The sequence below is a fragment of the Paeniglutamicibacter sp. ZC-3 genome (genome assembly GCF_025847175.2).
Taxonomy (GTDB): domain Bacteria; phylum Actinomycetota; class Actinomycetes; order Actinomycetales; family Micrococcaceae; genus Paeniglutamicibacter; species Paeniglutamicibacter sulfureus.
In genome coordinates, this window is the sequence record NZ_JAOYTG010000015.1 from 1 (window position 1) to 57182 (window position 57182).

General features: G+C 64.7%; 52 protein-coding genes, 1 tRNA gene and 1 pseudogene (1 of these 54 running past the window's edge). 33 read left to right on the plus strand and 21 right to left on the minus strand.

The annotated features are described in order from the left end of the window. Positions 1-95 (plus strand): annotated as a pseudogene (locus tag OIU93_RS14535) (IS982 family transposase); the annotation flags it as partial. 229 nt (positions 96-324) lie between these two features. On the opposite strand, the gene asd reads toward OIU93_RS14535, so the two are convergent. The 4 genes from asd to OIU93_RS14555 form a co-directional block, all read right to left on the minus strand. Beyond that, positions 325-1443: an aspartate-semialdehyde dehydrogenase gene (gene asd, locus OIU93_RS14540; protein WP_264270796.1), complete on the minus strand. Its 1119-nt coding sequence runs from the start codon at positions 1441-1443 to the stop codon at positions 325-327. A gap of 146 nt (positions 1444-1589) precedes the next feature. After that, entirely contained in the window at positions 1590-1823 is a 234-nt protein-coding gene (locus OIU93_RS14545) for an NF038396 family protein (protein ID WP_264270797.1), read from the minus strand. Beyond that, positions 1820-2392, minus strand: coding sequence for a dihydrofolate reductase (locus OIU93_RS14550; RefSeq protein WP_264270798.1), 573 nt, complete (start codon positions 2390-2392; stop codon positions 1820-1822). Before OIU93_RS14550 ends, OIU93_RS14545 begins: the two co-directional genes overlap by 4 nt. After that, positions 2389-3192 (minus strand): thymidylate synthase, encoded by an 804-nt coding sequence (locus OIU93_RS14555; RefSeq protein WP_264270799.1) that lies wholly within the window; start codon positions 3190-3192, stop codon positions 2389-2391. The genes OIU93_RS14550 and OIU93_RS14555 overlap by 4 nt, the downstream gene beginning before the upstream one ends. Before the next feature lie 323 nt (positions 3193-3515). Here OIU93_RS14555 and OIU93_RS14560 point away from each other — a divergent pair, with 323 nt between their 5' ends. Then, the gene (locus OIU93_RS14560; RefSeq protein ID WP_264270800.1) at positions 3516-3959 is read left to right on the plus strand and encodes a VOC family protein; all 444 of its coding nucleotides are present in this window, start codon (positions 3516-3518) and stop codon (positions 3957-3959) included. A gap of 144 nt (positions 3960-4103) precedes the next feature. On the opposite strand, the gene OIU93_RS14565 is transcribed toward OIU93_RS14560, so the two are convergent. The 7 genes from OIU93_RS14565 to OIU93_RS14595 form a co-directional block, all read right to left on the minus strand. Beyond that, entirely contained in the window at positions 4104-4484 is a 381-nt protein-coding gene (locus OIU93_RS14565; protein ID WP_264270801.1) for a GntR family transcriptional regulator, read from the minus strand. After that, complete coding sequence (locus tag OIU93_RS14570) at positions 4481-6325, minus strand: hypothetical protein (protein WP_264270802.1); 1845 nt, start codon at positions 6323-6325, stop codon at positions 4481-4483. Before OIU93_RS14570 ends, OIU93_RS14565 begins: the two co-directional genes overlap by 4 nt. A gap of 123 nt (positions 6326-6448) precedes the next feature. Then, a complete protein-coding gene (locus OIU93_RS14575) occupies positions 6449-6772 on the minus strand; it encodes a GNAT family N-acetyltransferase (protein ID WP_264270803.1) in 324 nt (107 codons plus the stop codon). Positions 6773-6859: 87 nt separating this feature from the next. Continuing rightward, positions 6860-7816, minus strand: coding sequence for an NUDIX domain-containing protein (locus tag OIU93_RS14580; RefSeq protein WP_310292394.1), 957 nt, complete (start codon positions 7814-7816; stop codon positions 6860-6862). 13 nt (positions 7817-7829) lie between these two features. After that, entirely contained in the window at positions 7830-10043 is a 2214-nt protein-coding gene (locus tag OIU93_RS14585) for an RNA degradosome polyphosphate kinase (protein ID WP_264270805.1), read from the minus strand. A gap of 83 nt (positions 10044-10126) precedes the next feature. Then, on the minus strand, positions 10127-11104 hold the full coding sequence (mshD, locus tag OIU93_RS14590) for a mycothiol synthase (protein ID WP_264270806.1): 978 nt from the start codon (positions 11102-11104) through the stop codon (positions 10127-10129). 25 nt (positions 11105-11129) lie between these two features. After that, a complete protein-coding gene (locus OIU93_RS14595) occupies positions 11130-11828 on the minus strand; it encodes a response regulator transcription factor (RefSeq protein WP_264270807.1) in 699 nt (232 codons plus the stop codon). Between the two features lie 215 nt (positions 11829-12043). Here OIU93_RS14595 and OIU93_RS14600 point away from each other — a divergent pair, with 215 nt between their 5' ends. The 4 genes from OIU93_RS14600 (at position 12044) to OIU93_RS14615 (ending at position 16456) form a co-directional block, all read left to right on the plus strand. Continuing rightward, positions 12044-12766, plus strand: coding sequence for a hypothetical protein (locus OIU93_RS14600; RefSeq protein ID WP_264270808.1), 723 nt, complete (start codon positions 12044-12046; stop codon positions 12764-12766). Positions 12767-12992: 226 nt separating this feature from the next. After that, the gene (locus tag OIU93_RS14605) at positions 12993-13592 is read left to right on the plus strand and encodes an FABP family protein (protein WP_264270809.1); all 600 of its coding nucleotides are present in this window, start codon (positions 12993-12995) and stop codon (positions 13590-13592) included. Next, on the plus strand, positions 13589-14668 hold the full coding sequence (locus tag OIU93_RS14610; RefSeq protein WP_264270810.1) for a folate-binding protein YgfZ: 1080 nt from the start codon (positions 13589-13591) through the stop codon (positions 14666-14668). The genes OIU93_RS14605 and OIU93_RS14610 overlap by 4 nt, the downstream gene beginning before the upstream one ends. A gap of 180 nt (positions 14669-14848) precedes the next feature. Continuing rightward, positions 14849-16456, plus strand: a complete 1608-nt coding sequence (locus OIU93_RS14615; RefSeq protein WP_264270811.1) for a bifunctional UDP-sugar hydrolase/5'-nucleotidase — start codon at positions 14849-14851, stop codon at positions 16454-16456. Positions 16457-16559: 103 nt separating this feature from the next. Here OIU93_RS14615 and OIU93_RS14620 read toward each other — a convergent pair whose 3' ends face one another. From OIU93_RS14620 to OIU93_RS14640, 5 genes are all read right to left on the minus strand, one after another. Next, a complete protein-coding gene (locus tag OIU93_RS14620; RefSeq protein WP_264270812.1) occupies positions 16560-17288 on the minus strand; it encodes a GNAT family N-acetyltransferase in 729 nt (242 codons plus the stop codon). Between the two features lie 94 nt (positions 17289-17382). Next, positions 17383-18411, minus strand: a complete 1029-nt coding sequence (locus OIU93_RS14625) for a 6-phosphofructokinase (RefSeq protein ID WP_264270877.1) — start codon at positions 18409-18411, stop codon at positions 17383-17385. Positions 18412-18652: 241 nt separating this feature from the next. Then, positions 18653-18898: a PspC domain-containing protein gene (locus OIU93_RS14630; RefSeq protein WP_264270813.1), complete on the minus strand. Its 246-nt coding sequence runs from the start codon at positions 18896-18898 to the stop codon at positions 18653-18655. A 69-nt stretch (positions 18899-18967) separates the two neighbouring features. Further along, positions 18968-19195 (minus strand): hypothetical protein, encoded by a 228-nt coding sequence (locus OIU93_RS14635; protein WP_264270814.1) that lies wholly within the window; start codon positions 19193-19195, stop codon positions 18968-18970. Further along, positions 19192-20577, minus strand: a complete 1386-nt coding sequence (locus OIU93_RS14640) for a PspC domain-containing protein (RefSeq protein WP_264270815.1) — start codon at positions 20575-20577, stop codon at positions 19192-19194. Before OIU93_RS14640 ends, OIU93_RS14635 begins: the two co-directional genes overlap by 4 nt. A gap of 126 nt (positions 20578-20703) precedes the next feature. Between OIU93_RS14640 and OIU93_RS14645 the strand changes: the two genes are divergently transcribed. Continuing rightward, on the plus strand, positions 20704-21978 hold the full coding sequence (locus tag OIU93_RS14645) for an ATP-binding protein (protein WP_264270816.1): 1275 nt from the start codon (positions 20704-20706) through the stop codon (positions 21976-21978). Beyond that, positions 21971-22645 (plus strand): response regulator transcription factor, encoded by a 675-nt coding sequence (locus OIU93_RS14650; protein ID WP_264270817.1) that lies wholly within the window; start codon positions 21971-21973, stop codon positions 22643-22645. The genes OIU93_RS14645 and OIU93_RS14650 overlap by 8 nt, the downstream gene beginning before the upstream one ends. A 126-nt stretch (positions 22646-22771) precedes the next feature. Here the strand turns inward: OIU93_RS14650 and OIU93_RS14655 are convergent, their stop codons facing one another. Both OIU93_RS14655 and OIU93_RS14660 read right to left on the minus strand, forming a co-directional pair. After that, a complete protein-coding gene (locus OIU93_RS14655; RefSeq protein ID WP_264270818.1) occupies positions 22772-23971 on the minus strand; it encodes a pyridoxal phosphate-dependent aminotransferase in 1200 nt (399 codons plus the stop codon). 149 nt (positions 23972-24120) lie between these two features. Continuing rightward, the gene (locus tag OIU93_RS14660) at positions 24121-24702 is read right to left on the minus strand and encodes a hypothetical protein (protein WP_264270819.1); all 582 of its coding nucleotides are present in this window, start codon (positions 24700-24702) and stop codon (positions 24121-24123) included. A gap of 172 nt (positions 24703-24874) precedes the next feature. Between OIU93_RS14660 and OIU93_RS14665 the strand changes: the two genes are divergently transcribed. The 8 genes from OIU93_RS14665 (at position 24875) to OIU93_RS14700 (ending at position 31022) form a co-directional block, all read left to right on the plus strand. Further along, a tRNA-Trp gene (locus tag OIU93_RS14665) sits at positions 24875-24947 on the plus strand. Between the two features lie 117 nt (positions 24948-25064). Beyond that, on the plus strand, positions 25065-25331 hold the full coding sequence (gene secE, locus OIU93_RS14670) for a preprotein translocase subunit SecE (protein ID WP_264270820.1): 267 nt from the start codon (positions 25065-25067) through the stop codon (positions 25329-25331). A gap of 57 nt (positions 25332-25388) precedes the next feature. Continuing rightward, positions 25389-26186: a transcription termination/antitermination protein NusG gene (gene nusG, locus OIU93_RS14675; protein WP_264270821.1), complete on the plus strand. Its 798-nt coding sequence runs from the start codon at positions 25389-25391 to the stop codon at positions 26184-26186. 131 nt (positions 26187-26317) lie between these two features. Then, a complete protein-coding gene (gene rplK / locus OIU93_RS14680) occupies positions 26318-26749 on the plus strand; it encodes a 50S ribosomal protein L11 (RefSeq protein WP_217389408.1) in 432 nt (143 codons plus the stop codon). A gap of 160 nt (positions 26750-26909) precedes the next feature. Then, positions 26910-27617 (plus strand): 50S ribosomal protein L1, encoded by a 708-nt coding sequence (rplA, locus tag OIU93_RS14685; protein WP_217389409.1) that lies wholly within the window; start codon positions 26910-26912, stop codon positions 27615-27617. A 1007-nt stretch (positions 27618-28624) separates the two neighbouring features. Next, positions 28625-29179: a 50S ribosomal protein L10 gene (gene rplJ, locus OIU93_RS14690; RefSeq protein WP_264270822.1), complete on the plus strand. Its 555-nt coding sequence runs from the start codon at positions 28625-28627 to the stop codon at positions 29177-29179. 68 nt (positions 29180-29247) lie between these two features. Further along, positions 29248-29622 (plus strand): 50S ribosomal protein L7/L12, encoded by a 375-nt coding sequence (gene rplL / locus OIU93_RS14695; protein WP_264270823.1) that lies wholly within the window; start codon positions 29248-29250, stop codon positions 29620-29622. Positions 29623-29828: 206 nt separating this feature from the next. Beyond that, positions 29829-31022 (plus strand): acyltransferase, encoded by a 1194-nt coding sequence (locus OIU93_RS14700; RefSeq protein ID WP_264270824.1) that lies wholly within the window; start codon positions 29829-29831, stop codon positions 31020-31022. Here the strand turns inward: OIU93_RS14700 and OIU93_RS14705 are convergent. Both OIU93_RS14705 and OIU93_RS14710 read right to left on the minus strand, forming a co-directional pair. Then, positions 30985-31455, minus strand: coding sequence for an aminoacyl-tRNA deacylase (locus OIU93_RS14705; protein ID WP_264270878.1), 471 nt, complete (start codon positions 31453-31455; stop codon positions 30985-30987). The two genes, OIU93_RS14700 and OIU93_RS14705, sit on opposite strands and share 38 nt — an antisense overlap. 37 nt (positions 31456-31492) lie before the next feature. Beyond that, positions 31493-32686, minus strand: a complete 1194-nt coding sequence (locus tag OIU93_RS14710; protein WP_264270825.1) for an acetyl-CoA C-acetyltransferase — start codon at positions 32684-32686, stop codon at positions 31493-31495. Positions 32687-32994: 308 nt separating this feature from the next. Between OIU93_RS14710 and rpoB the strand changes: the two genes are divergently transcribed. Together rpoB and OIU93_RS14720 are read left to right on the plus strand one after the other, a co-directional pair. After that, positions 32995-36501: a DNA-directed RNA polymerase subunit beta gene (gene rpoB, locus OIU93_RS14715; protein WP_264270826.1), complete on the plus strand. Its 3507-nt coding sequence runs from the start codon at positions 32995-32997 to the stop codon at positions 36499-36501. A gap of 185 nt (positions 36502-36686) precedes the next feature. Further along, positions 36687-40580 (plus strand): DNA-directed RNA polymerase subunit beta', encoded by a 3894-nt coding sequence (locus OIU93_RS14720; RefSeq protein WP_264270827.1) that lies wholly within the window; start codon positions 36687-36689, stop codon positions 40578-40580. Between the two features lie 480 nt (positions 40581-41060). Here OIU93_RS14720 and OIU93_RS14725 read toward each other — a convergent pair whose 3' ends face one another. After that, positions 41061-42833 (minus strand): HNH endonuclease signature motif containing protein, encoded by a 1773-nt coding sequence (locus tag OIU93_RS14725; RefSeq protein ID WP_264270828.1) that lies wholly within the window; start codon positions 42831-42833, stop codon positions 41061-41063. Between the two features lie 525 nt (positions 42834-43358). On the opposite strand from OIU93_RS14725, the gene rpsL reads away from it, so the two are divergent. The 15 genes from rpsL to rplP all read left to right on the plus strand — a co-directional run. Next, positions 43359-43733, plus strand: coding sequence for a 30S ribosomal protein S12 (rpsL, locus tag OIU93_RS14730; protein WP_068731493.1), 375 nt, complete (start codon positions 43359-43361; stop codon positions 43731-43733). Beyond that, positions 43733-44203 (plus strand): 30S ribosomal protein S7, encoded by a 471-nt coding sequence (gene rpsG, locus OIU93_RS14735; protein ID WP_264270829.1) that lies wholly within the window; start codon positions 43733-43735, stop codon positions 44201-44203. Before rpsL ends, rpsG begins: the two co-directional genes overlap by 1 nt. Positions 44204-44284: 81 nt before the next feature. Further along, entirely contained in the window at positions 44285-46399 is a 2115-nt protein-coding gene (fusA, locus tag OIU93_RS14740; RefSeq protein ID WP_264270830.1) for an elongation factor G, read from the plus strand. Positions 46400-46633: 234 nt separating this feature from the next. Continuing rightward, positions 46634-47824, plus strand: coding sequence for an elongation factor Tu (tuf, locus tag OIU93_RS14745; RefSeq protein ID WP_217389418.1), 1191 nt, complete (start codon positions 46634-46636; stop codon positions 47822-47824). Between the two features lie 213 nt (positions 47825-48037). Continuing rightward, positions 48038-52129 (plus strand): hypothetical protein, encoded by a 4092-nt coding sequence (locus OIU93_RS14750; protein ID WP_264270831.1) that lies wholly within the window; start codon positions 48038-48040, stop codon positions 52127-52129. 48 nt (positions 52130-52177) lie between these two features. Beyond that, entirely contained in the window at positions 52178-52306 is a 129-nt protein-coding gene (locus tag OIU93_RS14755) for a hypothetical protein (protein WP_264270832.1), read from the plus strand. Positions 52307-52860: 554 nt separating this feature from the next. Continuing rightward, positions 52861-53169 (plus strand): 30S ribosomal protein S10, encoded by a 309-nt coding sequence (gene rpsJ, locus OIU93_RS14760; protein WP_003803825.1) that lies wholly within the window; start codon positions 52861-52863, stop codon positions 53167-53169. Between the two features lie 19 nt (positions 53170-53188). Continuing rightward, positions 53189-53839 carry a 50S ribosomal protein L3 gene (gene rplC, locus OIU93_RS14765; protein WP_217389420.1) on the plus strand — a complete coding sequence of 217 codons (651 nt, stop codon included), beginning with the start codon at positions 53189-53191 and terminating at the stop codon, positions 53837-53839. 4 nt (positions 53840-53843) lie between these two features. After that, positions 53844-54446, plus strand: coding sequence for a 50S ribosomal protein L4 (rplD, locus tag OIU93_RS14770; RefSeq protein WP_217389421.1), 603 nt, complete (start codon positions 53844-53846; stop codon positions 54444-54446). Continuing rightward, entirely contained in the window at positions 54443-54745 is a 303-nt protein-coding gene (rplW, locus tag OIU93_RS14775) for a 50S ribosomal protein L23 (RefSeq protein ID WP_217389422.1), read from the plus strand. The genes rplD and rplW overlap by 4 nt, the downstream gene beginning before the upstream one ends. Before the next feature lie 30 nt (positions 54746-54775). Further along, positions 54776-55615, plus strand: coding sequence for a 50S ribosomal protein L2 (gene rplB, locus OIU93_RS14780; RefSeq protein WP_264270833.1), 840 nt, complete (start codon positions 54776-54778; stop codon positions 55613-55615). Between the two features lie 12 nt (positions 55616-55627). Continuing rightward, the gene (gene rpsS, locus OIU93_RS14785; protein ID WP_068731512.1) at positions 55628-55909 is read left to right on the plus strand and encodes a 30S ribosomal protein S19; all 282 of its coding nucleotides are present in this window, start codon (positions 55628-55630) and stop codon (positions 55907-55909) included. Positions 55910-55966: 57 nt separating this feature from the next. After that, positions 55967-56332: a 50S ribosomal protein L22 gene (gene rplV / locus OIU93_RS14790; protein ID WP_071212937.1), complete on the plus strand. Its 366-nt coding sequence runs from the start codon at positions 55967-55969 to the stop codon at positions 56330-56332. Then, positions 56333-57163 (plus strand): 30S ribosomal protein S3, encoded by an 831-nt coding sequence (gene rpsC, locus OIU93_RS14795; RefSeq protein ID WP_217389424.1) that lies wholly within the window; start codon positions 56333-56335, stop codon positions 57161-57163. Then, positions 57164-57182 carry the start of a 50S ribosomal protein L16 gene (gene rplP / locus OIU93_RS14800; RefSeq protein WP_217389425.1) on the plus strand. It continues 398 nt past the right edge of the window, so the window shows 19 of its 417 coding nt (coding positions 1-19); it begins with the start codon at positions 57164-57166; its stop codon lies beyond the right edge, outside the window.

A 57182-nucleotide genomic window follows, 5' to 3' on the forward strand; every position in this document is an offset into this window, starting at 1 on the left:
TCGCGTCAAAGCTCCTGGCCCTCGCGGCAGGAATCTGGCACAACTGGAAAACCAACGCACCCCGCAAACGCTCCCTAACCGCCTACGACCACTGAAATGATTAGGACTTAATCATCTAGCAGGCCCCTCAATTTCTTTGCTGCTTGGCCTGGGAGGGCTTGTTGTGGCTGCCATGATGTCGTGTCCGTTGCGGTGGATCGTGTCGGGCCACGGAACATTGGCCCTGCAAAAAAGAAGACGGCCGCTGGCCACTCCCAAAATACGGGGTGGCCAGCGGCCGTCTTGAATTCTCGTCGCTGCGGTCGGCAGTGACTTGGAGCAGGGTTAGAGGCGGCCCTGCGCGATGGCCAACATACGGCGCAGCGGTTCCGCGGCGCCCCAGAGCAACTGGTCACCCACGGTGAAGGCCGAGATGTACTCCGGGCCCATTTCCAGCTTGCGGATGCGGCCCACCGGGATGTCCAGCGTGCCGGAAGCGGCGACGGGGGTCAGCGCGTCAACGGTGGCTTCCTTGGTGTTGGGCACGACCGTGGCCCACTCGTTGTCCTCGGACAGCAGCTTCTCGATCTCGGCGACCGACAGATCCTCGGTGAGTTTGAGGGTCAGTGCCTGTGAGTGCGAGCGCATGGCGCCGATGCGGACGCACAAGCCGTCCACGACGACCTTGTTGGCCTCGGTGTTGCCCAGGATCTTGTTGGTTTCGACCCCGGCCTTCCACTCTTCCTTGGACTGGCCATTGCCCAGGTCCGCGTCGATCCACGGGATCAGCGAGCCTGCCAGCGGCACACCGAACTGGGTGGCGTCCAGGCCGCCGCGCTGGGCTGCGAGGACCTTCCTGTCGATCTCCAGGATTGCGGAGGCCGGGTCGTCGAGTTCGGAGGCCACGTGGCTGTTGATGTCGCCGAACTGGGTCAGCAGTTCGCGCATGTGGCGGGCGCCGCCGCCGGAAGCAGCCTGGTAGGTCATCGAGGTGCTCCACTCGACCAGACCGTTCTTGAACAGTCCACCCAGGCCCATCAGCATGCAGGAGACGGTGCAGTTGCCGCCCACAAAGTCCTTGGTGCCAGAGGCCAGCGACGCGTCGATGACGTTGCGGTTGATCGGATCAAGCACGATCACCGAATCGTCGTTCATGCGCAGCGTGGAGGCGGCGTCGATCCACAGCCCGTCCCAGCCGCGCGAGCGCAGCGAAGCGTGCACCTTCTGGGTGTAGTCCCCGCCCTGGGCGGTGACGATGATTGGCAACTTGGCCAGGGTGTCGATGTCAAAGGCATCCTGCAGCGCGGGTGCGCCGTCGGCAAAAGCCGGGGCTGCACCGCCCGCGTTGGACGTGGAAAAGAATACGGGGTCGAGATTCGCGAAGTCGCCCTCGTCCTGCATGCGTTGCATCAGGACAGAGCCAACCATGCCGCGGTAACCGACAAAGCCAACGGATGAAGTCATGGTTCCAGCTTAAGGGGTGCAGGGCCTCTATGGGGATTCGATGACGTGCCGAGGCCCGGGAACGCAAAAGGGGCACCCCTTCCGGAACTACTCCGGGAAGGGTGCCCGCTCAGCGCATCAACCGGCGGGCCGGTCGCGTGATGCCGCTATTTGTTGCCGCCCGCCAGCAGGGCCTTGCGCATGCCCACCAATTTGAGGGAGCCGAAGGCAAAGACCTGGGTGAAGACCAGCAGCAGGATCAGGCCCATGATCTTGGATCCCGTGAGGACCAGGAAAAGGCCCAGCCCGGCAAAAATGAGGGCGAAGAGTGGGAAGAGCATGTACCCGATGACAAAGAGCGCCTCGGGGTTGGTCTTCAGTGCCTTGAGGGCTTCCTTCATGACTTCCGCTCCCACGCCTCGACGCGGTACTCGGTGCCGTTGGCAGCCGTCAGCCATCCGGTATCGGGATCCGAAAGCAACTTCGTCCATGCCGAGTCCAGGGCCGGGGCCTTGGTATCGCCCTTGGGGCTGGCATTGATCACGGTCTTGATGGCCAGGTGGGCGCCATCGGTGAGCGCGGCGTAGATCTCTCCGCCGCCGATGACCCAGATTTCCTCCGCGCCTTCGGCTGCCCGCGCTGCCTTCAGTGCCTGGTCGGTGGAGCCAACGGGAACCGCGCCGGCGGCGCGCAGTGCGCCATGGAGGGATGCATCACGGGTGATCACGATGTTGGTGCGCCCGGGCAACGGGCGGAACTTCTCCGGGAAGGATTCCCAGGTCTTGCGGCCCATGATCACCGGGTGGCCGATGGTGGTGCGCTTGAAGTGCGCCAGGTCCTCGGGCAGGGACCACGGCATGGTGCCGCCGGCACCGATGACGCCGTCAGCGGCCTCGGCCCAGATCATGCCGATGCGCTCGCTTGTGGTGGTTTCGGCGCGGTGTCCGGCGCTCTGGTTCGTGTTGCTCATACGGCGATGGGGGCCTTAATCGTCGGGTGGTGTTGGTAGTCCTCGATCACGAAGTCGTCCAGTCCGTAGTCGAAGATCGAATCGGGGGTGCGCGTGATGCGCAGGCGCGGGTATGGGTAGGGCTCGCGGGTCAGCTGCTCGGTGACCTGTTCGACGTGGTTGTCGTAGATGTGGGTGTCCCCGCCGGTCCAGACGAACTCGCCGGGTTCCAGTCCAAGCTGGTCGGCCATCATGCAGGTCAGCAGCGCGTAGGAGGCGATGTTGAAGGGAACGCCCAGGAACATGTCGGCGCTGCGCTGGTAGAGCTGGCAGGAGAGCTTGCCGTCGGCCACGTAGAACTGGAAGAACGCGTGGCAGGGCGGCAGCGCCATGTTCTCGATCTCGGCGACGTTCCAGGCCGAGACGATATGCCGGCGCGAATCCGGGTTGGCGCGCAGCGAGTCCATGACCTGGGAGATCTGGTCGATGTGGCCTCCGTCGGCCGTGGGCCAGGAGCGCCACTGGACGCCGTAGACCGGACCCAGCTCGCCGTTTTCGTCGGCCCACTCGTCCCAGATCTTCACGCCGTTCTCGCGCAGGTATGACGTGTTCGAGTCCCCGCGCAGGAACCACAAAAGCTCCACTGCCACGGACTTGAAGTGGACGCGCTTGGTGGTGATCAACGGAAAGGATTCGGCGAGGTCAAAACGCATCTGGCGGCCAAAGACGCTGGAGGTTCCGGTGCCGGTGCGGTCGCCCTTGGGGGTGCCGTTGGCCAGGACGTCCCGGAGCAAATCTTCGTAGGGGGTTTGAATCTTCACTGGTTCAGTCTAGACGGTGACGGGACCACTGCCGCGGAAGCCGGTATCCGATAGGCGCCCACGGGGGCTCGGCACGTGCCGGGGCCGGTTTGAACCGGCGTCGGCCCGCGGGCCTGAGCCTTGATGTGATTCCCGGCGCGCGGGCGCGTCGGCGTGGGTGGGCGCCCCGTCCCATCCAGGCTCGGCCCATCCACACTTCACATGGCACACCCCCCTATGATGACTGGCCACCATTTCACGGCCCCCTCAGGCGATATGCCGACGGACAGTCGGTGGAGCCTCGACACTGGTGTTACTCCCGCCGCCTTGGTAGCTTTCAACGCATGGCCATCAAACTTGAGAACGTCGGAATCGCCGTTCGCGACCTCGAAGAGGCCATCGCCTTTTTCACCGATCTCGGCCTGACGGTCATCGGACGCGACACAGTCAGCGGCGAATGGACCGACACCGCCGTCGGCCTTGACGGTAACCACGCCAACATCGCGATGCTCCAGACCCCGGACGGTCATGGTCGTCTCGAACTCTTCGAATACATCCATCCCAAGGCGATAGAGTCGGACCCGACACGTCCCAACGACATCGGCATGCACCGCGTGGCCTTCTCGGTGGACAACATGGACAAGGCCCTCGAGGTGGCAGCAAAGCACGGGTGCCATCCGCTACGCGGAGTGGCGACCTATCAGGACGTGTACAAGCTCACGTACCTCCGTGGCCCCAGCGGAATCCTCGTGATGCTTGCCGAGGAACTGAAAAAGTCCGACACCTGAATCGACCCAATCGTCCTGGACGTTGCATTCGGAAAGTAACCCACGCAGATTTTGCATGTGGAAGTCGCAGTTCGCAACGCCCTTGACGCCCGGTTGGCACCGGCTTTTTCGGACTGTGCAGCACAACCAACGGTCGCGCCGGTCCTATTCGCCGGAGCGCAGCTTGCCCTGGAACAGGGAAAGCAGGGCGGCGTCGTCGATCCCGCTATGCCGGGCGGTGGCGATGAGCTCGTCCATCAGGGAATGCACACGCTGCACGGGCACGGTGGCCGGGCGCGCGGCGGGGCTGGTCACCACGGTCCCCAGTCGCCGCCGGCTCTCGACAAGGCCGCGGGCCTCAAGCTCCTTGTAGGCCCGTGCCACGGTTCCGGTGGCCACGCCCAGGTCGCCGGCCAGGGCACGCACCGTCGGCAGCCGTGTCCCGTCGGACAGGTGGCCAACGGCAATCAGCGAGGCGATTTGGGCGCGGATCTGTTCAAAAGGGGGAGTGGCATCGCGAAGGTCGACGGTGATCAGCGTGCTCAATGGCTGCTCATGCTAGGGATTTGTGGGCTGTGCCGCCGCGCCGGGTAGGCCGTGGCGGCCGGCAACAGGCATAGCAGAAGGCCCAAGACCAAGGTGGAAAGTTGGAAGCCCGATGGTTCTTGGGACACGTACATTGACTCTCCATAACCGGTGCCGCTAGGGGTCCAATAGGTGGGGTCGCCCAGGATGGAGGCAACCAGCAGCGACACGCCTCCGAGTAGCCGCATCCCGCGATGGGCCAGGATGATGCGGATCTTGGTGTCCTCGATGGTGCTGGCCCCGTGCAGCGGGCGGCGGCGGGTTGCAGTGCCGTGAAGCGCCCAGGCCAGGGCGGCCACCACGGCCAGAATGCCGACCATCCACCACGCGGCGACCCGTGTTGCCGCCGGAGCGGCGAGAACAAAGGTCGTGATGGTTGCGATGGCCGCTGTCACCGACATGGAAACCACCACCAGGAACCATACCGGCAACAGATGTCGTCGTCGTTCGGCGTGGACGGGACCCTGCCCCAGTCGGCAGATGATGATCCTCGAGGCTGTGAGGTTCAAGATGAGGTGGATGGCGGAAGCCGCCAGCAAGGCCAGCGCCAGGGAACCTAGCGCCTCCAGTCTGGTGGGTGCGAGGGCCGTGAACGAATAGGTCCGCATCCCGTCTTCCGCCGTGGTGACAAGGGGGCTGGCGCCCAATCCGGCGAACAGCACAATGGCCAACACCGGGACAAGGGAAAAGAGTTGGGTTAACAGCAGGAAGTCACGGGCCTTGGCGAAGGTGCCCGAGGGTGTTCCGGCCACCGCGCGGACGGATGCGGAGGGTTCGGCGAGTCGCGGCGGAGCCCAGGCCAGAATCACCACGACGACCAGCAACATGCACAGGGAACCGGCTCCGGACAGGACGTTGGCCCGGTCCTGGGCGGTCGAGTCGAATCCGGCGCCGGGATCCCCGAGTGGCATGGCCAACTCGCCGCGTGCCCTGATTCCGTCGGCCAGGTAGTTCAGGGCCGCCGCACCGAATCCGGAGACGACGAGGATGGCGGTCCGCAGCAACCGGTTGATCCAGATGGAGCGCAGGACCGCATTGTCATGCGCGTCCAGGGAATCCATCGGCGGGCGACGCACCACGACGGCGGCGGCGCCAAGGGCGCCCAGGAGCACCAGTCCGAGCCCACCGAGCAGGTAGGGTCCCACCTCGGAACCGGGCCGAACCCCGGCAACGCCCGAGACATGGGGCTGCGCGGGCCCCGCCTCGTCCCCGGTGGAATAGTCCTCCAGGTTGTCCAGGTCAACAACGTGCCCGAACTCGTCCACCGGGTTTCCATATCTGTCCTCCGCTCCGTCGTAGACAGGGCCCTGGTGGATCTCCTCGCTGCCCGAGTCGCTGCCGGTGCGGCTCGGGGCCCCGGGATCGTTCCAGGCCACGATGAGAAGCGCAGTGCTGATGATGGCGCACAGTAGCAGGAATCCTGCCAGGAAGCGTGGGAAGACGTCCCTGACGCGGCGCACCTCCAGCGATGCCGAGCGCACCGGCCGCAGGTGCCTGGGCCAGGTGAATTGCCCCAGGATGTACACCAGCCCGAGCCATAGCCCGGGGGCGGCGGCGTGCATGAGCATGGTGGGAGCCGCTGGGTCTGTGGGCGTGCCGGGGGACGGGTTTGCCCAGAGGTTGGCCAGGCCAGATGTCCCCGAAGCCAGGAAGGCGATCAGTGCCGTCCAGAACGCGTGGCGCGAGATGGCCTCGGTGGTGTTTGTGGCGTTTGGGCTCGCCACAAAGAAGCGCAGCAGCACGTAGATCAGTGCGGCCGAGCCGGCCAGGCCGAAGCCGATGGAGGTCAACGCGTCGCTCATCCGGGTCTCCTTGGGAGGATCAAACTTTGTCTCAATGTATCAAGTCATTGAGACAAAGTTCGCGTCCCCGGAGCCACAATGGCCCGATGCCGGTCGAATCGTTACCGAGTGGCCACCTCGGGATCAGGCGAGCAGGTCGTTGTACTCCGGATAGCGCCGCAGGTAGTCCTGCACGTAAGTGCACTCGGGAACGATCTTCAGCCCGCGTTCGCGCATCTGCTCCAGCACCAACGTGACCAGGGCCCGGGCATAGCCGCGGCGGCCGTATTCCTCGTTGATGATGGTGTGCTGCAACGTCGCGACGCCGTCCTCCAGCCGGTACCCCAGAAAGCCCACGAAGGTGGCTCCGTGCCAGAGCCCGTAGCGTCCGCGGTCCGCATCGTGGTCCAGCCGCAGCCCCTGGTGCACGATCTTTTCCTGGGTGGTGCCGTGATCCTGTTGGGCCATGATGCGCTCCTTAGCAAAGCTCGAAAACCGTACCGGCGCCGCGCCAAACGGGCGCCTGGTTATGAGACTACCGTGAAGGGGTGGGCTCTAGTCGTCAAACGCGTCGTAAACTTCCACGGAGACAAGTTTCCCCTTGCCAGAAGCCGGTTGGTGGACCACGATGACGGCGCCGGGACGAAGGTACGGGTCGTGGGCGGGAAGGAATCCGGCCAGCGCCCCATCCATCCGGGCCCGCAATTCGGTGAGCACCAGCGGCAGCACCGGGCGGTGCGTGCACAGTGCCTGGGACCGGCGCTTGTCCAGCAACTTGGCCACGGTGCGCTGCGCCTTGGCCGGGCGACGCGTGGCCTCGTGCTCGGTGACCGATGCCAGCAGCTTGACGGTGAACCGGTGCTGCTGCAGGTAGGGGGCAACCGTCTGCACGCAGCGTGTCCAGGGGCTCGAGGCCACCTTGGCCGGACGCCAGGAATCCAGCAGTCTGGCCACGGCCAGTGCCTGCCGCCGGCCGGTGGCCGCCAGCGGGCGCTTGCCTTCCTCGCGGGTCCAGTTGGAGCGAGGCTTCGCCTTGGCATGCCGCACCACCACGAACGGGCGGGTTTCCAGCGTGCCGTTGTCGTGGGCCTGGACCAGGCCCTCGAGCGGACCCAGGTCCCCGGGGTTGGTGATCCACTGCCGCGCAACCTTGGGCGTGGCCCAGCGCACCGCATCGGTTTCCTTCCCGTCCGGGATCGGCCGGGTGCCCGGGGACTTCGCCGCCCAGTAGTAGACCACCTTGTTTCCGGCACCGACCGGGTAGGTCATGGCGGGCAGCGGAATGCCCAGTTGGACCTCCAGGCCGACCTCCTCGAAGACCTCCCGGGTGGCGCACTCGGGCATGGTCTCCCCGTCGTCGAGCTTGCCCTTGGGCCAGGACCAGTCGTCGTAACGGTCGCGGTGGATCATCAGGACCTCGAGCTCGCCGGCAACGACGCGCCAGACCAGGGCCCCGGCGGCACGCACCGCAAATTGACCTTCGCGGATTTCGGCCGCATCGCTTGAACGCACGAATTGCACGCCCTTAGCGCCTGACCACGGTGCGCTGGCGGGCACGCGATTCAATGAGCCAGGACTGGATGTCGGCCAGCGGGGCCCCGTCCTCGTCCTTGTGGTGCCTGGTCCATTCGCCGTCGGAGTCCAGGTGCCAGCTGGCGGTGCGTGGATCCATGTAGCGGTCAAGGAGCCGCACCAGGTCGCTGATGTCCTCGCGGCTGCTCAGCGAAACCAGCGCCTCGACGCGGCGGTCCAGATTGCGGTGCATCATGTCCGCGGAGCCGATGTAGATGATCGGTTCCCCGGCGTTGGAGAACATGAACACGCGGCTGTGCTCCAGGAACCGGCCCAGGATCGAGCGTACGCGGATGTTTTCGCTCAGCCCCGGAACCCCCGGGCGCAAGGCGCAGATCCCGCGGACGATCACGTCCACCTGCACCCCGGCCTGGGAGGCGCGGTAGAGCGCGTCGATGATGGCCTCGTCGACCATCGAGTTCACCTTGATCACCACGCGCGCGGCCAGCCCGGCCTTGCGGTTGGCGATCTCCGCCTCGATCTTGTCGATCAACCCGCTGCGCAGCGAACGCGGGGCCACCAACAGGCGCCGGAACGTCGAGCGCGGGGCGTAGCCCGAGAGCTGGTTGAACAGGCGCGAGAGGTCCTCGCCGACTGCGTCGTCGGAGGTGAGCAGGCCCAGGTCCTCGTAGTAGCGGGCGGTGCGCGGGTGGTAGTTGCCGGTGCCGATGTGGCAGTAGCGGCGCAGCTTGTCGCCCTCGCGGCGGATCACCAGGGAGAGCTTGGAGTGGGTCTTCAGGCCCACGATCCCGTAGACCACGTGCACGCCGGCCTGCTCGAGCTTCCGCGCCCAGGAGATGTTGGCCTGTTCGTCGAACCTGGCCTTGATCTCCACCAGCGCCAGGACCTGCTTGCCGGCCTCCGCTGCGTCGATGAGCGCATCCACGATCGGCGAATCGCCACTGGTGCGGTACAGCGTCTGCTTGATCGCCATGACCTTGGGGTCGGCGGCGGCCTGCTCCAGGAAGGCCTGCACCGAGGTGGAGAAGGAGTCGTAGGGGTGGTGCAGCAGGATGTCGCGGCGGCGCATCGCGGCAAACACGTTGGCTGCCTTGGAGGTCTCGGACTCGTTGAGGAAGCGCGAGGTGTGGGCCAACTGCTTGGGGTAGTGCAGGTCGGAGCGGTCGATGTTCGCGATCACGCCCAGCCCGCGCAAATCCAGCGGGGCGGGCAGCGCGAAGACCTCGTCCTCCTCGATGCCCAGCTCGCGCACCAGCAGGGCGCGGATGTTCGGGGAAATGTCCTCCACGACCTCCAGGCGCACCGGGGGACCGAAGCGGCGGCGCAGCAGCTCCTTCTCCAGGGCCTGGAGCAGGTTCTCCGCGTCGTCCTCCTCGACCTCGAGGTCCTCGTTGCGGGTGACGCGGAAGAAATGGTGCTCGACGATGTCCATGCCCGGGAACAGGTAGTCCAGGTGCACGGCGATCACGTTCTCGAGCGAGATGAAGCGCGCGACCCTGCCCGCGGAGTTGCCGGCGCGCGGGCCATCCACCGAAATCAGCCGCGGCATCACGTCGGGCACCTTCAGCCTGGCAAAGAGCTCCTTGCCGGAGACCGGGTTGCGGACCACCACTGCCAGGTTCAGCGAGAGCCCGGAAATGTAGGGGAAGGGGTGCGCCGGGTCGACGGCTAGCGGGGTGAGGATCGGGAAGACCTGATCGATGAACCAGCGGCGCAACTCCTCGCGGGCGCGTTCGTCAAGGTCCTTCCAGCCCACCAGCAGGATCTGCTCCTTTTCCAGGGCGGGGCGGACCTGCTCGGCGAAGACCTGGGCGTGGCGCAGCTGCAGGGCGTGCGCGTCGTTCAGCAGCAGCTCCAACTGGTCGATGGGGCTGGTTCCCGTGGCGGAGGGCACGGCAAGGCCGGTGGCGATGCGGCGCTTGAGGCCCGCGACGCGCACCATGAAGAACTCGTCGAGGTTCGAGGAGAAGATCGAGAGGAAGTTTACCCGTTCCAGCAGCTGCATTTCGGGATCCTCGGCCAACTCCAGCACGCGGGCGTTGAAGTGCAGCCAGCTCAGCTCGCGGTCAAGGAACCTGTCGTGGGCGAAGTCGCCCTCGGGGATCGGAGAGGGCTCGAAGTCGGGCAGCTCGATCCGGTCCTGGGTGGCCCGGGCCGCCGGGACATCGGTGATGCCCAATGCGGAGGTGACTGGGTACGGATCCATGGCTGTTGCCCCTAGCGTGGATGAGGGTGGAGATGTCGCGTGCCCACGGCGAGCCGGATGGGCACGCGGCCTTGCGTCACTGTCTACCTTACCGAAACCGGTGCGTACATGACGTCGACATCCCACTTGGTGAAGCCCAGTTTCCGGTAGAGCGAGACGGCAGCGGTGTTGTCGGCATCCACGTAGAGCATCAGCGCATCCAGGCCCAGGGAATTGAGGTGGTCGATGCCTGCCAGGGTGAGCACCTTGCCCAGGCCGGTGCCCTGCGCCTCGGGGATCACGCCCACGACGTAGATCTCGCCGATGGCCTGGTGCTTCCCGGTGGTGGGGGAGGACACCGCTGGGTGCACCTTGGTCCAGTGGAAGCCCAGGATCCTGCCGGTGGCATCGACGGCCAGCAGGAAGCCGGCCGGATCGAACCAGTCCTCCTCCATGCGCGCGGCCAGGTCGTGGCGGGTCATCGCACCCTGTTCGGCGTGGTGCGCGAAGGCCGCTGCATTCGCTGCAACCCAGCCCTCGGCGTCGGTCTCCGGGTCGAAGGCGCGGATCGAAATGCCGGCCGGGACCACCAGGGCCGGTACCTGGGTGCCGGTGACCATGCGCATGCGCCACAGCTCGCGGACCGGAATAAAGCCAAAGCGCTCGGCCAGCTTGGCCGCGGCCTCGTGGTTCCCGTGGGCCCAGGCGCGCAGCCTGCCCAGCTCGGTCTTGCCGGCCAGGGCCGTGAGCAGCGCGCCGGCGATGCCCGAGTCGCGGAACGCGGGGTGCACCACCATTTCCAGGGTTCCCGGCGCGCCGGCATCGCCGAGCACCGCGACGGCGGCCCCCACCAGTTCGCTGGAGGACGTGTCGGAGCCGTCCTGGAGGTAGGCGTAAGCCCCCAGCAGGGACGCCGATTCGGGGGCGCTGCGCAATTCGAGGAGGGTCTGTTCGCTCAGCGGCGGGTTGCCGTCGGCTTCCTCCCCGGCGGCCACCAGCAGGTGCAGCGCGGAGAGCACGCCCGGGTCCGGGGCGCCGGCAAGCATGTCGATGGTGACTTCGGGATTCGTCGCAGCGTTCATATCCCTAAGATAGCCGCAGCGGCGCCTAGGCGTCGATGACCTCGGGGTTTTCGTGGCGTTGCGAGGCGAAACGGTAGCCCACGTTGCGCACCGTGCCGATGAGTTGTTCGTGGTCGGTGCCCAGCTTGGCGCGCAGCCGGCGCACGTGCACGTCCACTGTCCGGGTGCCTCCGTAGTAGTCGTAGCCCCAGACCTCGTGCAGCAGCTGCTCGCGGGTGAACACCCGCCCGGGGTGCTGGACCAGGTACTTGAGCAGCTCGAATTCCTTGTAGGTCAGGTTCAGCGGGGATCCGTGGACCTTGGCGGTGTAGCTGGCCTCGTCGATCAACACGCCCGCGGCGCGGATCGGCGCGCCGGCGGTTTCCCCGTCGGGGGCCGAGCGGGCGATGGCCAGGCGCAGCCGTGCCTCGACCTCGGCGGGCCCGGCGGTGTCAAGGATCACGTCGTCGACCTGCCAGGATGCGGAGATCGCCGCCATTCCGCCCTCGGTCAGCACCAGCAGCAGCGGGCAGGCGATGCCGGTGGTGCGCAGCAACTGGCACAGCGTGCGGGAGGCTGCCAGGTCCTTGCGGCCGTCGACCAGCACCACCTCGGCGCCCTCGGTGGTCAGCAGCGCCGCGCCCTGGGCGGGCATGACGCGCAGCGTGTGGGAGAGCAGTCCCAGGGACGGAAGGATGTCGGACGAGGGCCCGGGGGCGTTGGTCAATAGCGCGATGACGGCCATCGATGCGATCCCTCCCACATGTTTGGGTTGCCGATTTCCCGGCGCGGGCAGCACATGCCGCCCAGACCCGAACCATCGGTGTTTACATCATGAAGTATAGATTGCCGTGCGTTTCCATTACGTTTCCGACGCTTGTAACACGCACCGCCGCCCGGCGTCCAAACGGGGTGTGAAGGGCGGGATAAGGCAGGATGTAACCTGTGAGACTCAAAGTTTTGGCCACAGGAACACTTGCCCTTGCACTGGTCGTCGGGGCGAACTTTGTGCCCGGTGCCACGGGCTGGCCGGCGCTCGGCGTCACCCTGGCGTTGCTGGCCGCGTTCGCGCTCGGCTGGCCGCGCCTGATGAAGGTGCCAGCGCCGAATCCGGTGTCCCTGGTGATCTTCCTGGTCGGCGCGGCGGCGGCGGTGCTGGGCCTCTGGGCGCGGCCGGGCCCGGGGCTGGGGTGGGTGGCACCGTCGCTGGCCGCCGGCCTCATCCTGATGTTCTTGACCCAGCTGGTGCGCGGCACCGACGCGCAAAAGCGACTGGATTCGGTGGCCACCGGCATCTGCGGCATGCTCATAGCCGCATTCGGTTCCGGCTGGGCGGTGCTGGGGACCGATTCCGACGGCCGTGCCGTGGCCCTGATGGCAGGGATCGCCATCCTGGGCGCAGCGGTGCCCGGGGTCTCGCGGCTGCCTGACCGCGTCGTCTTCCCGCTGGGCTTTGTGCTGGCAGTGCTCTTCGGCGGTGCCGCCAGCCTGCTGCACCCCGATCTCAGCGTGGTTCCGGGCCTGGTCCTGGGCGCGGCCTGCGGCCTGGTCGTCGTGGGCACGCGGGCCATGCTCGTTTCCCTGGGCGGTCCCAAGGGGCCGGCGCAGATGGCCGCCGCCGCACTGGCCCCGTTGCTGGTCTGCGGATCGGTGACCTGGTACGTCATGTTGCTGTTGGTCTAGCCCCCGGGGGCCGGCGGGCCACCGCCACGGCCGATGTCATGAAAGGCCCGGGGTGCCCGCCGAACCGGTTAGGATGGTGGCATGAACGAATACCTTGGACTCGAAATCTTCTTCCTCTCGCTACTGACCCTGGCGGGCCTGGGCATGGCCGGCTTCGCCGGACTCGTCGTGGCGCGCCTCTTCAAGGGCCAGAAGTAAAGAACAAACAGCACTAGGAAGCGCGCGCATGGCAATCGAGATTCCCACCGACCTGACCCCCGAACTGGTGCCGCTGTCGTGGCTGATCGGGACCTGGGAAGGCACCGGCCGCCTGGGCGCCGGCGAGGCGGACGACGAATTCTTCTTCCAGCGCGTGAGCTTCAACCAGAACGGCCTGCCGTTCCTGGAATACAGGTCGGAATCCTGGATCACCGACGAGCAGGGCAACACGTTGCGTCCGCTCACCGTTGAATCGGGATTCTGGTCCCTGGAGCGTCCCATGGTGGACGCCGACCTCGGACCCGGAATGACCCCCGGCGATGTTGTTCCCGCCCTGCGTTCGGCCCAAGACGTTGAAGACTTGCGCACCGACGAGGGCGGGTTCAAGATCCAGGTCGACATCGCGCACCCCGGGGCGATCTGTGAACTGTATTACGGCGTCATCAAGGGCCCGCAAATCCAGCTGGCCACCGACCTGGTGATGCGCGGAACCAACGCCAAGGACTACGCCTCGGCCACCCGGATCTACGGGCTGGTCAACGGGGACCTGTTCTGGCGCTGGGATGTATCCACCGGCGGCAACGACCTCAAGGCACACGCCTCGGCCGCCCTCAAGAAACAGGGATGACCACCATGGCGCTTTCGCCGTTGTTGACACGACCCGGCGCCGTCGCCGCGTCCGGGATCGATGAGGGCGTCGCCGCCCACTACGGGGAGCTGAACAAGGAGCAGCAGAAGCTGCTCGCCGGCACCGCGGTGGCCGACCTGTCCCACTTCGGGGTGGTGACGCTGTCCGGCGAGGACCGCTTCTCCTGGCTCAACACCCTCTCCAGCCAGTCCCTGACCGGGCTTCGCGAGGGCCAAAGCACCCAGACGCTGCTGCTCACGGTGCAGGGCCGGATCGAGTTCGACATCCGCGTGCTCGCCCACGCCGACAAGCTCTGGCTGGTCGTCGAGCCCGGCCAGGCCGAGCCGCTGGCCGCGTTCCTGACGCGCATGCGCTTCATGCTGCGCGTGGAAATCACCGACGTCTCTGCGGAATATGCCGTCGTGGGTGCCTGCGCAGCGCAGCCGGCCTTGGCGAAGTACCCGGTCTGGGTCGACCCGTGGCCCGGCGTCACCACCGGAGGCTACGCCTATTCGGAGCCCGAACACCCGGGGAACGAGCGCCCCTGGTACCTCTACCTGGTTCCCGCCGGCGAACTCGAGACGGCCGTGGCCGGTCTCCCGCTGGCAGGGATGCTCGCGGTGGAGGCGCTGCGCATCGCCGCCTGGCGCCCGCGCTTCGGCTTTGAGACCGATGAGAAGGCCATCCCGCACGAGCTGGACCTGATCCGCACCGCCGTGCACTTGGACAAGGGCTGTTACAAGGGCCAGGAAACCGTGGCCCGCGTGCACAACGTCGGGCGCCCGCCGCGCCGCCTGGTGTTCCTGCAGCTGGACGGCTCGATGCACACGCTGCCGGCCGTGGGTTCCCCGGTGATGGTGGGGGAGAAGGTCGTCGGCTCACTGACCTCGGTGGCCACGCACTTCGAGGCAGGGCCCGTCGGGTTGGCGCTGATCAAGCGCAACATCGACACCGAACTTGAGCTGGAGGTCGTTGACGGCGAGGAGCGCTATGCGGCCAAGCAGGAAGTCATCGTGACCCCCGAGGCCGGGCAGATCGCCGGCCGCTTCACCGGGTTCATCCGCCCGCCGCGCTAGAAAACACTCCGTGATGCAGGACGCCCGGCCGGGGAATCGGCCGGGCGTTTTGCATGGACGAGCATGCACCAAAGCCCGGTGCGGTCCTTATATTCGTGGGGCAGGAAGCCTGCGGGGCAGTCCTCGGGCGTTCAGGCTGCGCTTTCCAACCGTTCACGTGGACCTCGTACCGTCGCCCGCATGCCTTCTTTCACATTCGGGCGCGTTCTCGCCCTCGCCGCCGCGGCCGGCGCGCTGTCCCTTTCCTTCACTCCCGCTGCCCTTGCTGCCCCTACGGAAACACACGCCGGCGCGCAGGACGGCGCAAAAACCGCGTCCCCCGGAAAGGGGCAGGGCACGGGCGCCGGGCGGTGCCACGCACCGGGCCAACCGCCTGTCCCGTCGGAGGAAGGCACCCTGGCCTACTTCCAGGACGCCCATGAGTACAGCCCGCGCGAGCACGCCGACGGCCACCGTGGCGGCATTGCCCGCCTTGCCACGGTTCTGGACCGCATCGAGGCCGCCAACGAGAACCCGGCGACGATCTTCGGCGGCGACATGGCCGGCGGCAGCCTGTTCGGCGGCGTCTACAAGGGGTTCCCGTTCGTGGAGGCGTTCAACGACCTTGGCGTGGACGCTGCAACCTTCGGCCAGCATGACTTCGACTTCGGGCTCCAGGCCGCGCTTGACCTGGTGAATGCCTCGGAATTCCCGTGGATTGCCTCCAATCTCGCCTACAAGGACGGCAGCGTGTTCCTGCCCGGCGCCGTGGCCGGAAGCGTGGAAGCCGGTGAGCTGAGCGTCGGGGTCATCGGCCTCACCGGATCGCTGCAGAACAGCTCCGCCAATGCCGAGCTCAACCAGCGTCCCTACCTCGAGTCCACCCGGGCCGGAGTGAAACTGCTGCAGGAGCAGGACGTCGACGTCATCGTCGTCTCGGGCCAGATCGACCGGGCCGAAGGGCTCGAGCTCATGGCCCAGGTCCCCGAAATCCAGGTTCTCATGCGTGAGGAGAACAGCGGCTCGTCCCCGGCCGAGGCGCTCGAGCTGGGCAAGGAGCGCCTGATGGTCACCGGCATGGGCGACTACGGCGTGGTCGCCGAGATCGACATCGCCAAGGACCTCTGCGGCAACATCAGCACGGGCGCCGTCCTGCACGACGTCGACGAATCGGTGGCCGAGGAGCCGTCGTGGGCGGCCAAGGCCGCCTTCTACGAGCAGGACATGGAAAAGCGTCTCGACGCAAGGATCGGGACGGCGAGAGGCGACTTTGGCCGCCGTGCCGCCGGCGAGCTGGCCGCCGATGCCTTCCGCGACTACTACCAGGCCGACCTCGGCTGGGCGAACGGCGGCGGCATCCGCGCCGAGATCGACGGCGGCGATCTCTCGCTGCGCGACCTGCACACCGTTTTCCCCTTCGGCAACCGGGCGATGCTCATCGAGGTCACCGGTCAACAGCTGATCGAGGGCCTGAACCAGGGCGCCGACTCCAGTCCCGGCGGCTACGGGGGCTTCCCACGGGTATCGGGCTTCACCTACACCTACTCCGAATCGGACCCGGCCGGCCAGCGCATTGGTGAGGTTCTCCTTCAGGACGGGACACCTCTGGATCCGGGCGCCACCTACTCCTTGGCCATCACCAACTACGTGGCAACGAACGGCGGTGACGGAGTGACGGCCTTCCTGAACGCCCCGATCGCGGTGTCGGCGGACGAGGGCACCGCGGACGTGAGCGCGCTGAGGGCGTATGTTCAGAAGCTTGGCACCGTGACGCCGAACGACATCCCGAGGGCAACCGTTCTCCCGTAGCCCAACGCCGGAAGGTCCGCCGGGGCCAAGGTGCGCGTGGGTGAAACCGCGGCCACCTCATTCGCCGGCCACCTCATTCGTGCCTGAGCCGGCGGATATGGCCTCAGGCCCCGTCGTGCAGTTTCAGGGACATCAGGGAACCGACCAGTTCGAATCCCAGCGAGGTGGCCAGGGCGTTGGCGGCGTCCTGGCCCTCCTTGATGCGCGCCTGCGGAATCAATCCCTCGCTCAAGGCGTCGTCCACAGCCAGCGCCGCGGCGTAGCGGCCCAGCCCGTGGCCGCGCAAGTGCGGGTGCGTGAGCACCGTGGTGTCGGCCAGCAGCCCGCCCGGCGCCCAATAGCCGGCACCGGCAACGGGCTCGGAGCGCGTGTCGGAGAACAGCACGAAGCACTGGTCCCAGCCGCCGAGCTCGGTGCTCGCGGCGTCGTCGCGCGGGGTGCCTTCGCGCAGCTCCGCCAGGTCCTCCACGTCGGTGGAAACGGTGATGTTCTCCGAATCCACGATGTCGAAGGGCGAATCGAGGTACGTCAGCGCATCGACGCCCAGCGAGCGGATCGACGGGGCCAGGCCCGAGGCATGCAGCAGCCCCAGCAGCCCCCGGTCATCGACGAAGTGCTGGTCGGCGGCCCCGCGCAGCAGCGGCAGGAATTGCTCCGGGGCGCGCACCACCTGGTGGTCGCCCAGGTGCAGCACCTCGACGCGGTCGGTGCCGATGGAGGGGACGAACAGGGACACCGGTGCGCGGTCGGGTTGCAGGGCGGAGTCGGGCACGGAAAACTCGCGGGCCCAGGACAGCGCGATGATGGCACGGGTGCCAAATTCAAGATTCACGTGTTCGAGCCTAATGCAGGAGCGGGCAGCCGATGGCGTTCGGCGGCACAAGCCACCGGTGTGAGGCGGGCAGGCCCAGGCGTGGCGCAGCGGATCAGCCGAAGAGGATCCGCGCCTCGTCGTAGCGGTCCTGCGGGACCCGCTTGAGGTTGTTCAGCGCTGCCTGGAACGGCACCCGGTTGATCTTGGTGCCGCGCAGGGCAACCATCGACCCCCAGGCCTCGTCGGCCACCGAATCCACCGCCGCCATGCCCAGCCGCGTGGCCAGCACCCGGTCAAAGGCGCTGGGCACCCCGCCGCGCTGGATGTGCCCGAGCACCGTGGCGCGGGTCTCGATGCCGGTGGCGTCCTCGATGAAGGGGGCCAGCTGTTCGCCGATGCCGCCCAGCCGCGGGCGGCCGAAGGCGTCCAGCCCGCGCTCGGAGAACGCCCCGTCGGCGCCCTCGGGCACAAAGCCCTCGGCCACGACCACCAGCGGGGCGCGCCCGCGTTCGTGCGCCTCCCGCACCCAGGCGTAGATCTGTTCCATGGTGGTTGACTGCTCGGGGATCAGGATGGCGTGTGCGCCGGTGGCCATGCCCGCATGCATCGCCAGCCAGCCCACGTGCCGGCCCATGACCTCGGCGATCATGCAGCGGTGGTGGGACTCGCCGGTGGTGCGCAGCCTGTCGATGGCCTCCACGGCGATCTGGTTGGCGGTGTCGAAGCCGAAGGTATAGTCGGTGGCGTCCAGGTCGTTGTCGATGGTCTTGGGCACCCCCACGATCTTCAGCCCGGCGTCGGTGAGCCGCTTGGCCCCGGCCAGGGTGCCCTCGCCGCCGATGGCGATCAGCGCGTCCACGCCGAGGCGTTCGAGGGTGGCCTTGATGTTCGCCGCCCCGCCGTTTTCGCCCTCGAAGGCATTGGTGCGCGAGGTGCCCAGGATGGTGCCGCCCTGCTTGGAGATGCCGCGGACCGCGGTGCGGGGGAGTTCGACGACATCGCCGTCCTTGACCCCGCTCCAGCCGTCGCGGAAGCCCACGAACTCGTGGTCGTAGCTCTTGATGCCGTTCAGGACGGCTCCTCGGATGACGGCGTTCAATCCGGGGCAGTCCCCGCCGCTGGTCATGATCCCGATGCGCATGCTCACTCAATTCCTTCGCTGCTCTACCACCGCGGCCGCGCAGTGCGGGACGGGGGTGTTTCCTGGCTTCCGGAGCGCGACGTTGAGCTCGCCAACAACCAGTCTAGCCACGGGACACTTGTGATCGCCAACACGGTGGGCAAAGTGCTGCGCGCGCCCATACCTGCGCACGCGCCGACGCCCGCCGGCCCACGAAACGGGGGCGGCGGGCGTCGGCGGCGTCGGCGGGAAGCGATCCCCGCTAGCGGACCTGGCGGATCAGCTTCTGCAGCACGATCGAATCGTCCTGCGCCGGAAGCAGCAGCCAGGCCACGAGGTAGGCGCCGATGCCCAGGACCGGCAGCAGGAAGCTGAGCAGCAACCCGATGCGCACCAGGGTGACATCCCAGCCGAACTTCTCGGAAATGCCGCCGGCGACGCCTGCGACCAGGCGCTTGGGGCCGCGGCGGAAGGGGATCGAGCGAAGGGAATTGAAAAAGGTGTCCATGGTGTCAAAGTCTTTCATGCCGGAGCCGGAAATTGGCTGTGAAACGTGGGTGCGGTGAAACGGGGTGGATCACCTGGTGCGGCGAGCGGCCAGGATCCCGGCGACGATCAGGATCAGACCGGCGCCTCCCACCAGGGAAATGAAGAGCAACGGCGCGCTGATCTGGAAGTTCAACAGCAGGCCGGCCAGCAAGGCAATGCCGATGGCCAGCAGGATCAGGCCGAAGACCAGGGTCCCGGTGGGGAATTGCGCGGCGGGTTCGCCGCTGCCGTGCTGTTGTTCCGTGTGCTGGCTCATGGTGCCACCTCCGCTTTCGCTACGTTGATTTCGATGCTGCTGAATGCCCCGTCGATGTCCAGGCGAAGCTCGGGGCCGCCAAGGCCCGCGTTGAGCACGGTGGAGCCGTCGCGGATTTCGGCGGTGCTGCCGTTGATGCTCAGCGAGCCGAAGGCCCCCTGGGAATCGATGACCACCGGGATGTTGTCCGGGACCGTCAGCTCCATTGAGGAGAAGACGTTGTCCAGTTTCACGGTGGTGTCGGAGGTGATGGTCGAGTAGGAGCGCAGGTCCAGCTCCCCGGAATGGAACACGTTGGTGGTGCCGTTGCCCTCGGTGGTGGTGATGCCCATGAAGCCGTTCATCGGCCCCGAATCGCGCAGCGATCCGCCGCCCCAGAACAGGGACAAGACCAGTGCGACGATGCCGAAGCCCACCAGTGCCCCGCCGGTGCGCTGGTTCAGCGCCGCCCCGATCAAGCCCAGGGCGATGACGATCAGCGCGACGGCGAAGCCCACCGCGACGGCGTCGGCCGGCAACTCGAGCATGCCCAGGTGGGACAAGCCGGTGACCAGCGCGAAGAGCAACACCGCGAGTCCCAGTACGATGGTTGCCGCATAGCCGGGCAGCGCCTTGTGGCGTGGCGGCTTGGGGACCTTGGGCACGTGGGGTGGCAGCGGGGCCGGAGGCGGGGGCCCGAATCCGGCTGGCCCCGGGGAGGCAGCCTGGGGTGATGGCATTTTCATGGTGTGCTCCTGGGTGAATGGTCCGTATTCCCGCATGGTGCCGGGCAGCGGCGTGGTCGGTGCCCCGCCTGCGCTCCCGGCGGGATCCGCGGGGTGCTTGGCGGATGCGCCGGATGCGTCGGAGCCGCCGGGCTCGGCGGAATCCCCGGGCTGGGCGGAATTCCCGGGCTCGGTGCCCGGGCCCGCGGCGGATCGGCCGTCGGGGGTCCCGGATGATGCAGGGGTCCCGGGCTGTGGCGTGCCCCCGGCGAAGCTTTCTCGTCGGGAAAAGACCAGGAAGCCGATGCCCACGATCACCAGCAGCGTCCAGAAGCCGCCGTCCCACCAGCCGAAGAGTGCCGGGGAGCTCACGGCGCCGGCGATGAAGAAGAGCAGCGCCCCGCTCATCCCGCTGCTCCAGCGTCCCGCGATGGCCTCCTGCACGTGGATCCTGCCGTCGGTTCCGGGCATCAGCGCCCAGCCGACTCCGTAGACCAGCAGCCCCAGGCCTGCGACGAAGCACAGCGCCACCATGATGCCGCGTACCAGGATGGGGGAGATGCCAAAGCGCTGGGCGACCCCGGCGCAGACGCCGCCGACCCAGTGGTCCTCGCCGCGTTGCAGTCCCAGTTCCCTTACCCAGCGGAAAAACCCGTGTTCCATTGATGCTTCTCTCATGCTTCAATCCTCGTGCCTGCCGGGGTGCCGTCGCTATGGGGGTCGCCCCTGATTGAACCCTGAGGCCAACCCCGGGAAAGGCGCCTGCGGGCCCCAACCGGCCCGCGGGCGTGCTTGGATGGACATATGAGCCAAACACCTCTCCGTCCCGCGCTGCTGCGCGGGGAGACCCGCATCATCGCAGGGGTGTGTTCCGGGGTTGCCGCCCACCTGGGTCTGAAGGCCTCCTGGGTGCGCATCGGCTTCGTGCTGGCAGCCATGCTCGCGGGCGCGGGAATCGTGCTCTACGCCTGGCTGTGGATCTTCGTGCCGAGCGCACGGGATGCGCAGCGCGATGCCGCCCGCGGCACCGGAACCCGGCGCTTTTCCCTGGCCGAGGTGCTCACCGACACCGGCGCGGCGGAGACAGCGGACCCGCTGGGGGCCGCGCGCCAGGCCTCCCTGCGCCAGGTCCTCATCGGGATCGCGCTGCTGGTGGTGGCGGCGCTCGGAGTGGCCCAGTTCCTCGGTGTCTCGATCCGCTGGGACCTGCTCTGGCCGGTGCTGGTGGTCATCGCCGGCGCCGTGCTGGCCTGGATGCAGCTGGACGAGGGCGGGCGTGCCGGGTTGCGCAAGAGCACCGGGGCCCTGGGCGCGGCGGGGCTCACCCGGCTGCTGGTGGGCGTCGGGTTGGTGGTCGCCGGGGTGCTGTTGCTCTTCAGCGGGGCCGTCGGCATCGGTTCCCTGCTCTCCGGGCTCGCGGTGGCGGTTGCCGTCATCGCCGGCCTGTTGCTGGTGTTGCTGCCCTGGGGGCTGCGCTTCTGGCGCGACTTCGTCTCCGAGCGCGCCAACCGGGTGCGGGCGGCCGAACGCGCCGACATCGCCGCGCACCTGCACGACTCGGTGCTCCAGACCCTCGCCCTGATCCAGAAGCGCGCCGAGGACCCCGCGAAGGTGCTGACCCTGGCCCGCGCGCAGGAACGCGAACTGCGCTCCTGGCTCTACGACGAGCACGAACGCAGCGAGGACGGCATCGCCGCCGCGATCCGGGCCGCCGCCGGGGAAATCGAGGAACTCTACCTGGTGTCCATCAACATGGTCGACGTCGGGGAGCACACCGGGGCACCGGGGCACGATGCGCTGCTCCAGGCCACCCGGGAGGCCATGGCCAACGCAGCCAAGCATGCAGGGGGCACCATCTCCGTGTACGTGGAGGCGGGGCCGAAGCGCATCGAGGTGTTCGTGCGCGACCGCGGCCCGGGCTTCGACCCCGCCACGGTCTCGGCGGACAGGCACGGGGTGCGCGAATCGATCATCGGGCGCATGGAACGCAACGGCGGGCACGCAGACATCAAGAGCAATGCAGGGGGCACCGAGGTGCACCTGACCATGGACGCAGAAGACGGAGAAGACAATGACTGAACCGACCACCCAGACCGCCCGCACGCCGGTGAGCGTGGTGGTGGTCGATGACCACGGGATCTTCCGCTCCGGGCTCAAGGCGGACCTGGACGCCCGCCTGAGGGTGGTCGGGGAGGCAGCCACGGTGGAGGACGCCATCGCCGTGGTGCATCGGGAAATGCCGGCCGTCGTGCTGCTCGACGTGCACCTGCCCGGCGGGCGCGGGGGCGGCGGCGCGGAGGTCCTGGCCGGCTGCGTGGACGTCTTCCCGCACGTGAAGTTCCTGGCCCTGAGCGTCTCGGACTCCGCGGAGGACGTGGTCACGGTGATCCGTGCCGGGGCACGCGGCTACGTCACCAAGTCGATCTCCGGGGCCGAGATCTCCGATGCCGTGCTGCGCGTTGCCGGCGGGGACGCCGTCTTTTCCCCGCGGCTTGCAGGGTTCGTGCTCGATGCCTTCGGCACCCAGGCCGCGATCAGCGCCGACGAGGAGCTGGACCTGCTCAGCGCCCGCGAACTGGAGGTCATGCGCCTGATCGCGCGCGGCTACAGCTACAAGGAGGTCGCCAAGGACCTGTTCATCTCGGTCAAGACCGTGGAAACCCACGTCTCCTCGGTGCTGCGCAAGCTCCAGCTCTCCAACCGGCACGAACTCACCCGCTGGGCCGTGGATCGCCGGATCCTCTAGGGCCGCGCATCTGCAGGGCGCCTCGAGCGGGCAGTCAAAAGGCCGTCGACCGGGCCCGCACTGCGGATCCGGCCGACGGCCTTGGAATTTCCTGCCGGAAACCCCCGGCGTGGCGACGTGGCTTGGCTACTTGGCCTCGCCGAGCAGGGTGGCCAGGCGGCCCACGCCCTCGGCCAGGTCTTCATCGCCCAGCGCGTAGGACATGCGGATGTAGCCCGAGGGGCCGAACGCCTCGCCCGGAACCACCGCCACTTCCACCTGTTCCAGGATCAGCGCGGCAAGCTCGGCACTGGTGTTGGGCACGACACCGCGGATTTCGCGGCCCAGCAGCCCGCGCACATCCGAGTACGCGTAGAACGCGCCCTCGGGGACGGGGCAGTTCACGCCGTCGATGGCGTTGAGGGCCGAGACCATGGCCTTGCGCCGGCGGTCGAAGGCGGTGCGCATTTCGGCCACCGCGTCCAGCGGGCCGGAGACCGCTGCCAGGGCGGCGATCTGCGAGACGTTCGAGACGTTGGAGGTCGCGTGCGACTGAAGGTTGGTGGCTGCCTTGATGACGTCCAGCGGGCCGGCCATCCATCCCACGCGCCAGCCGGTCATGGCGTAGGTCTTGGCGACGCCGTTGAGGATGATGACCTTGTCACCGAGTTCCGGGGCGGCGGTGGCGATCGAGGTGAAGACCGCGTCATCGTAGGTGAGGTGTTCGTAGATCTCGTCGGTGATGACCCAGAGGTCCTTCGACGCGGCCCAGCGACCGATCTCGGCAACCTGTTCGGGGGAGTACACGGCACCGGTCGGGTTCGACGGGGAGACGAAGAGCAGCACCTTGGTCTTTTCGGTGAGCGCTGCCTCAAGCTGGTCGACGGTGACCTTGTAGCCCTGCTCGGGGCCGGCAAAGACCTCCACCGGCACGCCGCCGGCCAGCCGGATGGCCTCCGGGTAGGTGGTCCAGTACGGGGCCGGGACGATGACTTCGTCTCCCGGATCCAGCAGGGTGGCAAACGCGTTGTACACGGCCTGCTTGCCGCCGTTGGTGACCATGACCTGGGCGGCGTCCAGGCTGTAGCCCGAATCGCGCATGGTCTTCTCGGCGATGGCCGTGCGCAGCTCCGGCAAGCCGGCCGCGGGGGAGTAGCGGTGGTACTTGGGGTTGCGGGCAGCGGCAACCGCAGCCTCAACGATGTAGTCGGGGGTGGGGAAGTCCGGCTCGCCGGCGCCAAAGCCGATGACGGGACGCCCCGCCGCCTTCAGGGCCTTGGCCTTGCCGTCTACGGCCAGAGTGGCGGATTCTGCGATGGACCCGATACGTCGGGAAATGCGTGCCATGTCGTCGCTTCCTGGAAAGGGAGGTGTGGGTGAACGTATGATCCAAGCCTAGTCGGCGCGGGAGTGGGAGAACGATTATTTGTTGACACGCCGCCGTAGTGTGAAGTTCCCCCATCGCTTCGCGGCCGCCGCAACCGGCCGGTGGCGTGCTACTGCCCGGGCTCGCGGCCGTAGCGGTTCAGGAGCAGTTCCCTGGCCTGTTCAGCCTCGGGGTCCTCTTCCTCCTGCTGCTGGTGGCGTACCTGGTGCAGTTGGAAGTAGGCAGCCGCCCCCAGGAAGAGCACAGGAGTGGCGGCGAAGGGCAGGAAAAGGACCCCTGTGAAGTCGATCAGCCCGAACTTCGCCCAGCCGGCCAGGACCAACAGGCTGGTGCCCACCCACATCAGCAGGTTCGTGCCCAGGCGCATCGACCAGAAGACCAGCCCGATGCCGAGGTACCAGGACAGGGGCAGGGCAGACCACATGGTGAGGATGCCCACCAGAATCCCCAAGAGCAATTGCAGCAACAGGTGGGCGGAAAGGTCCCTCCGTCCGCGCAGGCACAGCCAGGTGCCGATGACGATCAACACCGGGACGCCAGCCAACAGGACCTGCGGCAAAATCCCGGCGGCAGGTGTATAGCGTGAGATGGCGCGCAGGATGGCATCGAGCACCGAGCCTCCGGCAAAGACCAGCAGGACCAGGGCGCTTGCATGGCCGGGGCCGGTGCGTCGGGGTGTCAGGGGGAACATGAATCCCAACCTAGCAGTCGCATTCGGTGGCCAAATGACGGCCGAAACGGCACCCGGAACTCCCGGTTCGACAATCGGCACATTCTTTGCGTAGACTTGTTCCTCGGTGTTGGAAAACATCTGGATCACCAAGTCCGCAAAGGATTTGTTGGTCCGCGAGCATCATGCTCGAAGGGTAGTGGCGCAATTGGTAGCGCAGCGGTCTCCAAAACCGCAGGTTGCAGGTTCGAGTCCTGTCTGCCCTGCGCAGTGGCAATCATCTTCGGTTGCTCGGCGAATATTCACGTCACGGTGTGTTGTGGTCGATATGGCTGCGGCACACCGTGATTGTTTCATGTGGGATAATCTGAAACGAGGAATCGGTGACCGAAACGACTGCAAACGATTCGCACGGCGCTGGGCACAATAAGAAGCCGTCGAAGGCCGGTTTCTTCGCGGGATTGGCCCTCTTCTTCCGTCAGATGATTTCCGAACTGAAGAAGGTCGTCACCCCGACCCGCAGCGAGCTGGTCAACTACACCTTGGTAGTCATCGGCTTTGTGGTGTTCATGATGCTGATCATTTCCGCTCTGGACTTCGTCTTCGGCAATGGATCAATTCTTATCTTCACCAATTCGCCCGAACAGTAACACGGGACCATTCGCCCCACATTTCTGGTGAACCAGTAACAGAAAGCAGGAACCGCAGTGTCCGAGCAGGAACTCGAACCGCAGGCCACCGAAGTCATCGAAGGTCAGGCAGTAGAGGCTGATACCGATCAGGTGTCGGCCGATTCCGTCGTTTCCGAGGACGCCGAGCAGGCTCCCGAGGTTTCCGAGGACGCCGTCGAGGCAACCGAGGATGCCGAGCAGGATTCCGCAGCCGAGGAAACCCCGGCCGTGGATCCCATTGAAGAATTCCGCACCAAGCTTCGCCGCCAGCCCGGCGACTGGTACGTCATCCACTCGTACGCCGGTTACGAAAACCGCGTCAAGGTGAACCTCGAGACCCGTATCCAGACCCTGGGCATGGAGGAATTCATTTATGAAATCCAGGTCCCGATGGAAGAGGTCGTGGAGATCAAGAACACCACGCGCAAAATTGTGCGTCGCGTTCGGATTCCCGGCTACGTCTTGGTCCGCATGGAACTGACTGACGCTTCCTGGGGTGCGGTTCGCCACACTCCCGGCGTCACCGGCTTCGTCGGCAACGCCCACGATCCAGTGCCGCTGCGTCTCGAGGAAGTCTTCTCGATGCTCGAGCACACGATCGTCACCGAAGAAGAGGGCGAGCACAGCAAGCCCGGCCGCGCCCCGATCACCGAGGTCCACGTTGACTTCGAGGTCGGCGAATCGGTCATCGTCAACGACGGCCCGTTCGAGACGTTGCCGGCAACGATCAGCGAGATCAAGCTGGATTCCTCCACCTTGGTCGTCCTGGTTTCGATCTTCGAGCGCGAGACCCCGGTGACCCTGTCGTTCAGCCAGGTCACCAAGATCCAGTAACATTAAAGACTTCGTGCCTTCCCGGTTTGCTTTACCGGGAAACGGCATGACTCGGCCGCCGCGCCACGGCGGTCAACCCCCCGAGGCACGCTCCTGTGCAGCGGGGCAACGCAAAAGAAGAAGGACCCGACATGGCCCCCAAGAAAAAGGTCACCGGACTCATCAAGCTGCAGATCCAGGCAGGCGCCGCCAACCCGGCACCTCCGATCGGCCCGGCGCTTGGTCAGCACGGCGTCAACATCATGGAATTCTGCAAGGCGTACAACGCCGCCACCGAGTCGCAGCGCGGCAACGTGGTTCCGGTTGAAATTACTGTCTACGAAGACCGTTCCTTCACCTTCATCACCAAGACCCCGCCGGCAGCAGAGCTCATCAAGAAGGCTGCAGGCGTGCCCAAGGGTTCCGCTACCCCGCACACCGTCAAGGTTGCCAAGCTGACCCAGGCACAGGTTGAAGAGATCGCCACCGTGAAGATGGAAGACCTCAACGCCAACGACATCAAGGCTGCTGCCTTGATCATCGCCGGCACCGCCCGCTCCATGGGCATCACAGTAGAAGGCTAATTCCGCCTTCCACACCCGCGGACCTGGAAACCCAGGAACGCACCCCCAAAACAACCAAGTCGATGCGGAACCAGCCGGATGAACCCGGTGCACCGCATTGCAAGTGGCAGGGTCGCGCGCGACCCATACATGACCACGACTGCATAAGGAGAAAAAGCAGATGGCAAAGCGCAGTAAAGCATTCGTAGCCGCCGCGGCGAAGATCGAAGAAGACAAGTTCTACGCTCCGGCCGAGGCAGTTGCCCTCGCCAAGGAGATCGCCTTCTCGAAGGCCGACGAGACCGTTGAGGTTGCCTTCCGCTTGGGCGTTGACCCTCGCAAGGCAGACCAGATGGTTCGCGGCACCGTGATCCTTCCCCACGGCACCGGCAAGACCGCCCGCGTCCTCGTGTTCGCCAATGGCGACAAGGCAGAAGCTGCAATCGCAGCCGGCGCCGACTTCGTTGGCTCGGACGACCTGATCGCCAAGATCGCCGGCGGCTGGACCGACTTCGACGCAGCGGTTGCAACCCCTGACCTCATGGGCAAGGTTGGCCGTTTGGGTAAGGTTCTGGGTCCCCGTAACCTGATGCCGAACCCGAAGACCGGTACCGTGACCATGGATGTCGCCAAGGCCGTAAACGAGATCAAGGGTGGCAAGATCGACTTCCGCGTCGACAAGCACTCGAACCTGCACTTCATCATCGGCAAGGTTTCCTTCGATGCGCAGAAGCTTGCGGAGAACTACGCAGCAGCACTGGACGAGGTTCTTCGTTTGAAGCCTTCCTCCTCCAAGGGCCGCTACATCACCAAGGCCACCGTGGCCACCTCCTTCGGCCCGGGCGTCCCGGTCGATGCGAACGTGACCCGCGTGCTTTCCGAGGCCTAATAGCGCCTCTGCGTTCCGGACCCGGTACCGCCCCCAACGGGGGACTGGTGCCGGGTCCGGTCGTTTAACCGGCGGGGCGGCTGTATACGGATGGAGCGACGCATTCCCGGTGACCCCATTCACGCCGGCGCCGATGCGGCGGCTCCGGAACGGATCAAGGTCCCGCATCGAACAAACCGGGCACGCGCGACCGGGCCTGGGGCTCGGCGGGACAGGCGGCGAGTGCAGGGCCAAGGCACCCCCCCAAGTTTCGATTCATGCGCCAGCGACAGCAAGCGGCTGCCGGCATGCCGCTCGGCGATCGAGCGTCTTTACGCGTTGTCGCCTGGCAGGCCCAGAATCAAAGAGGGGATCCCGGCACGCGGCGTCGATGTCCTGCCACATGGCCGCCGGCGCGGCGCCAGGATTGCGGATGCGGTTCCGGGGCAACACGACAGGCACGTCGGGAACTATCGGCGGTTTGACCGAAGTCACGAAAATATCCAAAAATAGGAGTTGTGGGTCGCCACATTCCTGCTATGGTTAACTCGTCGCGATTTGATCGTGACCAGGTGACTCTGTCACCACACGCTTTATGGCGGAGACCCCAAGCCCCGCCCGAGCGTGTAACTGCAGCAATGCGTTCCCCCAAGTTGCATTGCTGCGTAGACGGGCCCCTCCCTTCCGCTATCCCCCAAGTTGCGGAACCCGAGGGGCCTGTCGTCTATCTGCAGCGAGTCCCCACCTCGGTTCCCGGGGGAGTTGCGGAGAACACGCCACCTCGATTTGGAGACCGTGGCACCACGCTGTTAGGCTTGGAATACCGAAGACCGTCGGTCGAGGATTGCTGTTTATGCGGTAAGACTCCGAAAGTCCCACAAGGACGACCTGCGCAGGTGAACGAAGTGAATTTGCCGCAATTTTGCGTCCTTTCCGCCCCGTGCATCTGCATGGGGCGTTTTTTATGTCAGTACTCCTGACCGGGCTGGATCGACTGGTTATCAGATCTATACCCCGGAAGGAGTGTTATGGCAACGCCGACTAAGGTTTCCGCAGTTGAGGAAATCACCGCCGACTTCAAGGAGTCGACCGCCGCTGTCCTGACCGAATACCGTGGGCTTACTGTTGCGCAGCTCAAGCAGCTTCGCCGTTCACTTGGTGCAGATACCAAGTACGCGGTAGTGAAGAACACCTTGACTGGTATCGCAGCAAAGGAAGCCGGCATCGAAGCATTCGAAGGCCAGCTTGCTGGCCCGACTGCAATCGCCTTTATCAAGGGTGATGCAATCGCTGCCGCTAAGAGCCTCACGGATTTTGCTAAGGACAACAAGCAGCTCATCATCAAGACCGGTTACTTCGAGGGCAAGGCCCTTGACGCAACCGAGGTTGCCGCTCTGGCAGCACTTGAATCGCGTGAGTTCCAGCTGGCACGTGTTGCCGGTGTGCTGCTGGCTCCGGCTTCCGCCGCTGTCCGCACCATCGAAGCACTGCGCGCAAAGCTCGAAGAAGCAAACGGTGGCGCTGCTGAAGCACCTGCCGAGGCCGAGGCACCCGCTGCCGAAGCCGCCACCGAAGAAGCCTAAGCTTTCTTCAACCCCTCACTCAAGTAACTTGCGGCACGAATGTGCCGCCGACGGAAAGGCTGCCCACCATGGCTAAGCTGTCCACCGAAGAGCTCTTGGAAGCCTTCAAGGAAATGACCATCATCGAGCTCTCCGAGTTCGTCAAGACCTTCGAGGAGACCTTCGAGGTCTCCGCAGCAGCTGTTGCAGTTGCTGGCCCGGCCGCCGGTGGCGCCGCTGAGGCCGAAGAGCAGACCGAATTCGACGTTATCCTCGAAGCTGCTGGCGACAAGAAGATCGCAGTTATCAAGGAAGTTCGTGCCTTGACTTCGCTGGGTCTGAAGGAAGCCAAGGAGGTCGTTGACTCGGCTCCGAAGGCCGTCCTCGAGGGCGCAACCAAGGAAGCTGCAGAGAAGGCAAAGGAGGCCCTGGAGGCCGCCGGCGCTCGCGTTACTGTCAAGTAACTCTTCGCTTCATTGCCTCTGGCCCGCAGACCTTTTTGGTCTTGCGGGCCAGAGGTCTTTAACCCACCGAATGCTCCTGGAAAAAAGCTTATGGTTTGCCCCGGCTGTGAGTGACCCTTACCACTTGGGGCCGCTTTGCTTTTGTTTTTTGCTATCGTAGATAACAGATAGGTAACGAACAGGGCCAAGGATTAGGGAGAGCATCGATGGCGGGGAACACAACGGCGCTCCTCAGTGCCCCGGCGGCATCACCCCTCAGTCAAACCGCCGAGGCCACACCGAAAAGCGCGCAGAAACCACCCCGGCTGGCGCTGCTGGACGGCCTGCGTTTCGCGGCCGCCGTCCTGGTGGTCCTGTTTCACTACACCGCTTGGCACCACGGTTTTTGGGGCACCGCCGAAGCCAAGGACGCCTGGCCTGTCCTGTCGAAGGTCACCGTCTATGGCAACATGGGCGTGCAATTGTTCTTCATCATCAGCGGATTTGTCATCCTGCTTTCCGCCTACGGCAAGGGTGCCGGACGGTTTATCGGATCGCGCGTGGGCCGGTTGTACCCGGCCTATTGGTTTGCGGTGTTGGCCACCGGATTCCTGGTGATCGTCATGTGGCCCCAGGTGGGGTCGGGCCTTGGCGGCAAGGAGCTGACGGCGAACCTCACGATGTTCCATCCGCTCATGGGATTGCGGCACATCGACGGCGTCTACTGGACGTTGTGGGTCGAGATGCGCTTCTACCTGCTCATCCTCGCGCTGATAATCCTGCGCCTGCTGACCATCCGCAGCATGACCATCCTTGCGGTGGTCTGGCCCGTGCTCGGCCTCGCGGCGCAGCTCATGAACCGAGAGGCCGCCGCCGAGAACCTCATGAGCGATTATGCGGCCCTCTTTTCCGGCGGGATCGTCTTGTTCTTGATCTATCGCTTCGGGCACAGCATCCTGCGCTGGTCGGTGCTGGCGTTGAACGTGGGAATCGCCGCCTACTTCACCGGTATCAAGGGCCCTGCCGAAGCGCTGGAACTGGTTGGCTATGTGGTCCCGGCCTGGCACTACTGGCTCATCATTGTGGGACTATTTGCCGCCGTGGCGCTGCTTTCGCTCACACGCCTGGGCAATGTGCAGTGGAAGTTCCTGGGAATCCTGGGCGCGCTGACCTACCCGGTCTATCTGCTGCATCAGGTATGGGGCTGGTGGATGATTGACCACTTCGCCCCCGTGCTGGGCCAAGACGTAACGCTGCCGCTGGTCATGGGCATCGTCTTCACTGTCGCCTTCCTGGTCCACCGTTTCATCGAGCGGCCTTCTGCCAAGCCGTTGGCGGCGGCCACCACCCGGGGACTTGGCTACCTCGGCGGACGTCTCGCTCCTAGGAAGAAGGTCGCGACTCCGGCTCCGGGTCGCTGATGTCCGCCACTGTGGCATCCAGCGCGGCAATCAAGGCCGTCGAATCCACAAAGGCCGAATGCCCGTGTGCGCCGGCACCAATGCAGATCCTCCCCGGTTCCATGCCCAAGTCGGCGCAAACCGGCCACGGCGTGCTTGACCCGAGCGGGGTGATGGTGCCCCGCTCGTAGCCCGTTGCCGCGAAGGCAACGTCGGAGTGCGGCATGGACAACTTGTTCACGCCCAGCAGGGAACGCAGCTTGGGCCAGGAAATGACCCTGTCGCCGGGGATCAGGGCGAAGAAGAAAGATCCGTCCTTGTGCTTCACCACCAGGGACTTGATGATTTCGCGCGGTTCGACGCCCAACAGGCCAGCCGCCTCGGCCAGGCTCCGGGCCGGCGGACGGGAAACGACGTGGACATCCAGGCCGCGTTTGGCGGCGTCCTGTTGCATGCGCGCCACTCCCGCCGGAACATGCTCTGCCACGGTCCTAGGCCTCCCTGCTCAACAGCAGGGCATCGCCTTGGCCTCCGCCGCCGCAGAGGCTGACGGCGGTCTTGCCCGAACCGCGGCGCTTCAATTCCATGGCCGCGGTCAGGGCCAGGCGCGCACCGGAGGCGCCGATGGGGTGCCCCAGGGCAATCGCGCCGCCGTGGATGTTGGTCTTGTCCAGGGGGTATCCAAGGTCCTTCAGCGACTGGCATGCCACGGCACCGAACGCCTCGTTGATCTCGATGAAGTCGAGGTCTGAGGTCGCCCATCCCTGCTTCTCCAAGGCCGCGGTGATCGAATTCGATGGCTGGGAATGCAACGAGTTGTCGGGACCGGCGACCTGGCCAGCGGCGCCGATGGTAGCCAGGATCTCCAGGTTGCGGGACCGGGCGTACTCCCGCGAGGTGACGATGACGGCAGCGGCTCCGTCGGACAGGGGAGAGGAGTTTCCGGCGGTGATCGTGCCGTCCTTGGCGAAGGCCGGGCGCAACCCGGCCAGCGTCTCGATCGTCGTATTCGGGCGGACGCCCTCGTCGGTGTCGACCACCAAGGTGCCTCCCTTGCGTTGCGGGATGCTGACCGTCACGATTTCTTCCGCAAAGACACCTGAGTCGATGGCAGCAGCGGCCCGCTGGTGCGAGGCCGCAGCCACCTCGTCCTGCTGGGTGCGGGTCAGGCCCAGGACGGAGTTCTTGGCTTCGGTGCTCATGCCCATCGAGTTGCCGTCAAAGGCGTCGGTCAGCCCGTCGTGGGCGACGGAGTCGATGGCCGAGATGTTTCCGTAGGTCCAGCCCTGGCGCGAACCCGGCAGCAGGTGCGGCGTCTGCGACATGGATTCCTGGCCTCCGGCAACCACCACGTCGGCGTCGCCCACGCGGATCAACCGGGCGGCGTCGGTGATGGCGGCAAGCCCGGAGAGGCAGACCTTGTTCAAAGTCGTCGCATTGACGTCCCAGCCGATCCCGGCGGCAATGGCGCTTTGGCGCGCAGGGTTCTGCCCGCAGCCGGCCTGGACCACGTGGCCCATGATCACCGCCTGCACCTCGGCTGCGGGGATTCCGGAGCGCTCCAGTGCACCACGGATGGCGGCCGCCCCCAGTTCGACGGCACTGAGGCTGGAAAGTTGGCCGTTGAGCCGGCCAAAGGGCGTGCGGGCACCGGCGACCAGCACGGCGTCTCGTGGTGAGGACATGATCGGAATCTCGCTTTCGGGTAGTACCGGGAATAAGTACTTACCTCTAGGCTAGCGCGATGTGGTTTGCGCCACAGAACTTCCATCCAATGGTGACGGAACTCTCATCCCGTTCCCGGCCTGGGGTGCCGGGTTGCACGCGGGCCGCTGGACATGGTAAGTCCCATGGTGTAACGTGGAACTTTGCGTCTTCTCTTTTCATCTCCGGCCTTCATATAGCGGTGGGCCTGCTCAGCGGTGCTGTGATCAGTGAAACTCTTCACAGAGAGACGACGCCGGAAACCTGACGGTCTGTGGAAGGATCCATCTTGGTCGCCTCGAGCACCTCTAACAACCAAACCGCTAGTTCGGCCCGCAGTGCGGAATATGCTGGCCGACTTTCTTTTGCAAAGATTCACGAACCACTTGACGTCCCCAACCTGCTGGCACTGCAGACCGAGAGCTTTGACTGGCTCATCGGCAACGAGCGCTGGAAGAACCGTCTGGCGTACGCCCAGACCATTGGTGACACCAGTGTAGCCAGCATCTCTGGCCTGGCCGAGATCTTCGAAGAGATCTCCCCGATTGAAGACTTCCAGGAGACCATGTCCCTGAGCTTCTCGGAGCCGGAGTTCGCTGATCCGAAGTACACCATGGCCGAGTGCAAGGACCGCGACGCCACGTACGCCGCTCCGCTGTACGTCAAGGCCGAGTTCATGAACAACAACACGGGCGAAATCAAGCAGCAGACCGTGTTCATGGGCGACTTCCCGCTGATGACCGACAAGGGTACCTTCATCATCAACGGCACCGAGCGTGTCGTGGTGTCCCAGCTGGTTCGTTCCCCGGGCGCCTACTTTGAGCGCACCCCGGACAAGACCAGTGACAAGGACATCTTCACCGCGAAGATCATCCCGTCGCGTGGTGCCTGGTTCGAACTCGAAATCGACAAGCGCGACCAGGTCGGCGTCCGCCTCGACCGCAAGCGCAAGCAGTCGGTCACCGTCCTGCTGAAGGCCCTCGGCTGGACCGAAGGCCGCATCCTGGAAGAGTTCGGACAGTACGACTCGATCCGCGCGACCCTGGAGAAGGACACCACCGATACCCAGGAAGAAGCCCTCCTGGATATCTACCGCAAGCTTCGCCCGGGCGAGCCGCCGACGGTCGATGCAGCACAGGCGTTGCTCAAGAACCTCTACTTCGAGGCGAAGCGCTACGACCTGGCCAAGGTTGGTCGTTACAAGATCAACCGCAAGCTCGGTGTCGACACCCCGCTGAACAGCCCCGACGCCTCGGTCCTGAACATCGACGACATCGTCGCGATGATCAAGTTCCTGGTGGCGCTGCACGCCGGCGAGAAGACCACCCCGGGCATCCGCGACGGCAAGCCCGTCGACCTGACCGTGAGCATCGATGACATCGACCACTTCGGCAACCGTCGCATCCGCGCCGTGGGCGAATTGATCGAGAACCAGGTCCGCACGGGCCTGTCCCGCATGGAGCGCGTCGTTCGCGAACGCATGACCACGCAGGACGTCGAGGCGATCACCCCGCAGACGCTGATCAACATCCGTCCGGTTGTTGCGGCGATCAAGGAGTTCTTCGGAACCTCCCAGCTCTCGCAGTTCATGGACCAGAACAACCCGCTGGCCGGTTTGACGCACAAGCGTCGTCTCTCCGCGCTGGGCCCGGGCGGTCTGTCCCGTGACCGTGCAGGCATGGAAGTCCGAGACGTCCACCCGTCCCACTACGGACGCATGTGCCCGATTGAAACCCCTGAAGGCCCGAACATTGGCCTGATTGGTTCGTTGGCGACCTATGGCCGCATCAACGCCTTCGGCTTCATCGAAACCCCGTACCGCCAGGTCGTCGATGGCCGGGTCACCGGCCAGATCGACTACTTGACGGCCGACGACGAGCTCGATTCCTTCATCGCACAGGCCAACGCGCCGCTGGGCGAAGACGGAAGCTTCCTCGAAGAAGGCGTCCTGGTCCGTGAAAAGGGCGGTGGAGGCGAGCCTGTCATCGTCGAGCCGTCCGAGATCGAGTACATGGACGTTTCCCCGCGCCAGATGGTGTCGGTGGCAACCGCCCTGATTCCGTTCCTCGAGCACGACGATGCCAACCGCGCACTGATGGGCGCCAACATGCAGCGCCAGGCCGTGCCGCTGCTGGCCTCCGAGTCCCCGCTCGTGGGTACCGGCATGGAGAAGTTCGCAGCCGTGGATGCCGGCGATTCCGTCGTTGCCACCACCGGCGGCGTCGTCTCCGAGGTCTCGGCCGACCTGGTCACCGTCATGAACGACGACGGCACCGAGGCCGCCTACCCGATCATGAAGTTTGCACGCTCCAACCAGGGCAACGCATACAACCAGCGCGTGATGGTGTCCGAGGGCGACCGGGTTGACTACAACTCGATCATCGCCGACGGCCCGTCCACCGACAAGGGCGAGCTCGCCCTGGGCAAGAACCTCCTCGTGGCGTTCATGTCCTGGGAAGGCCACAACTTCGAGGATGCAATCATCCTCTCGCAGCGCATGGTCTCCGACGATGTGCTGACCTCGATCCACATCGAGGAGCACGAAGTCGACGCCCGCGACACCAAGCTTGGTGCCGAGGAGATCACCCGGGACATCCCGAACGTCTCCGAGGAAATCCTGGCGCAGCTCGACGAGCGCGGCATCATCCACATCGGTGCCGAGGTCGAAGCCGGCGACATCCTCGTCGGCCGTGTCACGCCCAAGGGCGAGACCGAGCTGACCCCGGAAGAGCGCCTGCTGCGCGCCATCTTCGGTGAGAAGTCCCGCGAAGTGCGCGACACCTCGCTGAAGGTTCCGCACGGCGAGTCCGGCGTGGTCATCGGCGTACGCATCTTCGATCGCGACAACGACGACGACCTGCCCCCGGGCGTCAACCAGCTGGTCCGCGTTTACGTGGCCCAGAAGCGCAAGATCACCAACGGTGACAAGCTCGCTGGCCGCCACGGCAACAAGGGCGTCATCTCCAAGATCCTGCCGATCGAGGACATGCCGTTCCTGGAAGACGGAACCGCCGTCGACATCGTCCTGAACCCGCTGGGTGTTCCGGGTCGAATGAACGTCGGACAGGTCCTGGAAATCCACCTGGCCTGGGCTGCGAAGCAGGGCTGGAAGATCGAGGGCGAGCCCGAGTGGGTCAAGAACCTGCCGGCACTCCCGCGTGAAATGGGATCCACCAAGGTTGCAAGCCCCGTCTTCGACGGTGCGTCGGAGGACGAAATCCGCGGGCTGCTCGACCACACGGCAGTGACCCGCGACGGCGTCCGCCTGATCGGCAACTCCGGAAAGGCCCGTCTGTTCGACGGCCGCTCCGGCGAGCCGTTCCCGGATCCGGTGTCCGTGGGCTACATGTACATCTTGAAGCTCCACCACCTGGTGGACGACAAGATCCACGCCCGTTCCACCGGTCCGTACTCCATGATCACCCAGCAGCCGCTGGGTGGTAAGGCACAGTTCGGTGGCCAGCGCTTTGGTGAAATGGAAGTGTGGGCCCTGGAGGCCTACGGTGCCGCATACACCTTGCAGGAACTGCTCACGATCAAGTCCGATGACATCCACGGTCGCGTGAAGGTCTACGAGGCAATCGTCAAGGGCGAGAACATCCCGGAACCAGGTGTCCCGGAATCGTTCAAGGTCCTGATCAAGGAAATGCAGTCGTTGTGCTTGAACGTCGAGGTCCTCGGAACCGACGGCCAAACCATCGAAATGCGAGACTCGGACGAAGAAGTCTTCCGGGCCGCGGAAGAACTCGGCATCGACCTTTCCCGGTCGGAGCCGAACTCCGTCGAAGAGGTCTAGTTCCCACCCCGTGTTCGCGGGTCGGGGGAGTGCGGGGGGCCAAGCGCCCCCGGCACTCCCCGGCCCGGAACACGCCACGGAACTGGATTTCTTCCAGACCCAACGGTGAGCGCGGATCCGCACCGGATCCGCGAACACCTCACCACATTAGACTTCAGAGAACTTAGAAGAGAGATAAGGACCATATGTCCAGCGAATCCTCATTCGGCCTCATGCGCATCGGCCTGGCAACTGCGGAAGAGATCCGCGGGTGGAGCTACGGCGAGGTAAAGAAGCCCGAAACCATCAACTACCGCACCCTCAAGCCGGAGAAGGACGGTCTTTTCTGCGAAAAGATCTTCGGTCCGACCCGTGACTGGGAGTGCAACTGCGGCAAGTACAAGCGCGTGCGTTTCAAGGGCATCATTTGCGAACGCTGTGGCGTCGAAGTCACCCGCGCCAAGGTCCGTCGCGAGCGCATGGGCCACATCGAGCTCGCCGCTCCGGTGACCCACATCTGGTACTTCAAGGGCGTTCCCTCGCGCTTGGGCTACCTGCTTGACCTGGCCCCGAAGGATCTTGAGAAGATCATTTACTTCGCGGCCTACATGGTCACCGCCGTTGATGAAGAGCGCCGCCACGCCGAACTGCCGAACCTCCAGGCCCAGCATGACCTGGAACGCAAGCAGCTGGTTGACACCCGCGACTCCGACATCGCCGCCATTGCCCGCGACCTCGAGGACCAGCTTGCTGCCCTCGAAGCCGACGGTGCCAAGGCAGCGGAGAAGAAGAAGGCCCGCGACCTGGCCGACAAGACCATGGCACAGGTGCGTAAGCGCGCCGATGCCGACATCGAGCGTCTTGACCAGGTCTGGGACCGCTTCAAGAACCTCAAGGTCGCCGACCTCGAGGGAGACGAAGGCCTGTTCCGCTCGCTGCGCGAGCGCTACGGACTGTACTTCGAAGGCTCCATGGGCGCCGAAGCCATCAAGAAGCGCCTCGAGGGCTTCGACATGGAAGCGGAAGCCGAGATCCTTCGCGAGATCATCGAGAACGGCAAGGGCCAGCGCAAGACGCGTGCCCTGAAGCGTCTCAAGGTCGTCAACGCGTTCCTGACCACCACCAACTCCCCGTTGGGCATGGTCCTGGACGCCGTTCCGGTGATCCCGCCGGAACTTCGCCCGATGGTGCAGCTGGACGGTGGCCGCTTTGCGACCTCCGACCTCAACGACCTGTACCGCCGCGTGATCAACCGCAACAACCGCCTCAAGCGCTTGTTGGACCTCGGCGCGCCGGAAATCATCGTGAACAACGAAAAGCGCATGCTGCAGGAAGCTGTGGACTCGCTCTTCGACAACGGTCGTCGCGGCCGTCCGGTGACCGGTCCGGGTAACCGCCCGCTGAAGTCCCTGAGCGACATGCTCAAGGGCAAGCAGGGTCGTTTCCGCCAGAACCTCCTCGGCAAGCGCGTCGACTACTCGGGTCGTTCGGTCATCGTGGTCGGCCCGCAGCTGAAGCTGCACCAGTGTGGTCTGCCCAAGCAGATGGCCCTGGAGCTCTTCAAGCCGTTCGTGATGAAGCGCCTGGTTGACCTCAACCACGCACAGAACATCAAGAGCGCCAAGCGCATGGTCGAGCGCTACCGTCCGCAGGTCTGGGACGTTCTCGAAGAGATCATCACCGAGCACCCGGTGCTGCTGAACCGTGCACCTACCCTGCACCGCTTGGGCATCCAGGCGTTCGAACCGCAGCTGGTTGAAGGCAAGGCCCTTCAGCTTCACCCGCTGGTTTGTGCCGCGTTCAACGCCGACTTCGACGGTGACCAGATGGCAGTTCACCTGCCGCTGAGCCCCGAAGCCCAGGCCGAGGCCCGGATCTTGATGCTCTCGAGCAACAACATCCTCAAGCCTTCGGATGGCCGCCCGGTTGCCCTGCCTTCGCAGGATATGATCATCGGCCTGCACCACCTGACCACCAAGCGCCTGGACGAGAAGGGCGCCGGTCGTGCGTTCTCCTCGACCTCCGAGGCGATCATGGCCATGGACCGCGGCGAACTGCACCTGAACTCGCCGGTCAAGATCCGCGTCTCGGGCTTCGTTCCGTCTGCGGAGCAGTCGGCTCCGGAAGGCTGGGTCGAGGGCACCGATGCGCTCATCGAAACCTCGCTGGGCCAGGTGCTCTTCAACGAGACGCTGCCCGTGGACTACCCATGGGTTGAGCGTGTCGCAGGCAAGGACGCTCTCTCCGAGATCGTCAATGACCTGGCCGAGCGCTACCCGAAGGTCGTCACCGCGGCAACGCTGGACAACCTCAAGGATGCAGGCTTCAAGTGGGCCACCCGCTCGGGTGTCACCGTGGCCATCTCGGACATCACCTCGAACATGGACAAGGCAGCCATCCTTGCTCCGTACGAAGTGAAGGCAACCCGCGTGCAGTCGCAGTACGACAAGGGCCTGATCGCGGACTCCGAGCGCCGCCAGGACCTGATCGACATCTGGACCAAGGCGACCGACGAAGTTGCCGAGGCCATGCGCGCCGGCATGGAAGAGCTGAACACCATTAACCGAATGGTGACCTCAAAGGCTCGTGGTAACTGGCTGCAGCTTCGCCAGATTGCCGGTATCCGTGGCCTGGTGTCCAACCCTAAGGGCGAGATCATCCCGCGTCCGATCAAGTCTTCCTACCGCGAAGGCCTGTCGGTTCTCGAGTACTTCATCGCCACCCACGGTGCCCGTAAGGGTCTGGCCGATACCGCGCTGAAGACCGCCAACTCGGGTTACCTGACCCGTCGTCTGGTGGACGTCTCGCAGGATGTCATCGTGCGCGAACTCGACTGCGGCACCAGCCGCGGCCTGAACGTGCCGATTGCATACACCGATGAGATCGGCACCGTGCGCATGCACGAAACCGTCGAGAACTCCGCCTACACCCGTACGTTGGCCACCGATGTGACCAACGCAGAGGGCAAGGTGCTCGCCGAGGGCGGCTCGGACGTGGGCGACGTGCTCATCGACGAACTGTTCGCAGCCGGTGTCACCGACATCAAGGTCCGCTCCGTGCTGACCTGTGAGTCGGCCGTCGGAACCTGTGCACTGTGCTACGGCCGTTCGCTGGCCAGCGGCAAGACCGTGGACATCGGTGAGGCAGTGGGCATTATTGCCGCACAGTCCATTGGTGAGCCCGGTACCCAGCTGACCATGCGTACCTTCCACACCGGTGGTGCTGCTTCTGCGGAAGATATCACCCAGGGTCTGCCGCGTATCCAGGAGCTCTTCGAGGCACGTACCCCCAAGGGTGTTGCCCCGATCTCCGAGGTTGCCGGCCGCGTCACGATCGAGGACAGCGAGAAGCAGCTTCGCGTTGTCATCACCCCGGACAACGGCGACGAAGAAATCGCCTACCCGGTGCTGCGTCGTGCACGTCTGTTGGTTGTCGAGGGCGAGTCCGTCGCCGTTGGCCAGCAGCTGGTTGCAGGTGCGATCGACCCGAAGCAGGTTCTGCGAGTTCTTGGCCCGCGTGAGGCACAGAAGTTCCTCGTCCGCGAAGTCCAGGAGGTCTACCAGTCCCAGGGTGTTGGCATCCACGACAAGCACGTGGAAGTCATCGTTCGCCAGATGCTTCGCCGCATCACCGTCATCGAGTCGGGCGACACCGACTTGCTGCCGGGCGAGCTTGCTGACAAGGCACGCTTCCAGTCGGAGAACCGCAAGGCCGTCTCCGAGGGCAAGCGTCCGGCATCGGGCCGTGACGAGCTGATGGGTATCACCAAGGCTTCCTTGGCTACCGATTCCTGGCTCTCGGCCGCGTCCTTCCAGGAGACCACTCGTGTCCTGACCCAGGCCGCGATGGAAGGCAAGTCCGATCCATTGCTCGGCCTGAAGGAAAACGTGATCATCGGTAAGCTGATCCCGGCCGGCACCGGCTTGGACCGCTACACCCAGGTGAACGTGGAACCGACCGAGGCAGCGAAGGCTTCGCTGTTCACCGGACAGTCCGCCTTCTCCACCGGCATGGACTACGACGGTCTGGAGCCGGGCCTCAGCCCGGAGTTCCACGCCATCGCCATGGATGACTACGATCTCGGCAACGATTTCCGCTAAGGCGTAATTCTTCTCCCGCGCAGCGCGGGGGAGAAGAACACGTAACGAGGCCGGCCCGTGCCGCGCTTCCCGTTCCTTGAAAGAGGATGGGGGAGCGCGGTGCGGGCCGGCCTTTTTGTGCTTGGAAGACCGGCTTGCGGCAACTGGCGGAGGTGTGCGCCCTGGGCGGTCACGGAACAGGGCCGGTGCAGGATGTTGGCCAGCGTTGAGGCATAGGAGCTCAGGAAGGAGCAATCTCCACTAGATGCAACTGCACCTGAATTGAGCGCCGGCGTCAGATCGAAATTGGGCAGCGCGTGGTCGCGGCAGGCTGTTCGACCGGGGCGAAAGCGCCGAAGCGTGCGGCACCGGGCGCTGTCATTGGCAACGTCAGTCAGGGGATAAGTATCCTAGGACGGGGATGCGGACAGTTGGCCGCAGACCGGTGGTCCGCGCGGGCGACTGGACCACCAAGACTATGCCGCTGATGGAGCGGTCGCCCTATGCGAGGCTTTCGGCCTCGGGGTGAAAGACCCAGTTTCGTCGGAGTCGTTGTTCTGGATCGCGCGCGACCGATTGGAGCACATAGGGGATCGCGTCGACCACCTCGATCCGGAAGTGGCCGGCATGGAACGAAGCGTGACACACGGGACATAGCAGTCCGCCGTTGGACAGGTTGGTCTCACCGCCCAAATACCAGGGCTTGATGTGGTTGGCCTCGCAGCGGTGGGCGGCCATGGTGCAGCCGGGATTGATGCACCCCTTGTCCCGCAGAAGCATGGCCCTGCGTTGCGCCCTGCTGAAGAAGCGTTGCTTCCGTCCCAGATCGAGCGGCTCCGATTTACTGCCCAAAACCGCCGGAATGATGTTCGCTGTGCAGGCCAACCGGCGGACATATCCAGCGGAAACCAAGTTGTTGCGGGCCGTGATGCCCGGATCGTTGAGCTTTCCGACGAGTGAATCCCACGATATCGTGACGATCAAGTCGACATTGGGCTTCAGCGGCATCGCCGGTGCGTCTTTCCCGTCCCCGTCGGCACCGTATCTCATGGAGTCGAACACGAACTGTAGCAATGCCCTGGCCTTGGCCCGTTGCCTCGCCTCCGCGGTGCTTTCGCCCGGCAACGCCACGAGCTCCGGGGCAGGCTCCGGCATGGAAAATTCCCGGCCCACGTCGGTGAACCCTGCTCGCGGGCGCTGGTCCTCCGGAACGTCGGGATCGATGGCCCATGCGGGGATGGTGGGTGCTGCGGGGGCGGGTCCGTCGTCGGGAAAGCCTGGAAGCGGCGGCTGGCCGCCGTCGTTTGTCTCGGTGTCCGGTGTTGACGGGGCATTCTTGGCTTTTCCGAAGCCGGAACGGGGATTGGCCAGTTGATCGGCGAGTTTTGAAAGCCTCTCGTGGCCAGCCAGGTCAGTGCACATTTCCCAGATGTAGCCGCGGGCCTGCTGGCTCTTGAAGGAGAGCCCCAAGTGGGGCTGCATCCGGGACTCGCCGCGTTCCAGGGCCTGGGCATCGAGCCGGGCGGAGATGCTCTTGAGCAGGTTGCCGGTACCGATCGCATTCCGGGTGAGCAACGACTCGGCCACCTGGCCCTCGATGAGCTCGGCGGCTTCCTCGGGACACGTTTGCGCATCGATGCCCGGTTGCAACGCCAGCAGGCGCTGGGCGGCCTGCGCCACCTGGGCGGGATCGGCGCTGTCGTTGTTGAACACCGTGGACAGCCGGGGGAACCGGGGTGCCACGGGGACCCCGTTGAATCCGGCGCGGGGCAGCAGCAGGTCGCGGGTGGCCAAACGCTGCTTGGACTGGGAGAAGAAGAGGTGTAGCTGGTCCTTGACCATCTCGGTTGCGTCGCGGAAGAGCATCTTGGTTCCCTGGCCATTGCATTGATCGGCCGGAAGCGAAGCGGTGCCCTCGATGAACCCGGTGAGATTGGCGTGGATGCGGTGCAACTCGGCCAGGGGCGCTTCCTTCAAGGTGTGCGCATCGGAATCCTCGATCTTGCCGGCAGCGACGATCTGGGCCCGGCCGATGAGACGGGCAACGTCCTCGGTCAACAGCGCCAACAAGGTGGCGCGCACCGGGGACGTGGTGACGGAACCGGCGATGGTGTCCAGCAGCGTGCGCAATATGGGAGTCAGCACGGCAAGCAGGCGCAACTGGTCGTCCACGGGGGCCTCGGATACCGGAGTATCCGTGCCTCCCGGGGACGGTGCCAGGAGTTGCTGGATTCCAGCCAGCCCGGCTCCTGCCAGTGATGCCATCTGTGTCATGGATCCACCATGAGCCCATTCCTGCTTTGGCGGGCGGGACGGTTGCGGGGATGTGGAGAACTCCGCCCCAGCTTTTCGACGCCGAGGCATTGATTGGGTGAATGGTCGGGAATGGCACTGCCCCGCCGATGCCTTGGACACAAGGGAGCGAGCGAAGACTCGGATAACTTTGCGGGAACGGGAATCGAGGCCGCGGCGGAGGGCGGGTAACAGCCATGGGCGCATTGGTTCTCGGGAATTCGCCGGGTCCCGCACGGGATTAAGTGATCTGCACCCCCATCGGCCCATGGGAGAGGCCCCGTGTCATGGAGCGCATGATCTGCGTGCTAAGCTAGGGGTAATTGTTTTTCATGTGTGGCAAATGGACACGGTCCGGGTTGCGGGTAGGTTGCGCAACAGATGCCACACTTTCGCACGCCTAGGGTCAAATCCGAAGTCGCTGTGATGAAACGACTATAAACGCAGCGTCTCCAAGCAGTTTGATTGTGGGCGGCGCCGCAGAACAAGAAACCGGAGGACACGAAAGTGCCTACTATTCAGCAGCTGGTCCGCAAGGGCCGCTCGCCGAAGGTCAAAAAGACCAAGGCCCCAGCCCTCAAGGGCAACCCGATGCGTCGTGGCGTTTGCACCCGTGTGTACACCACGACCCCGAAGAAGCCGAACTCCGCACTTCGTAAGGTCGCACGTGTGCGCCTTGCCGGTGGCGTTGAAGTGACCGCTTACATTCCTGGTGTTGGTCACAACCTTCAGGAACACTCCATCGTGCTCGTTCGCGGTGGTCGTGTGAAGGACCTTCCGGGTGTGCGCTACAAGATCGTACGTGGTGCCCTCGATACCCAGGGTGTGAAGAACCGTAAGCAAGCTCGTTCTCGCTACGGTGCCAAGAAGGAAGGTAAGTAATGCCTCGTAAGGGCCCGGCGCCAGCGCGCCCCCTCGTCTCGGATCCGGTTTACGGTTCCCCCCTTGTTACCCAGCTGATCAATAAGGTTTTGGTCGACGGTAAGAAGTCCACCGCAGAGCGTATCGTTTACGGTGCACTCGAAGGTGCCTTGGCCAAGAACGGCTCCGACCCGGTTGTGACCCTCAAGAAGGCCATGGATAACATCCGCCCGGCCCTCGAGGTTCGTTCCCGCCGTGTCGGTGGCGCGACCTACCAGGTTCCTGTTGAGGTCAAGCCCGGACGCTCCACCGCGTTGGCTCTCCGCTGGCTCGTTGGCTACTCCAAGGCTCGCCGCGAGAAGACGATGATCGAACGTCTCATGAACGAGATCCTCGACGCATCGAATGGTCTTGGTGCCGCTGTCAAGCGTCGCGAAGACACTCACAAGATGGCAGAGTCCAACAAGGCATTCGCCCACTACCGCTGGTAAAAAGCGTTTAGTCCGGTTGGCGGGATTGATCGATGATCAGTTCCGCCAACATTTCGGACTTAACCTACAAAGGGAGACATCGTGGCACAGGACGTGCTTACCGACCTTAACAAGGTCCGCAATATCGGTATCATGGCTCACATTGATGCCGGTAAGACCACTACTACGGAACGCATCCTGTTCTACACGGGTGTGAACCACAAGCTCGGCGAAACGCACGATGGTGCCTCGACGACTGACTGGATGGAGCAGGAAAAGGAGCGCGGCATTACTATCACGTCTGCCGCCGTGACCTGCTTCTGGAACAAGAACCAGATCAACATCATTGACACCCCGGGTCACGTTGACTTCACCGTTGAGGTTGAGCGCTCCCTGCGCGTCCTCGATGGCGCCGTTGCCGTGTTCGATGGCAAGGAAGGCGTGGAGCCGCAGTCCGAGACTGTTTGGCGCCAGGCTGACAAGTACAACGTTCCGCGTATCTGCTTCGTCAACAAGATGGACAAGCTGGGTGCTGACTTCTACTTCACCGTAGACACCATCATCAAGCGTCTTGGTGCCAAGCCGCTGGTCATGCAGTTGCCGATCGGCTCCGAGTCGGAGTTCACCGGTGTTGTCGACCTGATGACCATGAAGGCATTCGTCTGGGAGGGCGACTCCAAGGGTGACGTCACCATGGGTGCCGCCTACGAAGTCAAGGAAATCCCGGCCGACCTTCAGGAAAAGGCCGAGGAATACCGCGCACAGCTGGTTGAGAGTGTCGCTGAGGCTTCCGACGAGCTCATGGAGAAGTTCCTCGAGGGCGAAGAGATCAGCATTGATGAACTCAAGGCCGGCATCCGCAAGATGGTTGTCAACTCGGAGATCTACCCGGTCTTCTGTGGTTCTGCCTTCAAGAACCGTGGCGTTCAGCCGATGCTCGATGCCGTTATCGACTTCCTGCCGAATCCCATGGATGTTGGCGCGACGATCGGTCACGATCCGAAGAACGAGGAAATCGAGCTCAAGCGCGAGCCAAACGAAACCGATCCTTTCTCGGCCCTCGCGTTCAAGATTGCAACCCACCCGTTCTTCGGCCAGTTGAACTTCATCCGCGTGTACTCCGGCAAGGCAACTCCGGGTACCCAGCTGCTGAACTCGACCAAGCAGAAGAAAGAACGTATTGGCAAGCTCTTCCAGATGCACGCCAATAAGGAAATGCCGGTAGACGAGGTCCACGCGGGCCACATCTACGCAGTGATTGGCCTCAAGGACACCACCACCGGTGATACCTTGTGCGATCCGGCACACCCGATCGTTCTTGAGTCGATGTCCTTCCCCGATCCCGTGATCTTCGTTGCCATTGAGCCGAAGACCAAGGGTGACCAGGAGAAGCTCTCGACTGCTATCCAGAAGCTTTCGGCCGAGGACCCGACGTTCACCGTCTCCCTCAACGAAGACACCGGTCAGACCGAAATCGGCGGCATGGGCGAGCTCCACCTGGATATCCTGGTGGACCGCATGCGCCGCGAATTCCGCGTTGAAGCCAACGTCGGCAAGCCGCAGGTTGCTTACCGCGAAACCATCAAGAAGGCTGTGGAGAAGGTTGACTTCACCCACAAGAAGCAGACCGGTGGTTCCGGCCAGTTCGCAAAGGTCCAGGTCTCGTTCGAGCCCCTGGAAGTTGTTGAAGGCGTCATTTACGAGTTCAAGAACGGCGTAACCGGCGGTCGTATTCCTCGCGAATACATCCCTTCGGTCGACGCAGGTATCCAGGACGCCATGCAGTTCGGCATCCTGGCCGGCTACCCGATGGTGGGCGTCAAGGCTACCCTCCTCGACGGTGCCTACCACGACGTTGACTCCTCGGAAATGGCATTCAAGATCGCCGGCTCCCAGGTGTTCAAGGAAGGCGCACGCCGCGCCCAGCCGATCATCCTCGAGCCGGTCATGGATGTCGAAGTCCGTACTCCCGAGGAGTACATGGGCGACGTCATCGGTGACTTGAACTCCCGCCGTGGTTCCATCGCTTCGATGGAAGACGCAGCAGGCGTAAAGGTCATCCGCGCGACGGTTCCGCTGTCTGAAATGTTCGGTTACATCGGTGACCTGCGTTCCAAGACCCAGGGCCGTGCCGTGTACTCGATGACCTTCTCCAGCTACTCCGAGGTCCCGAAGGCTGTTGCCGACGAGATCATCCAGAAGAACCGCGGCGAGTAATCGTCTAGGACCAACACTGGCCGTGAACCCGAGTCTCGGGTGAGTGGCCGCACGATGGGGCCGGATCAGAGAAATCCAATCCGGCCCCGTCAGGCCAACTAACGGATCCACAGTCGGATCCCGCAGCTAACCACAATTTAAACATTTCACTAAGCCCCCAGTAGACTTGCATAAGTTCGCCCGCGATCCGAGTGGGCGAGGTACGTCTTCTGTAAACGTTTCTAGGAGGAACCTGTGGCAAAGGCAAAGTTCGAGCGGACCAAGCCGCACGTCAACATCGGCACCATTGGTCACGTTGACCACGGTAAGACCACGTTGACGGCCGCCATTTCGAAGGTGCTTGCTGACAAGTACCCGGATTTGAACGAGCAGCGCGACTTCTCGCAGATTGACTCTGCACCGGAAGAGCGCCAGCGCGGCATCACCATCAACATCTCTCACGTCGAGTACCAGACCGAGAAGCGCCACTACGCGCACGTTGATGCCCCGGGTCACGCTGACTACATCAAGAACATGATCACCGGCGCTGCTCAGATGGACGGTGCAATCCTCGTGGTTGCCGCCACTGACGGCCCGATGGCTCAGACCCGCGAGCACGTTCTGCTTGCCCGCCAGGTTGGCGTTCCCTACCTGCTGGTCGCACTGAACAAGTCCGACATGGTTGATGACGAAGAGCTCCTTGACCTCGTGGAAATGGAAGTTCGCGAACTTCTCTCCTCGCAGGGCTTCGACGGCGACGAGGCACCTGTTGTGCGCGTTTCCGGTCTGAAGGCACTCGAAGGCGACCCGGTTTGGGTCAAGGCCGTTGAGGACCTGATGGAAGCAGTCGACAACCACGTGCCGGACCCGGTTCGTGACCGCGACAAGCCGTTCCTGATGCCGGTTGAAGACGTCTTCACCATCACCGGTCGTGGCACCGTTGTTACGGGCCGCGCCGAGCGTGGAACCCTCGCCATCAACTCCGAGGTCGAGATCGTCGGCATCCGTCCGGTCCAGAAGACCACGGTTACCGGTATCGAGATGTTCCACAAGCAGCTCGACGAGGCATGGGCCGGCGAGAACTGTGGTCTGCTGCTTCGCGGTATCAAGCGCGAAGACGTAGAGCGTGGCCAGGTCATCGTGAAGCCGGGTTCCATCACCCCGCACACCGAGTTCGAGGCCAACGTCTACATCCTGTCCAAGGATGAGGGTGGGCGTCACAACCCGTTCTACTCGAACTACCGCCCGCAGTTCTACTTCCGCACCACGGACGTCACCGGCGTTATCACCCTGCCGGAAGGCACGGAAATGGTTATGCCCGGCGACAACACCGAAATGTCTGTCGTGCTGATCCAGCCGATCGCCATGGAAGAGGGCCTCGGCTTCGCAATTCGCGAAGGCGGCCGCACCGTTGGTTCGGGACGCGTTACCAAGATCACCGCGTAAGTTTACTTCGCAGATCTTGACCTAACGGTCTAGGGAAGACCCCCGCAACACTGTTTCGACAGTGCGGCGGGGGTCTTTTCATGTGCCCGGGCACTACCCCGACAATTGCCTGACATATTTATCAAACGAATGGTCTGAATGCGATACGCTGGAACCCGCAAGCGTCCCGAATATCAGGCGGCGCAACCACGTAGGTGAAAGCGGGAAACCCAGATGGAAACGTTCGTCCTGGTTGTGTTGGCCGTGCTGGTGTTCCTTGCAGGGTTCTTCCTCGGCAAGAGGCTGACGACCAGGGACGCGATCGCCCGCAACCTGACCGCCGACGCGTCGACCGAGCGCCAGAAGCTGGCCGAGGCCTGGCAGCTCGGTTTCGAGGCAGCGACGCTGGCCGCCGAACCCGTGGTCCCCTCCTCCGTACCGCATCGCGAGGCAGGTTCCCCGGTGGGGCCCGAGGCCGAGGCCGTGCCGGATCCCGCAGGTGCGCAGCCGCTCGCTCCGGGTGCCGCGTCGGGGCCGGACCCGGTGAACGCCGAGGCACCGATGCGCACCGCCGCACCTGATTACGTCCCCCCGGTGCCGGTGGACCCGCGGGTGAGGGCGCTGCGCAACATCAACATCACCCTCTATGTCGCGGCGCTGCTGATGGTGGCATCGGCCTCGCTGTTCATTGCGCTGGCCCTGCCGGCGCCGGCCAAGGTCGTGGGCCTGGGCATCGTCGCCCTCGGCTTCTACGTCGCCGGCCTGGTGATGCACGCGCAAAGCGAACGACTTCGCCCGGCGGCCGCCGCCTTCACCGCGACCGGACTGGCCCTGGTCCCGATGACGGGCCTCGCCCACTACCTGCTGCTGTCCCATACCCCCGGTGCCAGCTGGTTCGTGACCTCGGTGGTGGGAACGGCGGCGTTCGTGTACGCCGCGGCACGGCTGCAGTCCAAGGTCATCGCCGGACTGTCCACGACGTTCCTGGTTTCCATCGCCTACTCCGGCGGTGCCGTGCTCAACCGCGGGCTGGTCTACTACTTCCTGTTCAGCATGCTGCTGGCCACCGCCATCACGCTGGTTGGCTTCCTGAGGCCGCGCTGGATCACCAACATCTACGTTCAGTCGTTCACTATTGCCCACCGCTACCTGGTGCCGGCGACCGTGCTGGCGGCGGTGCTGTCGGCGGCCGTGCTCGAGGCGGCGGACTACGCATGGCTTTTCGCGGCGGCCGCCGTCTACTACTCGGTGGCGTTTGTGGCAGCTCCGGCCGCCGAGCGCTTCCGGCACCTGGCCGCTGCCCGCGCGGCGGGAATGCTGGGCCTGGGCGCGTTCCTGCTTGTGGCCGAGGTGACGTGGACAAACATCTTCCGGGTCATGGCCGCGGTGGTGCTGGTGCAGTTCGTGCTGCTGACGCACCGTGCCCGGATCTACTCGCGCAAGCTGCGGGTGCACCCGCGCCTCGTCACCGTCGAAACCTGGGTGCTGATTGCCGCCGCGGCCATGTGCACGGTGTTGGGGGCCGAGGGATTGCTGCGCGAAACCGCCGGCCCCGGCGTCGGGCCGGGTCTGGATCTGAACTGGGCGCTGGCCCTGCTGGTGCTCGCCGGCCTGGTGGCCGGGGCGAAACCGGGCGGGCACTACCGCTGGATTCCCCTGGGTGCGGCGGTCTTCTCGTTCGTCGAACCAACGGGCGGGAACCTGGGACGCCAGGGCATCGTGATCGCCGTCGCCGTGCTGGGCACCTGGATGCTGGCACGCCGCGCGACCGGCAGCCAACGGCTCCTGTTGCGGTGGGCGGCCAGGGCGGCGTCCATCGTGGCCGCCGCTGCGCTCTTGGGCTTTGCCGCTGCGGGATGGGTGCTGGGGTCGGGAAGCGCCGGCAATGCAGGTTCCGGATCCGGCGACCCGGTGGCCCTGGCCGGGGCCATTGAGGTGGCGAGCATGGTCGGCGTCATCCTGGCGGTGCTGGTCCAGGCGGGCTGGGCCGTCGCCGCCCTGCACAAGGGAACACCAGCCGTCGCGGTCGCCCGGGCCGAGGGAACCGCGCGGATCCATGCGCTGGGGGAGTCGATGGTGTTCGCCGGATCCGTGGCCTGCGCTTCGGCCACCCTCTGGTTGCTGGAGGTGAACACGGGAGTCGGCGGCCCGGCCGACCTGGACGCCGCCGTTGTCGGCTGGAGCACCCGGTTCTGGCTGGGCAGCCCATGGGTGCTGATCCTGATGTGGCTGCTGCTCGCCGTGGGCCTCGTGGGCGCCACCCTGGTTCTGGGCCACCGCCGCGCAGCATCCCCGGCCCCGGAAACCATCGCCGGCGGGGAGCCGGCAGCAGAGTCGGCCGGTTCACCCGCCGCTGGGGTTCCTGCCGCACTGATGCACCTGGGCGGACTGATCTCCCTGGGCACCGGCCTGGGGATCGGCTCGGACCTGAACCCGTCGTGGCTGGTGGAGTTGGTGGCGGTTTTCGGCCTGGCGTACGTGGGGCTCCGCATCGTCGCCGGTGCCTCGGTGCGAACCCGCGTGGGCTACTCCGTCCTGGCACAGGTGCTCTTCTCCGGCGCGGCATGGCATGTGGCGGACCGCTTCACCATGGACGGGCACGGGCAGTACGCGCTGCTCGCGTTCACGATTGCCCTGGGACAATCGGTGCGCGCACTTCTGTCCCGCAGCTCCCAGGCCGTGAAGCCGGGGGATCCGCGCTCGCTGTTGGGCGTGGCGGCACTCGTGCTGCTGCTGGCGATCCCTGCGATCTACCTGGCCGGAGCCACCCGCGGGCTCGACCAGGCCAGCCTGTTGGTCCAATGCCTGTGCCTGGCGGCCTTCGCCGGTGTGCTGGTGAAGACCCAGGCGGGCAAGGTTCCGGGGTTTCGCTATGCGTTCCTCCCGGCAGCGCTCGGATTCCTCGGCCTGGTCCTGACACCGGCCCTGGGAGCGGACCTGCGAAACGGCGGTTGGTTGCCGAGCGCGTTGTGGGGCGAAAACACCGCCAGCACCGTGCTGGTCCTCCTGGTTGTCGGCATCCTGGCGGGCGAGCTGCGCGCACTGGGAGGAGCCGAATACCGCTGGGTGAGGGCAGGAGTGGCGCTGATGTACTGGGTGGCATTGGCGGGCCTGCAGGATCGCACCGAACCGGGGTGGCAGGTCGTCTCCGGCCTTCTCGGGGCGGCCGGCGCGACGGTCTTCGCCGCAACCTGGGGAGTTCCGTTGCTGTTGCTCGGCACCGCCGCACTAGTGCTTCTTGCCTCGTTGCGCGGGGTCGAATTCATGCACGCCCTGGCCGGAGCGACGGGGAGCGAACCGCTGGACACCATGATCGGGCTGGGCGCGACCTTCGTCGTCCTGCTGGTCATGGCCCTTTTCGGCGGCCGCTTTGGCGGCGAACCGGTGGAATTCTCGGCGGTGGCCAGGCGGGGTGCCGGCTGGAGCCCGGCCCACGCACGGGTGCTGTTGACCGCTGGGTTGGCGGCACTGGGATGTGGCGGGCTGCTGGGGCTGGCCGACAATCTGGACCGGTACGTCTACGCCGGGGGAGCGATGCTGCTGGTGGCGGTCTTCGCCACGGCGGCACTCGAGGTGCCGGCGCGCCGGCGGGAAACCGGATTCGAGGTGGCGGCCCTGGTGGCAGCCGCGGCCATCCACCGTTGTTGGTGGGTGGCGGTCGACGGGACGAGCGCCTTTGCCGCCACCTTCTATTGGGTCATCACGCTGGGACTGCTGGCCGTCTACGAGTTCTCGCGCAAGCGGGAGAGGGAAGCGACGGTGGTGCTGGGCGCCTCGGCCGCCCTGCTGTCGGTCGCGGGGCTGGGGACGATCCTTTCCTCCAACCTGGGCCAGCAGTTGTTGGTCTTGCTGGGCTTCACCATTCTGCTGGTGAGCGGCTTGCTCTCCAACCGCAAGATCTTCACGGTGTGGGGAGCAGTCGGGGTGGCCGTGGCGGTGCTCTGGTTCCTGCGCGGATTCACGTTCCTGTTGCTGTTGCTGGTTGCCGCGGGCCTGATTGCACTGGCCCTGTGGAAGCTGGGCAAGATGAACCGGGGCTCGCAATCCCCGCAAGCCCCGGCACCAGGGCAGCCGCCGGTAGGTCCCGCCGGACCCATGGGGGAGTACCCACAGGACCCCACAGCGCCATCGGGCGTCGCGGGGCGGTGGACGGAGCCGGGGAGGGTGGCACCGACGCCGACCCAATCCCCGGAACCCGGTACCCCGGCAGCCGATCAACAGCGGCAGGGGCACGGCCAGGGTCAGGGCCGGCTTGCCCCGCAACCGGGTAGCGGCATGCCGTGGATGAAGCCGGGCAACCAGGACACCACCGATGAACCAGGTTGAGGGCCGGCCGGTGGTGACCGGCGCGCGGTCGGCGGTTAGGCTGGCAGCATGAAGTTCTTGCTCGTCATGCTCATCGTCGTCGTAGTCATCGTGGTCGTCATTCGACTGCGCAAGCAGTTCTCCCGGGAGATCGATCGCATGAAGGACATCCGGCGGGCCCACCGCGACGACCAGTAGCCCGGTCGTCGCGGACCGGGCGACTTCGTGAGCTTGCCCACGTGCCGTTGCCGGGTCCCGGTTGCCCGTGCGCGAAGTGCGCGCCGGAATTCCGGCAATTTTCGTTCCGTCGCAACAGCTATCGGAACCTGCACGTCCTTCCGCACTCCCGGCAACGGCCGGTAGGCGGAAGGAAGAGTTGGTGTTTGGGGCGGAAACCTGACACACTAGACAAGTTGTTCGTGAGCATTTCCATGCTTCGTGTCTGCTGGTCGGGAAACCGACACCGGGGCACAGGGGTTTCAACCGAGATTGTGTCTCACCCGGGATAATGCCCGGGGCTGGGGAGCAATACAACCGAATTTTTTGGAAACATTGACAATGTCCCCTGCGTATCCATCGGATTCGTATCGCTTTCAAACGCGACACGCCCGAGCGCGGGGGTCGGGCTTCGGCGGATTGAGGAACCCGGATTTATCCGGATTCAGTTCGATGCGAGGCGTGCCGGTCCACTATTGGACCCGTAGGGCACAGTAACTGTACAGAGAGTGCTAATTAGAAAGAGGCATCACGCCATGGCGGGACAAAAAATCCGCATCCGGCTGAAGTCGTATGACCACGAGGTCATTGACGTTTCTGCCCGGAAGATCGTTGAGACGGTGACGCGCGCTGGCGCGACCGTAGTCGGCCCCGTGCCGCTGCCAACGGAAAAGAACGTGTACTGCGTTATCCGTTCGCCCCACAAGTACAAAGACAGCCGTGAGCACTTTGAAATGCGCACGCACAAGCGTCTGATCGACATCATCGATCCGACCCCGAAGGCCGTAGATTCGCTGATGCGTCTTGACCTGCCGGCGGATGTCAACATCGAAATCAAGCTCTAGGGGAGGTGGCGAGAAAACTATGACCGCAACCCGTAATGTCAAGGGACTGTTGGGCACGAAGCTCGGCATGACCCAGGTTTGGGACGAGAACAACAACCTCATCCCGGTAACCGTCGTACAGGCCGACAGCAATGTCGTCACTCAGCTGCGCAACGCCGAGCGTGATGGCTATGTAGCGGTTCAGATCGGCTACGGCCAGATCGACCCGCGCAAGGTCACCAAGCCGCTGGCCGGCCACTTCGAAGCAGCCGGGGTCACCCCGCGCCGCCACGTCGTTGAGCTGCGCACTGCCGACGCCGATTCCTACGCCGCAGGCCAGGAACTCACCGTCGAAATCTTCGCCGCCGGCCAGAAGGTCGACGTCGTTGGAACTTCCAAGGGTAAGGGCTTCGCCGGCGTTATGAAGCGCCACGGCTTCCACGGTGCTCCGGCATCGCACGGTGCTCACAAGAACCACCGTAAGCCGGGCTCCATCGGCGGCGCATCGACCCCGGGCCGTGTGTTCCAGGGCCAGAAGATGGCCGGTCGCATGGGCGCCGAGCGCGTCACCACGCAGAACCTCACCGTTCACGCAGTGGATGCCGAGAAGAACCTCCTGCTGATCAAGGGTGCCGTTCCCGGCGCCCGCGGCCGCGTCGTTCTCGTGCGCACCGCTGTGAAGGGAGCATAACTAAATGTCTAACGCACTCACCGTCGAGTTCCCTTCGGAGATCTTCGACGTTCAGACCAACGTTCCGCTGCTGCACCAGGTCGTCGTGGCCCAGCTGGCAGCTGCTCGCCAGGGTACGCACAAGACCAAGAACCGCGCCGAGGTTTCCGGTGCCGGTCGCAAGCCGTTCAAGCAGAAGGGCACCGGCCGCGCCCGTCAGGGTTCAATCCGTGCTCCTCACATGACCGGCGGTGGCGTTGTCCACGGTCCGACTCCTCGCGATTACAGCCAGCGCACCCCCAAGAAGATGAAGGCTGCTGCACTGCGCGGCGCCCTGTCTGACCGCGCTCGCAACAACCGCATTCACGTCATTGAAGCCCTGGTTGAAGGCACCACGCCGAACACCAAGGCCGCACTGGCCACCCTGCGCGCTCTGTCCGAGCGCAAGAACCTGCTCGTAGTCATCGAGCGCGCCAACGATGTTGCGGCCCTTTCGGTCCGTAACCTCCCCGAGGTCCACGTCCTGTACGTAGACCAGCTCAACACTTACGATGTGCTGGTTTCCGACGACGTTGTCTTCACCAAGGCCGCTTTTGATGCCCTGGTCCAGAAGGAGGAAGCCAAATGAGCACCTTCTCTAAGGCTCCGCACGATGTGGTCATCGCACCCGTCGTTTCGGAAAAGAGCTACGGTCTGATCGACGAAGGCAAGTACACCTTCCTGGTTGACCCGCGTTCGAACAAGTCGGAAATCAAGAACGCCGTGGAAGCCATCTTCTCGGTCAAGGTTGACTCCGTAAACACCCTCAATCGTGCCGGCAAGCGCAAGCGCACCAAGTTCGGATGGGGGACGCGCAAGGCTACCAAGCGTGCGATCGTCTCCCTGAAGGAAGGCTCGATTGACATCTTCGGCGGTCCGCTTTCCTAAGCGGAGACCACTTTAACGAGGAATTAAACTATGGGAATCCGTAAATACAAGCCGACTACCCCGGGCCTTCGCGGCTCGAGCGTAGCCGACTTCGCAGAAATCACGCGATCGACTCCGGAAAAGTCGTTGCTCCGCCCGCTCCACAAGACTGGCGGCCGTAACAACACCGGTAAGATCACCACTCGTCACAAGGGTGGCGGACACAAGCGCCAGTACCGTCTGATCGACTTCCGTCGCCACGACAAGGACGGCGTGCCGGCAAAGGTCGCTCACATCGAGTACGACCCGAACCGCACCGCCCGCATTGCGCTTCTTCACTACATTGATGGCACCAAGCGTTACATCATTGCACCGAACAAGCTCGCCCAGGGTGACTCCATTGAGGCCGGCGCAAACGCCGACATCAAGCCCGGCAACAACCTGCCGTTGCGCAACATTCCGGTGGGTACTGTTATCCACGCCGTGGAATTGCGTCCCGGTGGCGGTGCCAAGATGGCTCGTTCCGCAGGTGCCTCGGTTCAGCTGGTGGCCCGTGAGGGTCGCTTCGCTCAGCTGCGTTTGCCTTCCGGCGAAATCCGCAACGTTGACGTGCGCTGCCGCGCAACCGTCGGCGAGGTCGGAAACGCCGAGCAGTCGAACATCAACTGGGGCAAGGCCGGCCGCATGCGCTGGAAGGGCGTTCGCCCGACCGTCCGTGGTGTAGCCATGAACCCTGTTGATCACCCGCACGGTGGTGGCGAGGGTAAGACGTCCGGTGGACGTCACCCTGTCAACCCGAACGGCAAGCGCGAAGGACGCACTCGTCGTCCGAACAAGGACAGCGACAAGATGATTGTCCGCCGTCGCCGTACCGGCAAGAACAAGCGATAGGAGCCTGGAAACATGCCACGCAGCCTGAAGAAAGGCCCCTTCGTCGATCAGCACCTGTTTGTCAAGGTAGCTGCTGAGAACGAAAAGGGCACCAAGAACGTCATTAAGACGTGGTCCCGCCGTTCGATGATCATCCCCGACATGCTCGGGCACACGATCGCCGTACATGACGGACGTAAGCACATCCCCGTGTTTGTCACCGAGTCGATGGTCGGGCACAAGCTCGGCGAGTTCAGCCCGACCCGGACGTTCCGCAGCCACGTGAAGGACGACAAGAAGGGCAAGCGCCGCTAACCCGCAAGGGTTTAGCGAGTGCTTAGCACTTCTTCGAGAGACGAGAGAAGGAAAGCAATGGAAGCCAAGGCAATTGCGCGCCATATCCGCGTGACGCCTATGAAGGCCCGGCGCGTCGTCAACCTTGTTCGTGGCAAGCAGACGAACGAAGCACTGGCGATCCTGAAGTTTGCCCCGCAGGCAGCTTCAGAGCCAGTGTTCAAGGTTGTAGCATCGGCAGTGGCTAACGCCCGTGCCGCCGCAGACCGCGAGGGTGTCGCGTTCAACGAAGACGAGCTGTTCATCAGCGAAGCGTTTGTTGACGAGGGTCCGACCATGAAGCGGTTCCAGCCGCGTGCTCAGGGTCGGGCATACCAGATCAAGAAGCGCACGAGCCACATCACTGTGGTCGTCGCAACCCCTAAGAAGGGTGGGGAAGAGTAAATGGGACAGAAGGTTAACCCGCATGGGTTCCGACTCGGTATCACTACCGACCATGTTTCGCACTGGTTCGCCGACAGCACCAAGGTCGGACAGCGTTACAAGGACTTCGTAAAAGAAGACATCCGTATCCGCGAACTGATGACCGTTGGCATGGAGCGCGCCGGCATCGCCCGCGTGGAGATCGAGCGTACTCGTGACCGTGTTCGTGTGGATATCCACACCGCACGTCCGGGCATCGTTATCGGTCGCCGCGGCGCCGAAGCCGATCGCATCCGCGGCGAGCTCGAAAAGCTCACCGCAAAGCAGGTTCAGCTGAACATCCTCGAGGTCAAGAACCCCGAGATCGAAGCCCAGCTTGTTGCCCAGGGCATTGCCGAGCAGCTTGCTTCGCGTGTGGCTTTCCGCCGCGCGATGAAGAAGGCCATGCAGTCGGCAATGCGCGCAGGTGCCAAGGGCATCCGCGTGCAGTGCTCCGGTCGTCTTGGCGGTGCAGAAATGTCCCGCAAGGAGTTCTACCGCGAAGGCCGTGTGCCGCTGCACACCCTGCGTGCGAACATCGACTACGGCAAGTTCGAAGCCAAGACCACCTTCGGCCGCATTGGCGTGAAGGTCTGGATCTACAAGGGCGACGTAACGTCGAAGGAACTGGCAGCCCAGGCTGCTGCAGCTCCGGCCCGCGGCCGCGGCGATCGTCCGGGTGGACGTCCGGGTGGACGTCCCGAAGGTGGCGAGCGTCGTCGTCGCCCCGAGCGCAACGCCGCTCCAGGTGCAGAAGCAGCTCCGGCTGTTGAGGCTCCTGCAGCAGCAGTTGCAGAAGGAGGACAGGCTTAAATGCTTATCCCACGCCGAG

What these genes read in the sequence shown, in the direction of transcription:
- OIU93_RS14655 (WP_264270818.1), bottom strand. Translation starts at nt 23,971, where the DNA reads ATGGCACGCATTTCCCGACGTATCGGGTCCATCGCAGAATCCGCCACT.
- rplJ (WP_264270822.1), top strand. Translation starts at nt 28,625, where the DNA reads ATGGCAACGCCGACTAAGGTTTCCGCAGTTGAGGAAATCACCGCCGAC.
- OIU93_RS14615 (WP_264270811.1), top strand. Translation starts at nt 14,849, where the DNA reads ATGCCTTCTTTCACATTCGGGCGCGTTCTCGCCCTCGCCGCCGCGGCC.
- OIU93_RS14720 (WP_264270827.1), top strand. Translation starts at nt 36,687, where the DNA reads ATGTCCAGCGAATCCTCATTCGGCCTCATGCGCATCGGCCTGGCAACT.
- OIU93_RS14660 (WP_264270819.1), bottom strand. Translation starts at nt 24,702, where the DNA reads ATGTTCCCCCTGACACCCCGACGCACCGGCCCCGGCCATGCAAGCGCC.
- rpsJ (WP_003803825.1), top strand. Translation starts at nt 52,861, where the DNA reads ATGGCGGGACAAAAAATCCGCATCCGGCTGAAGTCGTATGACCACGAG.
- OIU93_RS14560 (WP_264270800.1), top strand. Translation starts at nt 3,516, where the DNA reads ATGGCCATCAAACTTGAGAACGTCGGAATCGCCGTTCGCGACCTCGAA.
- rpsC (WP_217389424.1), top strand. Translation starts at nt 56,333, where the DNA reads ATGGGACAGAAGGTTAACCCGCATGGGTTCCGACTCGGTATCACTACC.
- OIU93_RS14605 (WP_264270809.1), top strand. Translation starts at nt 12,993, where the DNA reads ATGGCAATCGAGATTCCCACCGACCTGACCCCCGAACTGGTGCCGCTG.
- OIU93_RS14640 (WP_264270815.1), bottom strand. Translation starts at nt 20,577, where the DNA reads ATGAGAGAAGCATCAATGGAACACGGGTTTTTCCGCTGGGTAAGGGAA.
- rplD (WP_217389421.1), top strand. Translation starts at nt 53,844, where the DNA reads ATGTCTAACGCACTCACCGTCGAGTTCCCTTCGGAGATCTTCGACGTT.
- OIU93_RS14545 (WP_264270797.1), bottom strand. Translation starts at nt 1,823, where the DNA reads ATGAAGGAAGCCCTCAAGGCACTGAAGACCAACCCCGAGGCGCTCTTT.
- OIU93_RS14645 (WP_264270816.1), top strand. Translation starts at nt 20,704, where the DNA reads ATGAGCCAAACACCTCTCCGTCCCGCGCTGCTGCGCGGGGAGACCCGC.
- OIU93_RS14755 (WP_264270832.1), top strand. Translation starts at nt 52,178, where the DNA reads ATGAAGTTCTTGCTCGTCATGCTCATCGTCGTCGTAGTCATCGTGGTC.
- OIU93_RS14650 (WP_264270817.1), top strand. Translation starts at nt 21,971, where the DNA reads ATGACTGAACCGACCACCCAGACCGCCCGCACGCCGGTGAGCGTGGTG.
- OIU93_RS14585 (WP_264270805.1), bottom strand. Translation starts at nt 10,043, where the DNA reads ATGGATCCGTACCCAGTCACCTCCGCATTGGGCATCACCGATGTCCCG.
- OIU93_RS14570 (WP_264270802.1), bottom strand. Translation starts at nt 6,325, where the DNA reads ATGAGCGACGCGTTGACCTCCATCGGCTTCGGCCTGGCCGGCTCGGCC.
- rplL (WP_264270823.1), top strand. Translation starts at nt 29,248, where the DNA reads ATGGCTAAGCTGTCCACCGAAGAGCTCTTGGAAGCCTTCAAGGAAATG.
- rpsG (WP_264270829.1), top strand. Translation starts at nt 43,733, where the DNA reads ATGCCTCGTAAGGGCCCGGCGCCAGCGCGCCCCCTCGTCTCGGATCCG.
- asd (WP_264270796.1), bottom strand. Translation starts at nt 1,443, where the DNA reads ATGACTTCATCCGTTGGCTTTGTCGGTTACCGCGGCATGGTTGGCTCT.
- OIU93_RS14630 (WP_264270813.1), bottom strand. Translation starts at nt 18,898, where the DNA reads ATGGACACCTTTTTCAATTCCCTTCGCTCGATCCCCTTCCGCCGCGGC.
- rplC (WP_217389420.1), top strand. Translation starts at nt 53,189, where the DNA reads ATGACCGCAACCCGTAATGTCAAGGGACTGTTGGGCACGAAGCTCGGC.
- rplA (WP_217389409.1), top strand. Translation starts at nt 26,910, where the DNA reads ATGGCAAAGCGCAGTAAAGCATTCGTAGCCGCCGCGGCGAAGATCGAA.
- OIU93_RS14625 (WP_264270877.1), bottom strand. Translation starts at nt 18,411, where the DNA reads ATGCGCATCGGGATCATGACCAGCGGCGGGGACTGCCCCGGATTGAAC.
- OIU93_RS14710 (WP_264270825.1), bottom strand. Translation starts at nt 32,686, where the DNA reads ATGTCCTCACCACGAGACGCCGTGCTGGTCGCCGGTGCCCGCACGCCC.
- OIU93_RS14595 (WP_264270807.1), bottom strand. Translation starts at nt 11,828, where the DNA reads ATGGCCGTCATCGCGCTATTGACCAACGCCCCCGGGCCCTCGTCCGAC.
- rplB (WP_264270833.1), top strand. Translation starts at nt 54,776, where the DNA reads ATGGGAATCCGTAAATACAAGCCGACTACCCCGGGCCTTCGCGGCTCG.
- OIU93_RS14635 (WP_264270814.1), bottom strand. Translation starts at nt 19,195, where the DNA reads ATGAGCCAGCACACGGAACAACAGCACGGCAGCGGCGAACCCGCCGCG.
- OIU93_RS14550 (WP_264270798.1), bottom strand. Translation starts at nt 2,392, where the DNA reads ATGAGCAACACGAACCAGAGCGCCGGACACCGCGCCGAAACCACCACA.
- rplV (WP_071212937.1), top strand. Translation starts at nt 55,967, where the DNA reads ATGGAAGCCAAGGCAATTGCGCGCCATATCCGCGTGACGCCTATGAAG.
- OIU93_RS14750 (WP_264270831.1), top strand. Translation starts at nt 48,038, where the DNA reads ATGGAAACGTTCGTCCTGGTTGTGTTGGCCGTGCTGGTGTTCCTTGCA.
- OIU93_RS14725 (WP_264270828.1), bottom strand. Translation starts at nt 42,833, where the DNA reads ATGACACAGATGGCATCACTGGCAGGAGCCGGGCTGGCTGGAATCCAG.
- mshD (WP_264270806.1), bottom strand. Translation starts at nt 11,104, where the DNA reads ATGAACGCTGCGACGAATCCCGAAGTCACCATCGACATGCTTGCCGGC.
- rplW (WP_217389422.1), top strand. Translation starts at nt 54,443, where the DNA reads ATGAGCACCTTCTCTAAGGCTCCGCACGATGTGGTCATCGCACCCGTC.
- rpsS (WP_068731512.1), top strand. Translation starts at nt 55,628, where the DNA reads ATGCCACGCAGCCTGAAGAAAGGCCCCTTCGTCGATCAGCACCTGTTT.
- rplK (WP_217389408.1), top strand. Translation starts at nt 26,318, where the DNA reads ATGGCCCCCAAGAAAAAGGTCACCGGACTCATCAAGCTGCAGATCCAG.
- OIU93_RS14700 (WP_264270824.1), top strand. Translation starts at nt 29,829, where the DNA reads ATGGCGGGGAACACAACGGCGCTCCTCAGTGCCCCGGCGGCATCACCC.
- OIU93_RS14610 (WP_264270810.1), top strand. Translation starts at nt 13,589, where the DNA reads ATGACCACCATGGCGCTTTCGCCGTTGTTGACACGACCCGGCGCCGTC.
- OIU93_RS14575 (WP_264270803.1), bottom strand. Translation starts at nt 6,772, where the DNA reads ATGGCCCAACAGGATCACGGCACCACCCAGGAAAAGATCGTGCACCAG.
- OIU93_RS14705 (WP_264270878.1), bottom strand. Translation starts at nt 31,455, where the DNA reads ATGCAACAGGACGCCGCCAAACGCGGCCTGGATGTCCACGTCGTTTCC.